This window comes from Microcystis viridis FACHB-1342 (assembly GCF_014698335.1).
GTDB lineage: Bacteria > Cyanobacteriota > Cyanobacteriia > Cyanobacteriales > Microcystaceae > Microcystis > Microcystis ichthyoblabe_A.
The window spans coordinates 1-53,667 of sequence record NZ_JACJSV010000033.1 but is presented as its reverse complement, the minus strand read 5'-3'; the positions used below and the strand labels follow the sequence as shown (position 1 = coordinate 53,667).

Sequence of the window (53,667 nt, the reverse complement as noted above, 5' to 3'; positions counted from 1 at the left end):
TCATAATACAGTGAGTTCTTTTCTTCTTCCGTGAATTCTAGGTTAATCATGTTTTTAATGAGTGCTTTGCTTCTAATTATGACTCTTGAACTATATTATTGTCTTTGAGTAAAAAATGCAAGTTATAACCGTGCAAAGTATAGAAGTATTGGGCAGCCAAGGAATGATGGGGGAAATGTTGCCGGCTTGGCTTTATAGTGGCGGTCATGCTACTCTCGTGAGCTATAACCACAAAATACCGCAAGATCACATTGATTGGCTGAAAACCTTGCCTCTTTACCTCGATTTAGGCGATATTTGGCTGGTTCATGCCGGTGTTTATCCCCATTTACCCCTAGAAGAACAAGATGCTACTCATTTTTGTTGGATCCGCGATGAATTCCACAGTATGCCGGAACCTTTTTTTAGTGATAAATTAATTATCACTGGCCACACGATTACCTTTACTTTTCCGGGGGTAAGTCCGGGGCAATTAGTCGCCGGTGCCGGTTGGTTAGATATCGACACGGGAGCTTATCATCCCCACAGTAATTGGTTAACTGGATTAGATATCACTAATCGTTTGGTTTATCAGGTTAATACCAAAGATAAAACCAGGCGAAAATTCGATTTAGAAGATATAACCACCTCAATTAATCCCGCCGAAGTCTATACTAAAAGAGTGCAGCCCACCCCTTAAAAATAACTGTTATTAACAAAAATATAATTCTCGGACGGGGAATAATGTCAAATCCCCCCAGATAGCTCAGATATTAATCCCTGGATTGAATAACGCGAACCAGCAGCTTAGGCTATTGGGATTCTTTGATCGTAGGTTCTCAAGAGCGGTAAATTGAATAAAGAATTGTCCAGCTTTCCTTCACCCATGACTCTCCCCTCGGATTTTCCCCTAGAACCACCGGCTACCAATAAAGATCCCCATCGTGATTATCGCGGACTCGATCGCGATAAACTCACCCCCATGTACCAGCATTATGTGGAGGTAAAAGAAACCTATCCCAATGCCCTTTTACTGTATCGTGTGGGCGATTTTTTCGAGTGTTTCTTTCAGGACGCGGTGATTATCTCCAGAGAATTAGAATTAGTTCTCACCAGCAAGGAAGGGGGTAAAGGGATTGGGAGAGTCGCCATGACCGGGGTTCCCCACCACGCCCTAGAGCGCTATAGTCGTTTATTGGTGGAAAAAGGCTATGCAGTGGCGATTTGTGACCAAGTAGAGGATTCAACGGAAGCAGCCGCCGAAAAACGACTCGTAGAACGCGCTATCACCAAACTGCTCACCCCCGGAACCCTCACCGATGAGGGAATGTTAAACGCAAAAAAGAATAATTTTCTAGCTGCTGTGGTTATAACCGGAGAAAATTGGGGATTAGCCTATGCAGACATCTCCACCGGAGAATTCTACACCACCCAAGCCAGCGATTTAACGGCTTTAAGCCTAGAATTAACCCGTTTACAGCCCTCAGAAATCCTTTTTCCCATCAATGCCCCCGATTTAAACCGTATTTTGCGCCCCGGGGAAAAATCCGACCATCTCCCCCCCTGTTTACCCGATAGTTTTTGTTATTCTCTCCGTCCCCAAAATATCTTTACTCTCACAGAAGCGAAAAATCGTCTCCTAATCACCTATAAAATGCGTTCCCTAGAGGGGATGGGCTGCGAACATTTACCCCTCGCCATTCGCGCAGCCGGAGGCCTATTAGAATACATTGAAGATACCCAAAAAGCCAATCAAGTCCCCCTACAACCTTTAAAAACCTACTCTATCTCGGAATTTTTGATTTTAGATGGGCAAACCCGTCGCAACCTTGAAATTACCCAAACGGTGCGCGATGGTAGCTTCTATGGTTCTCTATTATGGGCGATTGATCGCACTTGCACGGCCATGGGTAGTCGGGCCTTACGTCGTTGGTTACTGCAACCTCTCTTAGATTCTCGCGGTATTCGCGCCCGTCAAGATACTATCCAAGAGTTAAAGGATAATCCCTCCCTGCGCCAAGATATTCGGCAAAAATTAAGGGAAATCTACGATATAGAACGTTTAAGCGGTCGTGTAGGTGCAGGAACGGCTAATGCCCGCGATTTACTTTCCCTAGCGGCATCTTTAGTCAAATTAGCCGATTTAGCGGCTTTGGTTGCTTCGGGAAATTCGCCCTATTTGAAAGCTTTACAGCAAATTCCCGCCGATTTAGAAAAATTAGGCCAGCAGGTGATAGCGCATCTGGTGGAATCTCCCCCGCTGCATCTGAAGGAAGGGGGGGTGATTCGCCAGGGAATTGATGCCCAATTGGATGCCCTCCGGCGCGACTATCAGGAAGTAATCGATTGGTTTAAGAATCTGGAGACGACAGAAAAAGAAAGAACGGGTATTAGTAACCTTAAGGTTAATTATAACAAAACTTTCGGTTATTATATCAGTTTACCCCGCAGTAAAGCTGATTTCGCCCCAAAAGATTATGTGCGTAAGCAAACTTTAGTCAATGAGGAACGTTATATCACCACCGAGTTAAAGGAGAAAGAAAATATAATTCTGACGGCAGTAGATGAATTAAATAAGTTAGAATACGAGATTTTTAGCGATTTACGCCGTCAAGTGGCCGAATTTTCCCCAGAAATTCGGGAAGTGGCCACAAAAGTCGCCGCTTTGGATGTATTGGCAGCATTGGCAGAAATCGCCGTTTATCAGGGATATTGTCGCCCAGAAATCGCCGATGGTCGTCTTATCGATATTAAAGATGGTCGTCATCCCGTGGTGGAACAATCCCTTGGGGCCGGCTTTTTTGTGCCGAATTCGATTAATTTGGGCAATCAGGAAGGTTTAGAATACCCCGACTTGATTATTCTCACCGGTCCCAATGCTAGTGGCAAAAGTTGTTATCTGCGACAGGTGGGATTAATTCAATTGTTAGCCCAAACCGGCAGTTTTGTCCCAGCAAAGTCGGCCAAAATCTCCATCTGCGATCGCATTTTCACCCGGGTGGGGGCTGTGGATGACCTCGCTACCGGCCAATCCACCTTTATGGTGGAAATGAACGAAACTGCCAATATTCTCAATCACGCCACAGACAGATCATTAGTATTATTAGACGAAATTGGCCGGGGGACAGCCACTTTTGACGGTTTATCCATAGCTTGGTCTGTGGCCGAGTATTTAGCCACGGTACTGCAATCGCGGACGATTTTCGCCACTCACTACCACGAACTGAACGAATTAGCCTCAATTTTAGAGAATGTGGCCAATTATCAGGTAACAGTCAAAGAATTACCCCATGAGATAGTATTTTTGCACCAAGTACGACCGGGAGGTGCGGATAAATCCTATGGTATCGAAGCGGGGAGATTAGCCGGTTTACCAGCTTCTGTGATCGATCGTGCCATGCAGGTGATGGGTCAAATCGAAAAACATAGTAAAATTGCGATCGGTTTGCGTCAAGGAATTAAGAAAATTAAACCGGTTAAGTCGGATAATTCCCCCTCTCTGCAGCAGTTAGATATTTTTGATGACAGTAAGTAGTAGTGCAAAGCTCAACTTTGTGTCCTTTGTGGTTAACGAAAAGGCTGCATCTCGATTTTGCAGAAACACCGATAATCAGCAATTATCAGTGACTCTTAAACTGGTACAAATATATGAACAATCGCGTGTAAGCATCCCACCGAAAAACTAATGCGCGGGGGGTTTGGGGGCGGCGCCACGCCCCCAACGGGGGGTTTGGGGGGTAGAACCCCCCAAAAACTTGGATTGAGCAATAAAATCGCAAGTAATACTCAATCCCTTGAGTATAGTTTACATATCAAGAAAAGCACTACTACCCCCAAAGGGTAGGGTTGATTCATGAATCAACCCTACATTACTGAACGAGTACGGAGGGAGTCGAACCCCCGACACCCAGGACCGGAACCTGGTGCTCTATCCTCTGAGCTACGTACCCACGATAAAATACCATTACATTATACCACTAGCCGGCGCAGTAGAGCAGAAATTTCCCATGACTAGCGATCGCTCTTTAAAATTACTTATCAGTAACGATGACGGTATTTCCGCGCTAGGAGTCCGCACCCTTGCCAACACCCTCGCTGCCGCCGGTCATCAAGTCACCGTAGTTTGTCCCGACGGCGAGCGCTCTGCCACCGGTCATGGCTTAACCTTACACCATCCCATCCGGGCCGAACAGGTGGAAGGAATTTTTCACCCCGATGTGATTGCCTGGTCCTGCTCGGGAACCCCCGCCGATTCGGTAAAATTTGCCCTTAGTGCCGTCCTCAAAGAGCCTCCCGATTTAGTTTTAGCTGGCATTAACCACGGGTCTAATCTCGGTACTGATATCCTCTATTCTGGCACGGTTTCCGCGGCCATGGAGGGATTAATCGAAGGTATTCCCAGTATTGCCGTTAGTCTGGCCAGTTTTAAAGCTTGTGATTTCCAACCGGCTGCGGATTTTGCCCTCACTTTAGTCAGGAAAGTTACCCTTAACCCTTTTCCTGTTCCCACTTTACTCAATGTCAACGTCCCTCCGGTTAGTAGTGCCGAAATCAAGGGAGTGAAAATCACTAGGCAGGGATTGCGACGCTACGAGGAAACCTTCGAGAAAAGACTGGACCCCAGGGGTAAAAGTTATTACTGGTTAATTGGGGAAGTGGTGGAAGATATCGAACAACCGGACTACAGCCATTTACCCCCGGAAGTGCCTACGGATGTACGCGCTATTGGCGAGAATTTTATCACCATCACGCCCCTACAATACAATTTAACTGATGTACAGGGTTTTCAACATTTGCACCGGAATTCTTGGCTTGATTGAGGAGCATCTCATGATATTCTGATTCAATCATTAGCGTTTGAGAGCCTATGTCCCCTCAATTTAATTTTCAAGAAAACGAACTCGAAGAAGCGGATGTCATAACCCTCTGGGATGAGCAAGGTCGATCACTAGACTGTTATATTGAGAATGCCTATGAAACCGATGACCTTACCTATATGCTTCTTGTCCCCGTGGATACCCCGGTGATGATTCTAGCTTGGGATGAGGAATCGGAGGAAGAAGAATCTGATGCCTTCTTAATCGAAGATAGTGAGGAAATTGAGCGGATTTTCGCCGATGCTAAGGCAGTTTTAGCAGAATTAGACCTATTGCTCAAATCCACTGCTCACACCTTAACCGTTAGTGGTGAATTACCTCCCCTAGAAGAAGATAATGTTCTCAGTTTAGAAATCGATAGCGATGCTCCTTCCTCGTCATCAGAGCCGGAAGAATTGCAATTTCTCGCCAGTTTCTTTTCCGAAGACCAAAAATACTCGATTTACAGTCCCCTTGCTCCTTTGTTATTCTTAGCTGTCGGTGATGGGGAAGGGAAAGTTGAATTAGTTTCCCCCGATGATGACGGTATGGGACCGATTCTAGAGGAACTTTTGTTTGATGAACTCGATTAATTACTTGATTTTACCAAATCCGCCGACCAAATTTATCGATAAATCTAGTTACAGTATATCTTTCGGGATTTCATCATCATTGCGATTAACACGGATTTGGTATTTTTTCTTTAAATTACGGCGTTTCTCATAAAGATGAAGTATAACCTAACTTGGTATTAACGACCGGCTCCTGTCTCCCCAAAATAAAAACCTCATACCTCACTATTAAGATAAATGCTATATCACCACAACTAGGGGAGAGCTTTAAAGATTAGCTATTTTTCTGGTGATAGTGAGGATGAAAGGTTTCCAAGCAAGACTGATTAAATAACCCAATCCTGCCACTAAAATAATTGTCGCCCCCGAGGTGAGATTTAAACTATAGGATAACCATAAACCAACCAAAGTAAAGACAATTCCTAAGATAATCGCTAGGAGCATCATTGCCTTCATATTTTTAACAAATTGTCCACTGATAGCCGCAGGAATAGTTAACAAAGCAATTACCATAATTAATCCTACTACCTGCATTACTGCCACAATAGTTAAAGCGGTTATTCCCATTAAACCCAAATAAATTACCTCCACGGGAATATTGCGAATAATCGCAAAGGTTTCATCAAAAGATATGGCTAACAACTCCTTATAAAAGATACTAACTAAGGTGATAATTAATATATCTATGCCCGCCATTATCCATAAATCATCCCTCGGTACAGTTAAAATACTACCAAAAAGATAACTCATCAAATCAGCTTTATAACCGGGGGTTAAATCAATAAAAATTACCCCAATCGCCATACCAATCGCCCACATTACCCCGATTAAAGTATCAGCTCTCTCCCGGATGCGACGCTGTAAAAACCCCATGCCTAAAGCCGAAAAAAAGGTAAAAAATATCGCCCCCACCACAGGATTAATCCCAAAAAAATAACCGATTCCTATCCCTCCATAGGCAGCATGAGCGATTCCCCCACTGATAAAAACCACGCGATTAACTACTACCAAAGTACCCACAATCCCACAGGCAATACTAACTAATATTCCTGCGGCAATCGCATGGCGCATAAAATCAAATTGTAAAGCCTCTAGCATAGGGGTGTGGGGTGTGGGGTGTGGGGTGTGGGGAGCTTTTTCAGTAAACAGTAAACTCAAAACTCACATCTGATAACTGATAACTGATAACTGATTATTGATAACTTTCAATTACTTGACGAAAATCGCTTTTTTGTTTGACTCCGCGCATTTCCTTGACTAATTCCCGGTCCTTAAAGAATTGTACCGTGGGAGTACCGGTTACTTGACCCATTTTGGCAATTTCCGGGTCAGCTTCGATGTCAATTTCCACAAAATAAATTTTGCCATCGTACTCATCGACCACTTTATCTAAAATCGGTTTCAGGGTTTTACAGGGGCCACAGGTGGGAGAAACATATTTTACCATTAACAAGCGATCGCCGTCGTGGAATAATTTCCGCAAAGCATAACCCCCAACGTGACGGGTTTTGTTAATATCAAAAGTTTCCTCCGTATCGGCCGGGGTTTCGCTAACGGTTTTCGTCTCGTAATGTTCAGAAGTGGCTGATTGACGGTATTCTTGGATTAAATTATGCTCCGATAACCATCTTTCTGCCAATAACGCCGCCATACACCCCGTACCTGCGGCAGTGATTGCCTGACGGTATTCGTGGTCCTGCACATCTCCGGCGGCAAAAACCCCCTCGACGCTGGTAGCAACAGTCCCCGGTTTGACTTTCACATAACCCACCTCGTCTAATTCTAGTTGTCCTTGGAATAGGGAAGTATTGGGAGTGTGACCGATGGCATAAAATAACCCTCTAACGGCTAATTCCCTGATTTCTCCCGTTTGCGAGTTTTTAATGCGTAATCCCTCCATTTTACTGCCTGTACCGAACACATCCAGTGCTTGGGTGTGAAAATGAACAGTAACTTTCGGATTATTTAACACCCGGTCCTGCATTGCTTTCGAGGCACGCATCGCTTCCCCGCGTATCAATAAATGGACGTGAGAGCCGTATTTAGTTAAATATACGGCTTCTTCGGCTGCGGAGTCACCGCCACCAATGACAGCGAGGTTTTCCTCTCTAAATATCGGTGTAGCACCGTCACAGATAGCACAAGCGGAAATGCCGTTACTCCAGAATTGGGACTCGCTGGGTAATCCTAAGCGTTTGGCAGTGGCTCCTGTGGCGATAATAATACTATTGGCCTTAACTTCCCGGTCCGTGGAACGAATGGTAAAAGGACGCTGACTTAAATCCACCGAGATAACATCTTCGGTATAACATTGGGTCCCCCATCTTTCGGCCTGTTCCTTCATTCTTTCCATCAGCTTCGGACCGGTGATTCCTTCGGGAAAACCGGGGAAATTTTCTACTTCTGTGGTGGTCATCAGTTGTCCCCCCGGAATGCCTCCCGCTTGGAAACCCTCAAACATCAAGGGTTTTAAGTTCGCACGTGCCGCATAAATCGCCGCCGTATATCCCGCCGGTCCCGAACCAATAATGACTAAATTCTCGACAGTCATAACCGTAAATGCAACTCATAACGACTACGCTTTTTATTATAGCAGAATCAGTTACTGGTTATCTGTGTCATATGCGTCCTAACCCACCAAGAAGTAGATTTCTGCCTAAAAATCCAGAATATCTCGGATAATAGCTTTTAAATCGGCATCAGCAGGACGTTTGACAAACTGCTCATGGCTGTAAATCCAAACCAGTTTAATTGTGTAGGTAGTCGCGCTCACCAAATACATTAATCTAATTTGCCCCGCAGCACCTTTTGAAACCCGGATATCGAGCTTGTGAAAAGTCCAGCCTTCCGGCAACCGAATTTTCCCCGGTAGAGGTTCCTGGCGGGAGTTATGGGGATATTGGTCATCGATTAAATCCTCTAAAGTTTTGGTAATAAGTTCAACAAAGCTATTTTTGTGAACTTTTGCCAGTTTTTTGAAAGAGCGCTCGAAGTTGTCAGAAGATTCAATCGAGAAGGGAATTGAGCCAGTCATGCACTTCTCCTTTCCCAATAGGATGAGAAGATTCCGTCGCCAATGCTTCCTTCAAAACTTCAGACATGGCTGCTTTGTAGGCCGGATGTTCCTGTTCTATCAAATCAAGCTTTTGATAACCTAATGCTTTCATATCATCAAGGAGAATTGGCTCTGTGGAACTTTCTTCTGGTGGCAGACCTTTACGAGCCTTTTTCCAGGGAAATTCTGCGTGAGTCATATCACTCAACCTATAGGCGTGGTAGTTACCGAAATATTGCCAAATTTCTGCTAAAAGTTCTTTTTTCTCCGATGGCAGCCCAGACAAGGATTCTTGGCGAGGAATTGGTAATTGTTTAGCCTCAAAATCACTGTAGAACTTATAAGCAGCAGGACAAACCGGACCGTAACGCCATGCTTGAATTTCCTCCTTAAACAATGGTTCATCGTATAGGGCCAAATGCAAGCTCTGTGCATAATATAAAAGCTTTTGGACTTTCATATTAGTCATTTCAGCGTCTATACCATCCTCGTAAGCTCTGATAATAAAGTAGCGAGCCACAGTCAGGCAGTCAATCATAGCTCCACAAAATTTTTGGAATATCGACCTATGACCATTGTAGAAGAAATTGACAATTAGTACAAATGTATAAAGAAAGCTTAACAATGCTCATCGGGTAATGGACGAAGTTTTAATATTTGTCGTTACTGACTTTACCAGTGGGTGAAGTCTGCCGCAAATTGAGATAGGGATAAAAGCTTAATACGGGTATCTTGAGCAACTTTTTGGCGCATTTGAGCCGTATTATATCCCCAATCGGCTAAATATAAGCCCACGTCGTTTAAATCTGCTTGTTGCTCCACTAACTCCAACGCATCGAGACGATCCTCGACAAACCACAAATTAGCGGGAGATTCCGGTAAATCAGCCAGTATTTGCTGAATAGTCAGGTATTTCGGCTGTTTAATTTCCTTGCCAATTAATCTCGCTGCAGGAAAATTAATTGCTACTTTTTGTAACAATTGCTTGACAAAACGACTTTCTTTTGTAGTGATAATATAAACCAAAAAATCCGAGTCTAAAAGAGAGTCCAGGCGATCGATCGCGGGTTGATAAAATCGGTGTAAAGTTAACCAAGACTCTAGATCCGACTCAATCCATTGATCCCTAAGACCATCGAGAGCATTTGAGAGAACTTTTTTCGCTATTTTATCCCTTTCTAGCAGATTTTGTCGAATTAACGGCCAATTATTTAAAGCTTCCTCGTCGGGAATATCGAGAACGAGCGATCGCAACAGTAAAGGCATTTCCCAACCGGTTTCGATAACGGGACGAAGTTGCGAAAACCTCGGGAAAAAATCCTCGGGAATTATTTCCGGCCAAAGGGTTTCATAGGTGCGTTTGCTAATCTGAAAATACTCGATCATGCCATCACAAAGAACACCATCAAAATCGAGTGCTAGAATACGGGGGGATTGATTCATAAATGCTGGTTTAATCTCAATAATGGCAGTATAGCGCAGCTATTAGCTATTCTTTGCTTCATCGTTGACATAACATAGCTGTCTGATGATTTCGGTGACAGAATTTTTCAGTCCCTCTACATGAATCCAACCCACATATACAGCATATACAATATTTTGATGATTGTCCTGTATATAAACATGATGCACACGATATAAATCTGAGCTTAAATAAATATAACCACTGGCATCTTTGAATTTACCTTCTAGTAATATTTTTTCTTTTAAAGGTTTCATTTTTACCACATCTTTAGTCACCCCAGATATTTTGGCTATTCTTTCTATGGCAAGAGCAACACAAGTGTTATGACTGTAACTATTACCATGATTATAATCCTGCTGATTAAAATAAATTGTCTCTACGATATTTTTAGCCACTTTATCTGATGCTAGGTAATAGGTATGAGCATTAAGGGAATTTAAGACAACGGCAGCAATTTCTACAGAATCAAAAATATTGCTGGTCGCTTCTAGATAATAATCGCTTATCAAAATCTTGGATACATCGTTTATAGAATCAAAAAGAGGACGAATTGGATAAGCAATAATATCGGAGGAATTGATCAGATTATTCCAGCGCAAACGCTGGCCTTGATGCTGGCTAATAAATTTTTCAATTTGATTGGTATCAATGCCTAAAGTTAAATTTAAAAATGGGATCGGTGAACCCATTGTTGTTACACTAGATAGGGAAACTTTGCCCCGTTCTTTACCGATAAGATCACGAATTTCATGAGCGGAATCTTTAGGATCAAAACGCTCAGAAAATAACAGATCCCAAAGGATTACAGTACCCAAAGAATGGGCGACTATATGTAATTCGGTTTCCTGGGGATAAGCTTGAACAAGATCGATTAATTGGTCGGCAATAATGCGGCGAATTTGGTTTCCTCGATCGCTGCCTAAATAGCTAAATGCGTCACCGATAAAATAAGATAAATACTCTTTTCTAAAATTTTGATAGCGAAAGGATTGCTCGGGGTTAAAATTACTATTTTTCTGTTTTTGTGTCTGTAATTCTTGGTCTATATCTCGCCATAATTTTTCGGTTCCTTTGAGAACATTTCCCCAAAATCCTGCATAACAGTAGGGAATAATCTGATTTTTGCGTTTACATTCTTCTTCAATTAGTTTAATTAATTTATTGGCATAACTAGCGTCTCTTGTGGCCACTCCATGAATAAAGTAAATCAGCATAATAGATTTATCTCAATAAGCGGTGATCGGAATCTCTCTTAATATACCCTTCTAGCTTCAGAAAAATATCAGGATGGAGCGAGATATAGTAATATATAATTAATTAATGCGATTTGTCAAGAGATGGTCGCTTAGGCCTTGCTAACCCAGCCTAGGAATTGCCATATAATACAAATGCCCGCTATTATAGAATTATATTTTTCCCTTTTAACTTAGTCTTATGGTTTCACAACTAGATAAAACTAACGTCACTGAAATTATCTACCCCGATAGCGATAGTCAACCTATGGCCGATAATACCCAGCAATTTCGTTGGATCACAACAATTAAAACTAATTTAGACTGGCTATTTCGCGAGCAGTCTGATGTCTTTGTTGCGGGGGATTTACTTTGGTATCCCGTGGAAAATGATAATAAACTGCGTCAAGCGCCGGATATCATGGTGGTTTTTGGAAGACCAAAAGGGGAAAGAGGTTCCTATCGACAATGGCTAGAAAATAACATTAGTCCCCAGGTGGTTTTTGAAATCCTCTCTCCGGGTAACACCCTCACGGAAATGGCCAAAAAACAGCTATTTTATCAGCGTTATGGGGTCGAGGAGTATTATCTTTATGATCCCCATAAAAACGATGCCAGTGGTTGGATAAGAGGGGAAAATCAGCTAGAAATTCTGGAAACTCTCGATAATTGGGTTAGTCCCCGTTTAGGTATTCGGTTTCAGTTGGGGGAACCAGAAATGTTGCTTTTTTATCCCGATGGACAAGCTTTCACCAGCTATAACGAGGAAAAACAACGAGCGGAAAGATTAGCCAATAAACTGCGGGAATTGGGCATTAATCCCGACCAAATCTGAGAGGATGTTTCTTGGCTACTATTAAAAACGGATTTGCTCTGAGAGTGCCTATTGACTAGAGGTAATACCGCGCTGACGTAATTGGTCGATAAAAAATTCTTCCAGGGAAGCACGAGCTAAATTAAGACTGATCAAGCGAACATCCATACTAGACAGGGCAGCCAGAAAAGCATCGGGTTCTCCCTGTAGTTGTCCGTGCCAACAATTATCGCGCCAATGCAAACCGAGGAGCCATTGCTGTAGTTGCTCCTCCCCACCACCTTGAACAATCACCTGATAGACATCAGCACGACCGAGAATTTGGTCGAGGGAACCGACACAGAGTAATTCTCCCCGGGCCAACAGGGCAATGCGATCGCAAATTTGTTCCACATCGGAGAGAATATGAGAGTTAAAAAAGATGGTTTTCCCCTGTTGTTTGAGGGATTGAATAATTTCTCGCACCTGATAGCGACCGATAGGGTCCAGTCCCGACATCGGTTCATCGAGAAAGACTAATTCTGGATCATTGATTAATGCTTGAGCTATACCAATCCGTTGCATCATTCCCTTAGAATACTGACGCAATTGCTTTTTCTGGGCAGTTTTGCGGTCTAATCCCACTAAATCCAATAATTCAGGAATGCGTTTTTTCTGCACAGAAGAGGGAATTTGAAAAATGCTGGCGATTAATTGCAGGAATTCCCAGCCGGTGAGATAGTCGTAGTAGTAGGCATTTTCAGGAAGATAGCCGATGCGTTGCCTGACTGAGCGATCGCCAATTGGTTGACCGAGAATCAAGGCCCGTCCGGAAGTGGGTCGGACAATCCCCAAAAGGGTTTTTAAGAGCGTGGTTTTGCCGGCCCCGTTCGGGCCTAATAATCCAAAGGTTTCGCCCTCATGGACAATTAAAGTACAGTTTTTCAAGGATTCGATTTTCTTATTTAACCAGAATCCCGTCCGATAAGTTTTTTGTAAGTTTAACGTCTCTAGCACAGTTTGACGGCTGGTATTCGTCATTGTTTTGGAATCATCTCTCCGACACTTTGCCTTTATTATCCCCAAATTGTCAGCAGTAATGTCAACGGTATCAAAATAGCCCAGTTTTGGAACCCAGAAAAATTCCAACTGGTGTTGAGAAGCGGTATCAGTGCAGTTCTGGGCTATTGCCAGCTTTCTTCTCTGGCATTGGTGTGCATTAGCCGCTAAAATCTGTTAGACAGGTAACGTTGACACTTGAGCGGCAACTGGTACAATAGTGCGAACGCTTATGGAAACCAGACTCTTACACAAACACAGCATGAAACAACTCCTCAATTGCCTCAATTCCCTGACAGTGGCCAGTGTAGCCACTATCGCCTTGGCCTACCCTGGCATCGCTCAAGTTAATCTGTCTGTTTATCCCGCTCCTTCCTCGTCGAACGAATCCATCGAATTATACGTTCCCCCGCCAGAAAACAATAACACCAATAATAATACCTGTACTCAATTGATTGGGGCAAATATCGATAAAATTATCAGTCAAGCTCCCAATCAGTGGGGTATATTAATCGAATCTATCGATCGCCAAACGGTTATTTATAGTCATAACGCCGATCGCTATTTTATCCCTGCTTCTAATACAAAGTTATTTACCACGGCTGCCGCTTTACAAGCGATGAACCCGGAAACGACAATTCAAAAAAAATCCCTGCGCGATTGGGTGAATATCACTAATCAGAGAAGTAATAATTTCTACGCTGACACTCTTTTTCGCTTTATCGGCGGTTCTAAAAGTGTTACTGCCATCTTGGCACAATTGGGCATCGATCCCAGTGGTTTTCGTTTAGCTGATGGTTCGGGATTATCCCGCCGTAATAATGCTACTCCCCGCTCGATCGTGGAAATTTTGCGGGTGATGTATTATTCTCCTAATCGCGATACTTTCTATGCTTCCTTACCGGTAGCGGGAATTAGTGGCACCCTGAGAAACCGAATGCGTCAGACGGCCGCTACTGGCACAGTTTACGCTAAAACTGGCACTCTCACCGGTGTGCGGGCCCTATCGGGTTATCTAGAAAACCCCAACCAAGAACCGATGTTATTTAGCATTATCGTTAATAATCAACGGGTTTCCGGACAGGCTCTGGTGAAAGCGATCGATACTATTGTTCTACAGATGACCGAATCTCGTTCCTGTCAAGCTCAGTAGACATCTGCTAAAAATCCCCTGTCTCCCGACTCCTAACTCCTGAATTCTTCTCTATGCAAGAGGTCTAATCCCGGGGCGATTCTCGCGAGTCAATCCGATTTTTTTTGCGGAACTGATGGCCAAATTCCCTTAACCCGAGATGGGGTTAATAATAGCCATAATCTGCTTCAGTTTGGGTTTGGGTTTGGGGGGAGAGATATTCAAAATTAGAAGGATCTCGCAGAAAACGAAATATTTCTTCTTCGAGACGATGAATCAGATAGGGTTCTATGGAACTAGAATCGCGTAAACAGGCTAAATAGCCTTCAACGTATAGCCGGATCTCATCAAAACGCGAGCCACGGTGCCAAAGATCCACCATGTCATCGGTTAGTCTTTGATAGTAACGAATGGATTGGGTATCTTGGAGCATGGGCAGTAGAACAAAAAAAAGAGAGTGGGGGTAAGTGTTTATGGATCATCGTAGGGAGAATTGCTTCGGTCCCCGATATCTCTATTGTACCCACCAAATCGGCAAAACACAGGCGAGGGAATTTTCAGTGATCAGTAAAGGGTGTGGGGTGTGGGGTGTGGGGTGTGGGGTGTGGGGTGTAGGGTGTAGGGTGTGGGGTGTGGGGTGTAGGGTTTGGGGTGTGGGGAGAACAAAGCTGCCTTTTGCCTTTTGCATTTTGCCTTCGTATAGATTATTCACGGTTTCTTTGTCTTTTTGCCCGTTCAATTTGTGCTTGTAGTTCTGCTATTTGTCGCTGCAATCTTTCGCTTTCGCTATCATTAGCATCAACATTAATTGAGCTTTTTACCCCTATTTGGGCATAGTTTCCCTGGCGAATTTGACGATAGGATTCCGAGTTAAACCATTGCTGTAGATACTGGATTCTTTCCACGGAAAAAGGATGAGTTAAAAAGGAACCATTCCCACCATTATAAATGATAAATTTATAAATCTGGTTTAAGTTATCTTGGTCTAATTGTCGATAGGCTTCTCCTTGGCGAATAAATTCTTCTAAGTTGCATTCATGCAGATATTTTTGGCTTCCTCCTGCACATTTCATTAAAGTTCTCAAGACTAAATTTAAATCATCGGTAACTAATAAAGCCGCTCTGTCTGCTGATAATTCGGCTTTTCTGCGCCATTCATAAAAGGCATAAACTAGACCAGTAGTAATGGCTTTTCCTAGTCCTAAAGTGATGTCCCCAAGAAAATTAGCCGCCCCCATCACCCAAAAAGACATTTGAATTAAAATACTATGATCGCATTTTAAATGACCTAATTCGTGGGCAAGAATTACTCGAATTTCTTCTTCATCTAAGAGGTCTAAAAGAGCAGTATTAAAGACTATATAGGGATGTTCTGAACCCAAAGAATAGGCATTGGCTAAAGGGTTTTGACTGACATAAAGATTCGGTTCTGGGAACATATCCAAATCCCGCAGACATTCGCGATAGATGCCGTATAAAGTGGCGTATTGACGAGGACCAACTTTTAAATCATTGCCCATTAATAAAATTTGTTGGGGACGTTCATAGAGATATTCGGAAAAACTTTTCGCTAATAAATCAAACCCCGGAACTGATCTTAAGGCCTGTTCAGCTTGCTGATCTAGGGGATGTTTAAAAGCTTGACTGGAGATATCAGGATAAGTTGGCATATTTTTTCAAGGAGAAAGGAGTCGTTAATCAGAAATAAACGGGTATTAATTGCCAAGTTTTTGAGTTTTTCTTGCCAAATTTTTCGAGAGAAGTGAGGGGGTTATAGTCGGGAACTACTTCTAGAGAACTCCGACTTTCTCAATAGGTTTTTAACTCTGCAAAATTGCTGATTCTAGAGTTGATTTTGGTGACATAGAATAGACCTGTGGGAGAAATGAGCTTTTTTCTTGTTAACTATCCTTAGCAATAATTCCTAGATTAGATAACAAAGCTTGTAGGTTAGTTTGCACGGTAGCGGGTTGGTATCTCTTAATAGTTTCTAGGGAATTATCAGCGAGTTTTTGCCACAATTCCCTATTATCATAGAGTTCGATCACTGCTTGGGCAAATTCCTCGGCAGTATCGGCAATTAAAACATCCTGGTGGTCAATTAATCCCATACCTTCGGCACCAATTCTTGTGGTAATAGTGGGTAATCCTAGGGAAAGACTTTGACCTATTTTACCCTTCATTCCCGCACCAAATCGCAGGGGAGCAACAAAAATACGACTCTTTTGAAAATAGGGTTCTACTTCGGGAACATAACCGGTGACAACTACTTGATCACTGGCTAATTCTTTTACTTCATCCTTGAGGTTACTTCCCAATAAATTAACGGTAATATCGGGACGGGATGCCCAAACTAAGGGCATAATTTCTAAACATAACCACTTAACTGCATCAATATTAGGAGGGTGATTGTAGCTACCAATAAATACTAAACCCGATCGCTGGTCAAAAGCAACTTTTTCTGACAGGGAAATTTCTTCATGGATATTGGGGATTACCCAAACATTTTTCACTCCTAAAGAGGATAAAACCTGCTTTTCGTCTTCCGTTACTACCACGGTTGCTTCCGCTTGATTAGCATAGTTTAACTCTAATTTCTGATAGGTTTCCCAACTCCAGCTAGTATTTTGATAATTGGGATCGAGATAGTCTTTTTGCCGTTTTAAACGCAGAAAATGCAGGTCAATTGTATCATAAATAATTGGCACTTTTGTTTTTAAGCGAATTAAGTCCATATACTTATCGCACAATTCGGGACGACACAACCAAACTCCATCGATCAGAGGTAAATATTTGATTAATTTTTCTTCTAGATTATATCTTTGCGCTGTGCCATAAATAACCTCAATTCCCAGCTGTTGTAGGACGGAAGTATAGGGTTGTTCAGGATAGCCATTATCGGGAAAGAAAATCACTGAATAGCCTAAATTGAGCAGTAGCTTAAGAATATTTAATAAACGCACACAGCCGGATTCTCGATCGTATAGTGGAACGTAGGAGTCAATGACTAAAATTGTCGGTTTTCCTTGTAAACGTCGGGCAGCTTTCGGTACATTATTAGCATCGTTATCTAGGTGTTTAGTTAATACCTTTGACCATTTTTCTCGAAACTTAGTTTGATTAATAACTTGATATTGTTTGATCCCACTGGAAAGGTCTGTTCCCGAGGTGATTCCTTCGTAGTGAATAACGTTAGATTGGGGTTGATAGAGGACTTGATAACCCAATTCTCGGATGGCAAAACATAAGTCTGTATCTTCATAATATGCGGGGATAAAGTCTTGAGAAAAACCACCTAATTGCTTAAATAATTCCGTAGGAACTAATAAACTGGCCCCCGAACAATAGTCCACGGGACGCACATAATTATATTCTGGTTCATCGGGACTATCTAAGCGTCCATAATTCCAACCATCGGCAGAATTCCAGATAATTCCCCCCGCTTCTTGTTGTTTACTATTAGCATAAATTAACTTAGAACCCACCGCACCAACTTGGGGATTATTGACAATTAATTTTAATAAACTTTCTAGACAATTTTCCAGAATACGAGTGTCGTTATTGAGAAAATATAGGTATTGACCTTTTGCTTGACTAGCTCCATAATTACAGGAACGAATAAAACCAGAGTTCTCTGCATTAGTTAATACTTTAATTCCTTTAACTAAAGTGGCTAATTGTTCTAAGGTGTCATCAGTGGAAGCATCATTAACAATGATTATTTCATAAGCTAAATCAGAACTTAAGTTAACACTCAAGGATTCCAAACAGTTAAAGGTGTAGGCAAATTGGTTATAAGCAGGAATAATAATCGAGACTAAAGGATCATCACTACTGGCAATTTCTAGGGGTCGGGGTTCAGCTAGTTTAGCACTTTCGATCACCTGTTCTTCAAATTCAGAGGAACTCTTTCCTGTGAGAATTTTGATAATTTTTCGTTTCGTCTTTTTCAGTGCTGGTTTCCATCCTTCCTCCTGGAGACTAAAGACAAATTTTTTCAGCAGTTTTTTAACTTTGAAAATAATCATTATTACCATAAATACTCCTCTGGAGAAAACCAATCTTGTGCTAAATTTAAATCTCTTTCTGCTCTAACAATAGCTCCTTCCTTTAATTGTTGCTTGAGGTAGTTTCTCTGTGGTTCCATAATATATAATTTAATCGCTTCATTAATTAAATTATTATATTCTTTTTCAGGATAATCACTACTCGCCAACCATCGATCGAGAAGTTGCATGGTATCTTCAGGGAGAGTTATCTGAAGTTGTCTGGCCATTTTGTCTTTCCTAACCATATCTAGACAATAACAATTATAAACCCCTAGAGCGATTTTAGTTGCTGTCGGGATAAATTCTCGGGGCTGCGGCGATTAATTTTTGGGTGTAGGGGTGTTGGGGATGGCTAAAAATCTGTTCAGTGTCACCCATTTCAACTATTTTACCCGCAGTCATCACCGCAATTCGATCGCAGAGGAATCTCGCTAACCAAAGATCATGAGTTATAAATAAATAAGTTAGATTAAATAACTTTTGTAACTCTAACATTAACTCTAAAACCTGTGTCTGAACACTAGCATCGAGCATACTAACCGGTTCATCACAAATAACTAATTCTGGACGAGTAATTAAAGCGCGAGCAATGGCTACCCTTTGCTGTTGTCCCCCCGATAACTCTCTAGGATAGCGTCGATAAAATTCCTCTACCGGTGTTAAACCGACTCGATCTAACATTTCTAAAACCTGTTTTTTAGCCGTTTCTAGATTAACTTTTTGATGGATAAAAAGCGGATCGGCGATACTTTCTCCCACCGTCATTAGAGGATTGAGACAAGCGAGGGGATCCTGAAAAATCATCTGTATTAAGCGTCGTTTGGGACGCATTTTTTCCCCCGATAAAGGGGTTAAATCTTCTCCTAAAAATTCCACTTTTCCCCCGGTGGGTTTAATTAACTGTAATAGGGTTCGCGATAGGGTACTTTTCCCACACCCCGACTCCCCAACTAAACCGAATATTTCCCCTCGATACAGTTCAAAATTGACTTCATCCACCGCTTTAATAAATTTCTTTTCTTTTTTGAAAAAACCATCTAAAAAGTTACCTTCTAGGGTATAATACTGTTTTAAATTATCCACCTTTAACACCGTTTCTTTGCCTTTAATTGCTGTTGATTTTTCCTCGCGTAACTGTAGGTGTAAAGCGGCGGCTAAAAGAGAACGGGTGTAGGGGTGTTCAGGTGTATTAAAAACTGTTTTTACCGCTCCCGATTCGACAATTTTGCCCCCCTTCATCACCGCTAATCGATCGCAATATTCTCCCACCAGCGCTAAATCATGGGAAATTAACAATAATCCCATCTGTTCCTCGCTACATAAACGCTTTAATTCCCGCAGAATTTCCGCCGAAACCGTCACATCTAAACTGGTGGTGGGTTCATCGGCAATAATTAACTTAGGGTTTAATAATAAAGCTAAAGCAATGGCCACTCTTTGCCGCATTCCTCCGCTAAATTCGTGAGGATATTGGGACCAACGATTAGCGGGAATTTTTACTTTTTCTAGGACAGTACAAGCTTGACTTTTAGCTTGACGATAGGTTAAATTTCGTCGATGAGCTTGCAAAGTTTCCACACAATGATCGCCAATAGTCATCAGCGGATCCAGTCGCGTCATCGGATCTTGAAAGACTAATCCCACCGCTTCCCCGCGAAACTTTTCCAACTGTTTGCTAGACAAAGATAAAAGCGATCGCCCTTCAAAGGTAATCTCACCTTCCACGTGAGTGCGATTGGGTAATAACCTTAAAATAGCCTTACCGATGGTCGATTTTCCACAACCAGATTCACCCACTAATCCCAGAGTTTCCCCTTTGCCTATACTCAAAGATACCCCATCGATCGCCCAGGAGGGAGAACTTAATTCGGTCGGGTAGGCAATTTTTAGGTTTTTAATTTCCAACATGAGGCGATCGGTAACGATAAAAGTTAGGACTTAAGTAAGTAGTTATAATTAAATCGAAGATAGATTTTGCCTCTGATCCCCCCTGCCCCCCTTGATAAGGGGGGTGCCGATAGGCGGGGGGATCCCCCTTGATAAGGGGGGTGCCGATCCCCCCTGCCCCCCTTGATAAGGGGGGTGCCGATAGGCGGGGGATCCCCCTTGATAAGGGGGGTGCCGATCCCCCCTGCCCCCCTTGATAAGGGGGGTGCCGATAGGCGGGGGGATCCCCCTTGATAAGGGGGGCATCTGATAATTTTTAACGCCTACCTACTTAGGGTCAAGTATGCCACACAAACGGCGATCGAGCATTTAATCACTAATCGACAACTGCCCCTAACAAAAGCCGACAATACCCCTTTAAAGTCGCCACTCGCTCGCTAATTATCTGTAAACGTTTCTCCCGTCCTTGCCGGGCCGAGGCCAAAAATAACCAATCCGTCTCCAGCAATCGCCACGATCGATATAGTTCCGTCTGGACTGTGCGCCAACGATTAGCCACCTCGGGGCTGAAATTGTCATCATTTAGTGACAATATCTCCCCTTCTAGACAGGTTTGTAAAGCTTGAAAAGATTGTAACCCCGTGGAAGCATCCCCATCCAGAAGGGCAAGACTGAAATCCTCCAGTTTTCTTAACAAAGATTTGTAGGCTTGATGGTAATTTGTCGGTAGCATCCAATACAAAGCGCGTTAGAATTTGTTACATAAGATTAACGATTTGCCGTCACGGTTGCAAGTCCTCTCTCCTCTCAACCAGAGACAAAAACTTAAAAGAATCGCATCCTTTTCGCCGATCGATCCGATGCCAGTGTTAGAGAGTTAAGTAATCTGGCATCCCTTCGGCCTAATAATTTTCTAGTTATCCGTCTCCACCACCCCTATTATCCCCCCGATCCAACCATGAACGCCATCACTGCCACCCAACCAGAAACCCTCACCGCCCTTCCCCGAGCCACGGAACCGAAAAAAGCGTTAGTTTTACCCGATTGGCTGCAAGAATGCCTAATTACCTACGAAAACGACCCCCAGAATCCCGATAGCGATTTAATCTGTCGGGCCTTTAATTTCGCCTACAAACTCCACGAGGGCCAGTATCGCAAATCCGGGGAACCCTATATCGCCCATCCCATAGCTGTAGCGGGATTACTGCGGGATCTGGGGGGTGATGGGGCAATGATCGCGGCGGGATTCCTTCACGATGTGGTGGAAGATACGGAAGTCACCCCCGAAGAAATCGAGGCTAGATTCGGTGTTGAGGTGCGTAATTTGGTGGAAGCGGTGACAAAACTCTCCAAATTCAACTTTTCTAGCAAAACTGAACGGCAAGCGGAGAATTTTCGCCGAATGTTCCTGGCGATGGCTCAAGATATCCGCGTCATCGTGGTCAAATTAGCCGATCGCCTGCACAATATGCAAACCCTCGAACACCTCAACCCGCAACAGCAGCAACGCATCGCCCTCGAAACTAGAGAAATCTTTGCTCCTCTGGCTAACCGTTTAGGGATTGGGCGATTTAAATGGGAATTAGAGGATTTATGCTTTAAATACCTCGAACCCGATGCTTATCGCACCGTGCAGTTATTGGTATCGGAAAAACGTATTGATCGAGAGTCCCGCATCGAAACAGTTGTTAACACATTGCGGGAAAAATTGCAAGAAATTGGCATAAAAGTTCTTGATTTACAGGGTCGCCCCAAACATCTCTACGGCATCTATCATAAAATGCACAATCAGGGTAAAGAATTCGAGCAGATTTATGATATCGCAGCCGTCCGCATTATCGTCGAAACTAAAGAGGAATGTTATCGTTGTTTAGCCGTAGTTCACGACCAATTTACTCCGATTCCCAACCGTTTTAAAGACTATATCGGTTTACCAAAAGCTAACCGTTATCAATCCCTCCATACCACCGTTGTTGGTTTAAATGCCCGTCCCCTAGAAGTGCAGATTCGCACCCTAGAAATGCACCATGTTGCTGAATACGGTATTGCAGCCCATTGGAAGTATAAAGAAACTGGTTCTAGTCAGACAACTTTAACCGCCGAGGATGAAAAATTCGCTTGGCTGCGTAATCTGCTCGACTGGCAAAAAGACCTTAAAGATGGCCAAGAATACATGGATGGCCTAAAAAATAATTTCTTTGAAGAAGATATCTATGTTTTCACCCCCAAAGGTGATGTGGTGGCCCTAGCCCAAGGCGCGACACCGGTAGATTTTGCCTATCATATTCATAGCGAAGTAGGTAATCAGATGAAAGGGGCAAGAATTAATGGTAAATGGTCAGTTCTTGATGCTCCCTTGCAAAATGGTGATCTGGTGGAAATTCTCACCAGCAAAAATAGTCACCCTAGTTTAGATTGGTTAAATTTTGTCGTTACTCCTAGCGCCAGAAATCGCATCCGGCAATGGTACAAAAAATCACGACGAGAAGAAAATATTAGCCGAGGTCGTGATTTATTAGAGAAAGAATTAGGTAAAACTGGCTTCGATGCCCTGCTGAAATCGGAACGAATGCAATCGGTGGCTAAACAGTGCAATTATGTGGCAGTAGAGGATTTATTGGCGGCTTTGGGTTACGGCGAAGTTACCCTAAAAAATGTGGTTAATCGTCTGCAAGAAACAGTTAAAAATCAACAGGAAATTTTAACGGTCAAAAATCCGCCCGATGTCCTAACTGATTCCCAATTGATTCTACCACCTTCTCCCGTTCAAAGGGCTTTACCCGTCAGTAAATCACCGATCGCCGGTGTGGAGGGATTAGTCTATCGTTTGGCTGGTTGTTGTTGTCCTTTACCCGGAGAAAATATTACTGGTATAGTTGCCCATGCGGGGGAAGGTATTGTTATTCACCGTCAGGGCTGCTCGAATGTGGAAAAAGCCGAAGCTGAACGCTTAATTCCTGTTAGTTGGAACCCTATAGATGACCAGGGACGTTATCAAACTTATCCGGTAAATATTCAGATTGAAGTGATTGATCGCGTCGGGGTTTTAAAAGATATTCTCTCTCGTTTAAGTGACCAAAATATTAACGTTCGCAATGCCGGAGTTAAGACTAATTTCGGTAAACCCGCTTTAATTTCCCTGAAAATTGAAGTAAAAGACCTGCAACAATTTGAACGCTGTGTTACTCAAATTAAGCTGATGAGCGATGTTTTAAACGTTCGTCGCATCAGTCAGGTAAAAAGCGATCGAGAGTAAGTTAAACCTAAAATTTCTGCTAATATCCCCCAAACTTCAGAGCGCCTTAGCTGTTGAAGTGCGATGCTGACACTGACTAAAACCACGAGGGCAATATCTGCACTTTTTGTCACCGAACAGCGTAGGATCGATAATGAATCTGAGCGCAAAAATCCCTATGTTATTATCCCCACTCTCAGTCATCAGTTTTCTGATTAGTTTTCTGGTGGTTGCCCTGATTAAACAACGTTTTAGCCCAGGGCAGAATTAGGGGTGTTATTTATGTCGAACTCAGGCTCTCATAGTCTATAGCATCAAAAACACCATCGCTTAGATACAAGCGCCGGCTGTTAGGGGGTTGCGGTTGTGCGGATTTCCCGATCGCACCACGCCAGATTCTGATCATTTGGTCTTGTTCTTTCCAGAATGCCCCCGGATAGGGATGGGTGGTGGCACGCACCAGACGGTCCACCTCGGTGACGGTCATCGTCGGGTAAATTTGCCCATCTTCGGGAGTCCTTCCAGGCCATTCAGTCGCTTGAGAGTCATCTTGTGGTCTTGGTTGTAAGCGATCGCTAATTAGTTCTGGCCAGATGCGACCGATCAACTGCTGGTGAGCGATCGCCACCCGTTGATAAAGAGTCGTTGCTGTTTCATCAGCAGCGATCGCTAATTTTTCCTGGGCTAAAATCGGGCCTGTATCCACCCCTTCATCTAATTGAAATAAAGTCACTCCTGTTTCAGGTAATCCTTTGATAATCGCCCAAGGAATAGAAGCGCGACCGCGGCCTACGGGCAGCAGTGTCGGGTGCATTCCTAGTACACCCCTTTTTACTGCCTGAAGAACTGGTGGTTTAGCGATTTGAGACCAACCAATGATGAACAGCCAATCGATTTCTCTCTCTTGCAGGGATTGAATAACTTCTGGAGCGTTGACACTACGAATTTTTACAACTTCTATACCTCGCTGCTGACAGAAAGAATCCACATAAATCCGCCCTGATTTATCTTGAGCGAGGTTATCTTTGAGAGTAATCACTAAGTCTAGTTTGCCACCTTGTTCGTAGATGGTTTCCATACAAGCAAGACCCAATTGTACACAGGTAACAAAAGCAAATTTCATAAAAACTGACCTTAATAAACTGGAGGTTTTTTAGTTAGATAACCAAAGGTTCTAAAAATGATAGTTACATCTCCCCAAAAGGAGATCTTACTGGCATACTTACCATCCCATTCTCCCTTTTCTAAATCAGGCATATTATCGTAGGAATTGACTTGTGCTAATCCCGTTAACCCCGGTTTACAACCAGTGGAGCCGTTTCGCTCTCGTAAGCTGCACAGGTCTGTTTGAGAAGGTAGGGCAGGGCGGGGGCCAACTATACTCATATCCCCTCGTAAAATATTAATTAACTGGGGCAGTTCATCTATATTAGTCCGACGAATAAATTGGCCAATACGAGTAATCGTTAAAGAATTAGCCTGCGCCGAAGGAACTTGGGCTGCATTAACCCCCATACTCCGAAACTTCAGCAGTTCAAACAATTTTCCCTCTTGGCCGACGCGCTGTTGTCGAAACAGCGGCGAAGCACCATCCTCTAGATAAATGGCTAGGGCGGTTAATAACATGAGCGGAGATAGAATTAATAATGCGATCGCCGCTAAGACAATATCTAAAAGACGTTTTCCGTAAGAACTATACATAGATCAACACCAACTTTCACAATTTAAGCTAGAGAAAGAACAGCGAAAACCCAGACACGATCAAGTTTTCCCTTTGTTACTTTTAACTTTTTACTTGGTATAACCTCTAATCCCCCCAATTGTCAAAGCCTGAAAAGCAGTTTGAAAGGCTTCGGCATACTTCATTCCCGCTTGTCCACCTCGGTAGGCAGCTAAACCCGTCAGGATTTCAGGGCTACGAGGGTGAGGAAAATCTCTCATCACTCCTCGATAAGAACGCAGGGCTTCGATTTTTTGTTCCAAGCAAGTTTCGCCGATTTCAAAGAAAGTATCGGGAGAAAAGCTATTGCCTTGCACGGGAAAAGACCAATCCGTCGCCGATAAAATCTCCATAAAGTATAGTCCCCGTAAGGGGGGTAAGTCCGAGCGACGCTGAAATAATCTGGCAGCTGCCTGACAAGCGATCGAGGTATGATGGTGGTCATTGTTCAGATCGTGAGGATGATGAGTAAAGATAATATCTGCCTGAGTTTGCTGGATGGCCTGCTCGATAAACTGCACTAGCTCTAGATGGGGAATCGTATTAAATTGTATATTCGGAAAATTACCCAAAATTGCGCTTTTAAAACCAATTATCGTTTTAGATGCCTTAATATCTTCCAATAAATCGGGCAAATCGGGACGCTGACGGCGGGCATCCACCTGACCAGATAAGATACAAGGGTACACGGCAACGCCCTGAGCGGCAAGAGCGGCGGCAGTGCCACCACAGCCCAAGACTTCATCGTCGGGATGAGCTACAATAATTAAAACTGTCATGCTTCTCTGGGGAAACTTATAGGTCAAGACAAGAAACTCCCTCTTATCTTACTATTGATGGTAAAATTTGCGGGAAATCTAAATGACAAGAAAGCCGACTAAGTATTTTATTGCTCCATTGTTAGGGCTAATCGCTCCTATAAAGTAAAGGGCGCTTGCCAATCAAGGTTTTTTTGAATTTGCCTAGTATTAAGACGGAAATTGATGAAACCCGCTTTTGAACTCCACGATTTCTTGCTGTTGCCTAAAAAAGAGTATGATTAATCATCATGGCTAGTTGTATTAGTTGTCTGATAGCAAAAAACAATGAGAAATATCGGTAAGACTTCCATGACCTCTCTTGTTAGTTAATTTGGTAGAATCTTTGAGTATTACTATATTAGTGTTAACTACTTAGGAAACCTAGGAACATGGCTGAGTTTACCTCTGATTCTAGGATTAATTGTTCTCGGAGAAATTTATCTGAACAAGAGAGTTAGCGAGCAGAATTTATCAGTGACAAGAAAAGAATAATTTTTTTTGCTATGGACTGAGGGGTTATTCAAACCTAGAGAATGTTATACTAAATCCTCTTGAAAGATTATAGGAAACGGGGGGTAAGGAGCAGAAGTAATCACTCAAATAGTTATTAGCGAAAGTCTTTTATTTCACTCAAACACTGATGGTTTTAATCTGGCAAAAACAAAGCTATTTATCTCTTATCCCTCCTAACCAAGAGAAAAGAAAAAATTAATATTTATCGGCCAGGGTTAGCTGATATGATTAGGGAGATGACTATCATTCCCAAGTCAATGAGCGCAAGAACATTATTCGATAAAGTCTGGGACGCACACACGGTTAAGATTCTTCCCAGTGGACAGACACAATTATTTATCGGACTGCATCTAGTGCATGAAGTCACCAGTCCGCAAGCTTTTTCGATGCTAAGAGAAAGAGGTTTAAAAGTATTATTTCCCAGACGGACTATTGCTACCGTCGATCACATCGTCCCCACCGAAAATCAAGCACGTCCTTTCCTTGACGATTTGGCCGAGGAAATGATCCGAGCGATCGAAACTAATGTTCAAACCAATCATATTCCTTTCTACGGCATAGGTTCCGGCAATCAGGGCATAGTTCATGTGATCGCTCCCGAACAGGGACTAACCCAACCCGGGATGACGATCGCCTGTGGTGATTCCCACACCTCCACCCACGGCGCTTTTGGTGCGATCGCTTTTGGCATCGGCACTTCCCAAGTACGCGATGTTCTTGCTACCCAAACCCTATCCCTATCGAAATTAAAAGTGCGTCGAGTGGAGGTAAACGGCGATTTAAATCCCGGGGTCTATGCTAAAGATGTAATTCTTCATATTATCCGTCAATTGGGCGTTAAAGGCGGTGTTGGTTATGCCTACGAGTACGCTGGTAGTACAATTGAACAGATGTCCATGGAAGAAAGGATGACGATTTGTAACATGGCGATCGAAGGTGGGGCCCGATGTGGTTATATCAACCCCGATCAGATCACCTACGATTACCTCAAAGGTCTTGATTTTGCGCCTAAAGACTGGGAAAGTGCGGTTAATTGGTGGGAAAGCATTAAAAGCGATGCCGATGCGGTTTATGACGATGTGGTGGTCTTCGATGCCGGTGAAATCGAACCCACCGTTACTTGGGGGATTACTCCGGGCCAAGGAATCGGGGTTAACGAAGTCATTCCCACTCCCGAAAGTTTACCAGCCAGTGAAAGAGCGATCGCAGAGGAAGCCTATCAATACATGAAACTCACCCCCGGCACCCCGATTAAAGGCACAAAAATCGATGTCTGCTTCGTCGGTAGCTGTACTAACGGCCGGATCAGTGATCTGCGCGAAGCGGCCAAATTTGCCCAAGGTCATCGTGTGGCCCCCCATGTGAAAGCTTTTATCGTCCCCGGTTCCGAAAGAGTCAAAAAACAGGCGGAAGCGGAAGGATTAGACCAAATTTTCCTAGCATCAGGCTTTGAATGGCGCGAGGCTGGCTGTTCCATGTGTTTAGCCATGAATCCCGATAAATTGCAGGGAGATCAGATCAGCGCTTCCTCCTCCAATCGTAATTTTAAAGGTCGTCAAGGTTCCGCTTCCGGTCGTACTTTGTTGATGAGTCCGGCGATGGTGGTAGCGGCAGCAATTAAAGGGGAAGTCACCGATCCCAGGGAGTTATTACAGTAGTTATCTCAATGGTGAGATAGGAGGCAGGAGTCAGGAGTCAGTATTCAGTTATCAGTTCACTGAGAAAACTCCCCACACCCCACACCCCACACCCCCCTCCCATCTCCCTTCTCTACAATAATTACTCGCAACCAGAAATACCTTGGGTTCATATCATACTTTGTGCTTTTTGTCAAAAAAACTTTTTTTTTGCAATAAAACTACACAAAAAAAAGATCATCGTTGTGGGTGAAATTGACTAATTTACCCGTCTTAATTAGGATCACCTTCTAGGTGTGGCAAGGGTTTCAACCATTGCTGCCCAAAAAAGCATAGAATATCCCATTATGAAATTCTATCAAATCGCTGTAACTAGCATAACGTCGTTGTTAAATAAAAATCTTTCTCAATTAATTCTTAAGAATTTATAAATATTGCGGAATGTTAATTTAAATATTCTCAAGTTTTTGCAGTCAATAAATAACTTTTGCTTATCTTTGTCGGAAAATATAACTCCTGCAAAAATCCCACATCTACCATTTCAGTCCCGATGAAAAATTTTTCACCACCAGAGATGAAAGAGGTTTCCTTCCCCACACCCCACACCCTACACCCCACACCCCACACCCCACTTCCCACTTCCCACTCTATTTTAATTTGACCGCCATAATTGCCAAGCTTTAACGAGATTTCCCCCCATCAAGGCAGCCACTGCATTTAAAGTCTTAATTTCCTCACTATCGGGATTTAATTGTCTAGCTTTATCTAAGACTTTTTGGGCTGCTTGCGGTTGCCAATCGTAGAGATAAATAAAACCTTGATAAGCATAATGATAGGGATTATGGGGGTCAATTTTAATCATTTCCTCCGTGGCTTTTATTGCCCCTGCCACATCCTGTTGTAGTACCTTAGAAATTGCTAATCCGTAGGCTAAAGATAATTTATCGGGGGGGTTTTGTTGCTGTAAACGATAGGAAAAAGCCTTGTCTGCTTGCAGCACATAATCCTGAATCGAATCGTATTGATTGATACGATTAGTTAACTCAAAAATTGGCTCAATACCCGTTAATCCTTGACCAATATTAGCCGACTTTAAGCGCAATTGGGTGACTAAATCTAATTGGGGCGTTGCTAACTTGGCAACTTGAGGATCGATGGTAATTTCAGCATTAGTTTTAATCGGATAGGTTTCGCCAGTTTCCCGATTGAGATAGACAGCAGATAAGCGATAAACTCCGGGGGTTGCTGCCGACTGCATGGCAGTTTTTTCAGTGACTTCAAAACCATTTTGTTGCTCTTCTGGAGTTAATTTTTTTGCCATTAATCCCCCCATAGCAATACCATGATCGTGCATCCAATAATCCTTCCCGTCCACTTCTTGCCAGGTTAAAATCACTACCCCTGACTTTAATTGTTGCCAGTCTCCTGCCCATTTATAAACCACGGGAATGGCTTGATTAGGAGAAGCTTTTTCGGCAATGGCAATCTCTCTTAATTCAACCCGTTTTGGCGCATTTTCAAGGGGTTTAACCGTGACGGAGGGGTCTATTTTACGGTGTAGGGAAAGGGTACTATCATCCGGTAGCTGCCAAGTTTTTTCCACTTGGAAATCTGAACCAGTGGCGACTCGATTAACAATTTTTTTCTGGAGATCGGGGACGGAACCCTGTTCACCAGTTTTAGTTAAAAACCAATCTAAAGAATTGACATCCTTTTCGATATCTTCTTCCCTAACTCCCACCTGTCTCCCAGCAACCTGGAAATTATGTTTACCACCGTAGAAAGAGAAGGTATGTTGATTTAATTCGGGGGTGGAAGGTAAAACCCCTAGAGTGCTGCGAAGATAGGGAGAATCGGCTAGAATCTCTTTAACTACTTCTTCGTGCTGCCAACCAGTTTTTAAATAGGGATGGTGTTGTAATTCGGGACTAAAAACGTTAGTAATTATATCTCCCCCCAAGGGGAATAAATTTAAGCTGGTGAGGATAGCGGCAATAGTTATCGTTCCCCAACGGATACCAGGTCCAAAACGACCGCGCCAAGATAATAAACCAACGGATAAAATTAAGGATAAAGTCGGTAAAAGCGGCAAAATATAACGAGCATCTTTATTGATATTGAGGGATGATAATAGGTATCCCCCCAGCAGAAAAACTCCTAACCAAATCCACACAGGACGATTAACCTTATCTTCGGTTTTTCTATGACGTAAGGAGATTAATAATCCCACCAGGGGAACTAATAACAATACCCAAGAAAGAAAATAGGGTAAAACTTGGGCGTAAAATGTCCAGGCATCAGGACTGGTAAGAGGCGGATCTCCCTCCAAAATCGCCGAATCTACCGTGGCACGTTTGCTCGCAGTTAACATTAATAACCAATTCGTCCGATACCAGGGAAACATTAGCAATGCTGCCGTCAAAAAACTCAGCATTAATTGCGCTAGATTACCCCAACGTTTTCGCCGGAGATTTTCGCCCAATACCCACAAAATCGGCAAAAAGAGGAAAAATAGGGCGGTTTGTTTGACTAACATCCCTAAACCGAAAGAAATCCCGAAAGCGATCGCTTTTAGCCAGCCTTGACCACTAAATCGCCACCATGTCAAGCAGAAGTAAGAAAACGTTACAATTGCCGCTAAGGGAAAATCTAAGAGATATTCGAGGCGATAATAGTATAAACCGGGTAGAAATTGACAGATTAAGACCGCCCATAAAGCCACAGTCCCATTAAAGAGGATAATTCCCAATCCATACACAGAAAAGAGCAGTAGGGCGCTATAGATGGCCATTACCCACATACCCGCGTCAAGACTAATACCAAAGAGATTAAAGAAGGGAATCGTTAAAAGATAGGTTAAAGGGGGAATTTTCGGCGACATTAGCCATAAACTGCGCCACCAATCCCCATCAAACCAGCGCGGATTTTGGAAAGCTTGGGTATAGATAATCCCACCGTTGAGATAATCGGCCTGATCCCAAGCAGGAATAGTATGATCGAGACTAAACCAGAATCTATCAACTAATATCCCCAATATCCAAATAATACTGACAATAATTAATCCCTGTCTCCCCTCTAGCGATCGCTTCAAAATGACTTCTCCCTAGTGCAACTCTCAATTATTCTGCCACGCTCTCAAGCGCCCCTGAAAAAATCGCCAGCAAGAAACACCAGACCGATCGGGGTAAAATAAAGATTTAGTGAAAAATTGTAACAGGAACTTGACAAATGCGAGTGGTGATCGTTGGTGCAGGGTTAGCGGGAATGGCAACAGCTATCGATCTGGTCGATGCGGGCTGTACAGTAGAAATCTTAGAATCTCGTCCCTTTGTCGGTGGAAAAGTCGGTAGTTGGGTAGATGCGGACGGTAATCACATCGAGATGGGCTTGCACGTCTTTTTTGGCTGTTACTATAATCTTTTTGAGTTAATGAAAAAAGTGGGCGCTTTTCAATCCCTACTGCTCAAAGAACACACCCACACTTTTATCAACGAAGGGGGAAAAATCGGCGAATTAGACTTCCGTTTCGCTGCAGGTGCGCCTTTTAACGGTTTAAAAGCCTTTTTTACCTCCTCCCAACTCTCGGCAGCCGATAAAATCTTTAATTCTCTGGCCTTAGGTACCAGTCCCATTGTCCGCGGTCTGATAGACTTTCAAGGAGCGATGAAAACGATTCGGGATCTGGACTCGATTAGTTTTGCCGATTGGTTTCGTAGCCATGGCGGTAATGAAGGCAGTTTAAAAAAAATGTGGAATCCGATCGCCTATGCCTTAGGATTTATCGATACGGAAAATATCTCGGCCCGTTGTATGCTGACGATTTTCCAATTTTTTGCCGCTAAAACCGAAGCTTCCGTCCTGCGGATGTTAGAAGGTTCCCCCCACGAATACCTGCATAAACCGATTATTAACTATCTGGAGGCCCGGGGTGCCAAAATCTCTACCCGTCGTCAGGTGCGGGAAATTCTCTATTCTGGAGAGGGCGAAAATCTGCAAGTTAATGGCATGATCGTCGCTAACGGAGAAACCACAGAAACTATCACCGCAGATGCCTACGTTTGCGCTGGTGATGTCCCCGGTATTCAGCGTCTCATTCCCCAAGATTGGCGAAAAATGCCGATTTTTGACAATATTTTCCGACTAGAAGCCGTCCCCGTCGCTACGGTACAATTGCGTTTTGACGGTTGGGTGACGGAGTTAAATGATGCCGAAAAACGCCGACAACTGCAAAAAGCGGTGGGAATTGACAATCTTTTGTACACCCACCAAGCGGATTTTTCCTGTTTTGCAGATCTTGCTCTCACCAGTCCTAGGGATTATTATCGCCCCGGAGAAGGTTCTTTATTACAGTTAGTTTTAACCCCTGGGGACCCTTTTATTAAAGCTAAAAATGAAGATATTGCCCAGCACGTTTTAGCGCAAGTCCACAAGTTATTTCCCTCCTCGCGGGAGTTAAAGATGACTTGGTTTAGTGTGGTGAAATTGGCCCAGAGTCTCTATCGGGAAGCACCGGGGATGGATGTCTATCGTCCCTCGCAAGCGACTCCTATCCCTAACTTTTTCCTTGCTGGTAGTTATACCCAACAGGATTACATTGATAGCATGGAAGGGGCCACTTTATCGGGTAAACAGGCAGCCAAAGCGATCCTACAACAGGCCGAGCGCCAGAAATCTTTAGCCACAGTTTGATTAAACAGCCAGCAATCTCGTCTCTTGAGAAGGGATTGCCTCTAGACTTGTTTTCAGTGGCAAAAGATACCGCTATAGCTAACTTGGCAAGTCAGCCCCTCAGGCCAAGCTATACAAAAAAGACCGATCGAGCTAGACTCGTAAAAAGATCACTCCATCTAGAAGGCTTACCCTAGACTGGAAAGAACATCGGAAAAATCTCGTCAGAAATAGGAGTCAATCGAGTTTATGCCAGAGCTTGCTGTACCATTAGAGCTTGATTTCACCAGCGAAACCTATAAATCAGCCTACAGTCGCATTAATGCCATCGTTATTGAAGGCGAATACGAGGCCAATAGCAATTATATTCAATTAGCAGACATCCTCACCGATAACAAAGAAGAGTTACACCGTCTGGCAAAAATGGAAAACCGTCACATGAAAGGTTTTCAAGCTTGCGGCCAAAATTTGCAAATCACTCCTGATATGGAGTATGCCAAAGAATTCTTTTCCTCTCTGCACGATAACTTCCAAATTGCCTACGCAGAAGGTAAAGTTGTCACCTGTTTATTAATCCAATCTTTGATTATCGAAGCTTTTGCGATCGCTGCCTATAATATTTATATTCCTGTTGCTGATCCTTTTGCGCGTAAAATTACTGAAAGCGTAGTTAAAGACGAATATTTACACCTCAATTTTGGCGAAGAATGGCTAAAGGCGAACTTTGAAACCGCTAAAGAGGAATTAGAAGCTGCAAATCGCGCTAATCTACCCATTGTCTGGAGAATGCTCAATCAAGTCGAGGATGATGCTCGCGTCCTCGCTATGGAAAAAGAGGCCCTCGTGGAAGACTTTATGATTAGCTACGGGGAAGCGTTAAGCAATATTGGTTTCAGCACCCGTGATATCATGCGGATGTCTGCCTACGGATTAACTGCCGTCTAAAGCTTGAGCATCGAGATTTCTTTTTTTCCCCTGCTGCCGCTCAACACAGAGCGGCTCTTTTGTGTATTATATTTAAGAGTCTTAACGATTTCTTAGCAATATCCTAATTTTTATCTAGTGCCATCTAGTCTAACGAAAGAACAATCAATGTTTGGTCTTATAGGTCATCTTACCAGTTTAGAACACGCCCAATCGGTCGCCGACGATCTAGGTTATCCTGAATATGCTAACCAGGGATTAGATTTTTGGTGCGCTGCCCCCCCGCAAATTGTCGATGATTTTCATGTCACCAGCATCACGGGGCAAACCATCAGAGGGAAATATATCGAATCCTGTTTTTTACCGGAGATGTTGTCGAATCGTTGGGTAAAGTCTGCTATTCGTAAGGTGCTAAATGCCATGGCACTCGCTCAAAAAAGTGATATCAATATCACCGCACTCGGCGGTTTTTCTTCAATTATTTTCGAGGAATTTAATCTCAAAGATAATCGACAGGTGCGCAATATCGAGCTAGATTTTGGCCGTTTTACCACCGGTAACACCCACACCGCTTACGTCATCTGCACTCAGGTGCAAACCCTCGCTGACAAAATGGGCATCGATTTAGCTCAATCTACCGTCGTGGTTTGTGGGGCCACCGGAGATATCGGCAGCGCCGTTTGTCGTTGGTTAAATGAAAAAACCGATACAAAAGAACTAATATGTGTGGCACGCAATCAAGAGCGTTTACAATCTCTGCAAGAGGAGTTAGGACGCGGTAAAATTCTTCCCCTAGAGGAGGCTTTACCCCTGGCTGATATCATTGTTTGGGTGGCTAGTATGCCTAAAGGGGTGGAAATTGATCCAGATAAACTCAAGCGCCCCTGCATTATTATTGATGGTGGTTATCCGAAAAATTTAGGCACGGTGTTAAATGCCCCCGATGTTTCTGTGATTAAGGGCGGCATTGTCGAGCATTCCCTCGATATTGACTGGAAAATTATGAAAATCGTTAATATGGATATTCCCTCTCGTCAAATGTTTGCCTGTTTTGCTGAGGCGATTTTATTGGAGTTGGAGGGTTGGCAAACTAATTTTTCTTGGGGACGCAATCAAATTACCGTCCCTAAAATGGAACAAATCGGTGCAGCTTCCCGCAAACACGGGTTTCAACCTTTGTTATTTTAACTAATATCTCCAACCCCCCACCGACCACGGAATTAGAAGTTTCAGGCGAAAAATAATTAGAGTAAGTGCTTGACTTTAGCGGCGGCTTGGGTTATGCTTGTTTCATGATGGGATGTTTGTGTTTACTTTTGAGTGCTTAGATTCCAATTATGAATAAACTCTTTTAAAAATATTATGCCAAAATCTGCCCACAAAAGCAAGCAAAATTTTGCCATCAATTGTTAAGTTTTGTTAAGAAAAATAACAATAGTGACAAGGGATAGGACTCCCTTCGCTGATCAGAGGGCTTTTGGGGTAATTCTAGAAGTGTGGGTCTGATTTTTAGCCTTCCAGCAAAGACGACAAAACGACTAAACCCTATGAAAACTTGGTTAGAAGATCGCGGTATTTTACCCGCTTACGGTGGTGGGGTAATCATTGGCATTACCCTCTGTTTTTTCGGAGCGGCGACCAATACCATGGCGGGATGGTTGTATGCTATCTCTGGCACGACAATCGCCATTTTAATTTTATCGATAATTTTACCCCGTCGTTCCCTTCTTCCCCTGAAAGTGCGTCGTCTTGCCATTGTACCCGTAAGTGCGGGAGACGATCTTAGTATTAGCCTAGAGATAGAAAATACTAGCAATCAGCCGATAAATCTGTTAGAAGTGACAGATATCCTGCCTATAGTTCTCGATCAGCCAAAAATAACCCCAATAGAAACGATTGCCCCCAAAAGTTGCCATCGTTGGACCTATTATTTACCCACCAGTAAACGGGGTATTTATCACTGGCAAGAAGTACAATTAAGAACAGCAGCCCCTCTCGGTTTATTTTGGTGTCGTCGTTGTCATCAAGCAGCGGCTAAAGCTTTAGTTTATCCCCAAATTTTACCCTTGCAACAGTGTCCCCTGATCGATTCCCTCGGTCAAGAGATGGCACAAAAATTAGAAAATAATCGCTATTATCAAAGGGCGAGTCAAGGACTGACCCGTAACCTGAGACAATATCGCCAGGGTGATTCTACCCGTTTAATTCACTGGAAAACTAGCGCCCGTTTGGGAGAATTGCAAATTCGGGAATTAGAAGTGTTAACGGGGGGACAGGAAGTGATTATCTGTCTCGATACCCTCTGTGATTGGCAAGAAGACAGTTTTGAACGGGCGATTATTGCCGCTGCTTCCCTCTATTTTTATGCCCATCGTCGGCAATTAAATGTGAAACTCTGGACCGGTGAAACGGGTTTAATTCAGGGGGAGAGGATCATTTTAGAAACTTTAGCCAGTATAGAGGCAAAAGCTAGTCAAAAAAACGCTAATCTGCCTAATTTACCGCTAATTTGGTTGACAAGTAACTTCAATTCCATCGAACAACTCACCCCCGGCAGCCGTTGGTTATTTTTCCTCGCTGCCGATTCTAGGGAGAGTCCTTCACCCTTAATCCGACAGTTTAGCGGATTGGCGATCGAACCAGAAATTTCTCTACAACAACAATTGCAAAAACCCCCTCGTTGAGAAAATTTCTGTTCACAGTCTAGATTGAGAGGAAATTCTCTGGAAAAAAATGCCAGTATCCCGGAAAAAGATGTTATGATAGAAAGGACTCGGACTCATGCGATCGCAACGCCTTAACCTTGTCAGGACCGGAAGGTAGCAGCAATACGGGATGCTTGTGACTGGCGTGATCTCCGGGTCTTTTTGTTGCCTGTGACGGTCACTGTCGTGAACGCTTTCAAAACTTTTCGATCGCTTACTGCCGAAACTCGTCGTCAACTACTCTTTCTCTTCGTCACGGCGCTGTTTTTCTGGATAAGTATCACCACTCTTGTCCCCACTCTCCCCATCTATATTGACTCCCTAGGCGGTAGCAAACAAGATATCGGCTTTGTCATGGGGGCCTTTGCCATCGGTTTAATTTTATCGCGCAGCTGGTTAGGCAATCTAGTTGATCGCCGCAGTCGCAAATTAGTGGTTTTATTTGGAACTATTGTCGCCGCTACCGCACCCCTCGGTTATCTATTTTTTCGCGATCTTTCCTCTTTATTCGCCGTCCGCGCCTACCATGGTCTCAGTATTGCCGCTTTTACCACTGGTTACAGCACCCTAGTGGTGGATTTTTCCCCCGTTCGTCAACGGGGAGAGATAATTGGTTATATGAGCTTAACTGCACCCATAGGCATGGGAATCGGTCCGGCTTTAGGCAGTTATCTCTACGAATCGATCGGTTATGACGGTTTGTTTCTAGTTTCCGCCACTTCAGGAGCGATCGCATTTCTCTTGGGTTTCTCCATTCAAGAACTGGACTTCAAGAAAAAATTAGCCGAAATGAAGGCAGAAAATCGGACAATTGAGCGCAGTTTCTGGGCATTATGTCAAGAGCGGGCTTTTTTAGTCCCTACCTTAGTTTTTCTACTGGTTGGTACTTTATTCGGTGGTTTAGTCGCTTTTTTACCCCTGTTTCTCCTCGAAAATCAGATACCTTTTAGTCCTGGTCTATTCTACAGTTGTGCGGCAGTATCGGGCGTAATCGGGCGGATTTTGTCGGGAGGAGCCAGCGATCGCTATGGACGCGGTTTATTCATCACTATTAGCGTTTTTTGCTATGGTTTATCCATGTTGGTTCTATCTTCTGCCCGATCTCCTTCGGCTTTAATTTTAGCCGCTATTCTCGAAGGTACGGGAGGGGGGATTTTATTCCCTATGTTACTGGCTTTAATCTCCGATCGCTCTGGGCCCCAAGAACGCGGCCGGGCCTATTCTATCTGTGTTGGCGGTTTTGATGTGGGAACGGCCTTAGCAGGTCCAATTCTGGGGGTTTTAGCAATTTCCTACGAAACTATGTTTAGTTTATCGTCAGGATTAGCTGTTATCGCTCTCTTTCTCTTTTTTACTCTCTCTAACCCCACTATACGCCATTCTTTTCTCTTCGCTTTCGGTTTAGAAAAAGATCGTTATGCTCTGCGCGGACAATTACAATAAAGCTTACTGAAAAAGTTTTTCCTAGAGCAGGGTTATTTAATAGGTTTGAGGTGAAAAATTATCGGGAATATCTAATTCAAATATTTGGTCGTGAATCTGAGCCACATAAAGCCCTTCTTGTAGAATTTTTTCGCGTAATTCTGGGGATAAATCAACGGCTGCTAATATGCCATAGAGTTTTTTATCCTTGTGTTCAGGAAAAAAGCTGCGAAACCGTTGCAAAATACTTTTTAATTGAGTAATATCTTCCTGTCTAACATGACTTTTAACCTCAACGATATAGGCAATATTTAGCTCACCATTGCTATAGGCAAGAACATCAATTTCTAGGTGTTGTCCTTCTTTACTGACTCGGACACTGGGACTGATAACCTCCATACCAAATTGTTGTCCGAGAATCGTTTCCATTGAAGGAAGGGCAAGTCCTTCGGTAAAGCTGCCGAATTTTGCACCGAGTCCCCCAATTTGTTTGCCCAGTTCTTTGAGTTGTTTGTCAGTTTCTTTCTGTTGTTGGGCGTTTTCCTTCTGTTGTTGACTAACTTCCTTAAGTTGTCGGTCAGTTTCCTTGAGTTGTCGGTCAGTTTCTTTTTGAGCGGCAGTTAATTCGGCTAAGAGTCGCCATACGTCTTCGGATGTAGTTGCCATGATGATTTTTTCTCTCTGATTTGGTCTATTACTATTTTACTAAATTTTGCCGATTCATGAAGAAGAGAGTGTTTCTGCCTTTGGGGAAGATATAGCGATCACATCGAAATTTTTAATAGGTTTGAGGCTGAAAATTATCGGGAATATCTAATTCAAATACTTGGTCATGAATCCGAGCCACATAAAGCCCTTCTTGCAGAATTTTTTCGCGTAATTCTGGGGATAAATCAACCGCCGCTAATATGCCATAGAGTTTTTTATCCTTGTGTTCAGGAAAAAAGCGGCGAAACCGTTGCAAAATACTTTTTAATTGAGTAATATCTTCCTGTCTAACATGACTTTTAACCTCAACGATATAAGCAGTATTTAGCTCACCATTGCTATAGGCAAGAACATCAATTTCTAGGTGTTGTCCTTCTTTACTGACTCGGACACTGGGACTGATAACCTCCATACCAAATTGTTGTCCGAGAATCGTTTCCATTGAAGGAAGGGCAAGTCCTTCGGTAAAGCTGCCGAATTTTGTACCGAGTCCCCCAATTTGTTTGCCCAGTTCTTTGAGTTGTTTGTCAGTTTCTTTCTGTTGTTGGGCGTTTTCCTTCTGTTGTTGACTAACTTCCTTCAATAGTAGTTCAGTCTCCTTCTGTTGTTGACTGACTTCCTTGAGTTGTTTGTCAGTTTCTTTTTGAGCGGCAGTTAATTCGGCTAAGAGTCGCCATACGTCTTCGGATGTGGTTGCCATAGATAATTTTTTCCTTCTGATCTGGTCTATTGCTATTTTAGTCAATCGCGCCGGTACTTCCTAATTTTTAACCTTCCATGCTCTCTTTTTTGTCAAGTACATCTTATACCATTTTAGATGAGCTTACCCTAGCAACCTTAAGCGAATACTACCGTGCGATTAGCGTAAACTAAAACGCGATTTTGCAAGTGTAAACGTACCGCTCGCGCTAACACCACCCTTTCTAAATCCTTACCTTGACGAATTAAATCTCCCACGGTATCGCGATGACTAACTCTGACCACATCCTGCTCGATAATTGGCCCCTGATCGAGATCGGCAGTGATATAATGGGCGGTGGCTCCAATAATTTTTACCCCTCGATCGTAAGCCCGTTGATAGGGATTAGCTCCCGCAAAAGCCGGTAAAAAAGAATGATGAATGTTGATAATATTGGGAAAAAAGTTAATAAAATCTGGGGTGAGAACCTGCATATATTTAGCTAAAATCCCTAAATCTATCCGGTATTCCCGCAGTAACTCTAATTGTCTGGCTTCCTGTTCAATCTTGGTTTCGGCGGTAACGGGAAGATGATAAAAATCAATACCAAATTGATTGGCAACTGAGTGTAATTCTGGATGATTGCTAATAATTAAAGGAATTTCTGCCCTAATTTCTCCCCCGTGTTGTCGCCATAATAAATCGAGGAGACAATGATCCTGTTTTGTCACCCAAATAGCTAGACGCGGAACAGTATCGGAAAAATGTAAGGACCAACTAGCCTGCAAAGGTTTGGCAATAGCGGCGAAAGCTGGTTCGATCATCCCACGGGGTAAATTAAACCCCTCTAATTGCCATTCTATCCGCATCAGGAACAATCCTGCCGAAAAATCCGTGTGTTGGTCAGCGTGGATAATATTGCCGCCATTAGCGTAGATAAAATTAGCGATTTTCGCCACCAGACCAATCTGGTCGGGACAAGAAATTAACAAGGTTGCAGTGGTACCAGTCATAAATTATCGGCGGCAAGAATTGACTTTTTCTACCCCTAATTTATTACAATTTTAGGCACTTCGTCCCTTTGATACACAAAAAAGATCGTTTGTCAACAGCGATCGCCGATTAAATTTCTAGTTAAACTGATAGGCTCTTCCCTTGCTCAGAAGTGGCAAAATGCCGCTCGATTAGGGAGGGGACATCTTGGGGAGCTACCTGATTATAATGCTTTTTATCGGGCATAACCACCAGATTCGGGCCTTTTTTGCACTGTTTTAAACAGCCGGTTAATTTAATATTCACCGCTTCTCCCAGTCCTTTTTCCTCTAAACTACTCTCTAACCTTTGGCAGACTCTCGCACCGCCATTTTTCCAACAATCGGACTTCTGACAGATTAAGACGGTGGCTTTTTTCGCTTTTGCCGGGGTGACTTCTGGGGTTTTTTCGCCGGATAAATGCTCAATCCCTAGTACCCTCAGTTTTAATTTTCCCTTTTTTGAACAAAGACTACTTTCTCCCGTCACTTTTAGCCATGAGTGGAGAGCAATATTGAGAGGTATGTGGTCTCGCAGTGTTTTTTCAGGCTTAAACCAATATTCCCGTTTATCAACACTGATTCTCAGGTATTTTACCTTATATCCGTCCTTGAGGACAAAACCGAGGAATTGACCGACCACTTGAAAGGGAATCATGGTAGTTGCAGATTTTGACATACTTTCTCACTTTTTACTCTTAGATTGCTAATTTTTCTCAAGGATTATGCTTGCCAACAGGTTTCCAGCCAAGGGATTAAACAGCCTCGGGAGGCCTCCACCTGTCGCAGGACAATCCACAGCTATAAAAGTTGAGCGGAGGCATCAATGCGAACCGGCAAAAGCTGATGGAGCGAGCATTGACATTCAATGTTTAGGGCTTGCATCTGGTGGTAAACCTGCCAGGGATCCCAAGCACTAAGATTGAAGATTTTCTCACCTTTCGATGGCCATTTGTCTATACTCATGGGGCTTTTAATTGAGAACTATTAGCAATATAACTCTAGGCTGATGTTCTCAGTATAACCAACAACTGCAAATTATTATCAATAACTTGCAGAAAAAAAGTTATCCGGTAGCGGCGATCGGCTAAAATTTTGCTTGTCCGCTTTGCCGATCCCGGAATCGCTACCGCCTACAATTGTCAAAGGGATAAAAATGGAGATACCAAGATTTATTGACGAAAATTATGGATAAAAAAGCTCAAAAAACCGATAATTCAGCAGTTCTCTATTTTGATGGTGGTTCTCGCGGCAATCCGGGGAGAGCAGCCGGTGCAGCGGTAATAGTTTTAGCCGAGGGTAATTCCTTGACTACGAGTAGATATATGGAGAGAGCCACTAATAACGAAGCTGAATACACAGGATTGATTATTGGATTGGAAAAAGCCCAAGAATTAGGCTTAAAAAGCCTAGAAATTCGGGGAGACAGTCAATTAGTCATCAATCAAGTTAAGGGAGACTGGAAGGTAAAAAGCGATAGTTTACGTCCCTTTTATCAGCGTGCTTGTCAATTAGTCACCCAATTCGATCGCATTAGCTGGCGCTGGATTGAACGAGCTAAAAATAGTGTGGCTGACGCTGCTGCTAATCAGTGTATGGATGCGGCGAAAAAATCGCCAGAAAAACCCGAGGAAGGCGAAACTAATCTCGATATTCTGCTCCAATCCCTGAAACCAATCCTAAATACTGAAGAATTCGTTTTCTCTTCCCTCACAGCAACAGGACTGGAACAGCTACAATTAACCCCTATCTGCCAATTTCGGGAAGAGGAAGGAATAACGGTGATTATTCCCCGTCAGCAAGCCGATCGCAAGAATTTACAGTACAAATATATTTATAGACAAATTACTCTTTCTGTGCATTCTAGTTTAGCGGCGGTGGGATTTTTAGCGGTGATTAGTGAGAAACTGTCCGAAGCGGCAATTAGCGTCAATGTCATTTCTGGTTATTATCACGATCATTTATTTATCCCTAGGGATAGGGTGACAGAAGCGATGGCTATTCTCGAAGAAATTAGCCGCTCATAACAGTTATCAGTTATCAGTTATCAGTTATCAGGTGTGGCTCTCTTATTCTTTGTGTGATCTCGCGTAGCGAGCGCGTTGCGACCAGTTTAACTTACTATAGAAGCGATCAATCTTTGTGTCCTCTGTGTCTGGAGTGGTTCCTTCCACTCCCTCGCCGGCAAGACTGTATCTTAGAATACATTTTACCCACCAAACCTAAGAGAGCCCAGATGTGAGTTTTCAATTCACTGATACTAAATCTGGTTATTAAAAACTGATTATTTATTCTCCCCTTTGCATGAGTACCTCTCCTCATAACTAGCCTATACTCAACGGATTTAGTATGATTACTGATTACTGTTTACTGTTCAGTGAAAAAATAGGATTTATTATTATTTGCTCTCCTCCGAGGAATTTTTCACCGTTTCTTCTAGGATAACTACCGGTTCTTTTTCCCGCTGCTGTGAGCGGATGATATCGATGGTACTTTTCAGCACACTAGCGATGGGAACTGCTATCAATAAACCGAGAATTCCTGCCACTTTGCCACCGATAAAAAGAGATAGAATAATCCAGACGGGATTAAGTCCGATCATACCTCCCATTAGCCGAGGGGCGATGACATTATCATTAATTTGACCGACAATAATAGTCAGGGTCAAAACTTTTAACCCTAACCAAAAATCTTGAAACATTAGTAGGGTACTAATGCCAATAATGGTAAAGGCACTGGCAAAAGGAATTAATGTAGTTAGACCGATCGCCACCCCGAATAATAGGGCATAATCGACCTTGAGAATGACAAAAACAAAAATTTGAGCCAGGCTGAGAATTCCCGCTAAAATGGTTTGACCAGCAAAATAGGTTTCAAAAGTTTGACGAATAATAGTTCTTAATTTGAGATTCCAGGGAGCAGGAATCCAGCTTAAAATTCCCTCCCAAATTTGTTCGCCATAGAGAACCAGAAAGACAGTTATAACCAGAACAAAGAGAATGTTTAGGATACTGTTGATAGTTCCCAGCACAAAGCTCAGTAATTGAGTGCTAAGAGTTTGTAAAACATTGGTTAGTCGTTCCGATAACTGGGTGATTGATTGCTCGATATAAATCGCATATTTCTGAGTTTTATCCCACTTTTCTAAATTTTGTATCTGTTCGGTTCCCGACTCGATCCACTGGGGCAAACTATTGATTAAACTGCTTAATTGTTCGACAATCTGGGGAATTAAAATTAAACCTAAAACAATCAAAATTAATAGGGCAATTAAAAAGACAATAGCGATCGAACCACTGCGATTAACCCCGCGTCTTTGCAGTAGTTTGATGGGAACATCTAAGACAAAAGCTAGTAAACTAGCAGTGACAAAAATACTGACTAAGGGTTCTAGATAGCTAAATAATTGGAATAATAACCAACCATTGAGAAATAAAAGCGGAAAAACCAGACTTAGCCGCAACCAACGAGGTAGTTGCTTAAAAAGCTCTATCATTAATTTTGTCCTGAGAGAGTATCGATGTAAAAAGAGACTTTTCCAACCAGAAATCCTCTTTCAATCTACCATCTCCTCGCCACTTTTCTAGCTCCAGTAACCCTGAAACTCTTATCTTAACTGTATGGAGCTAAGCGGATTCGAACCGCTGACCCCCTCAATGCCATTGAGGTGCTCTACCAACTGAGCTATAACCCCGCGAAGACCATTTTTGAATATAGCTTAAATAGAATTACTTTGTCAAGGGGTGACGAGAAAAAAATTTGTCCCTCACAATGCGATCGCTGATAAGACAATGGTGAAACAATCGCCTCCATTTAGACAGGAGCCGAAATTTGGGTTAAATAGGTTAAACAGTGGCCCATGAGGAAATAAACTACTAACATAGCCGCTGCCGCTGCTGCCACCAAGGTTCCCGCCAGGATCAAGGAAAACTCTTGCCTGTCGAACGCTTGCTGCATCAGATGCAATGACCAAGCCACAAGACCGAGGTCAAAGATGAGAATCGGAACTAACATATTTTAAATTTTGTTAACTTTCCTCTATTCTAATACATAATTTTCTGGAGGGATGATCGGAGGGAAGTTAAAAATAGGGATTTTTTGCTGGTTGCTCGATCGCGGCTGTCAGCCGTCAGCCATTAGCTTTCAGTAATAGGTCTAAATTTTGCTCTTCTTGGTTTGCAGCCTGAAAAAATCCTTTTCCCGAAAAAGCGACTCAATCACCAGATTAAGTTCTGTAAATCTTGTTCTCATTTTCCCTAGCTAACGCACGGGGACTTGGTGATTTTGCAGATAATTTTTGACCTCAGCGATAGTTAATTGACCATAATGGAGCAAAGAAGCCAATAAAGCCGCTTCTGCTCGGCCTTCCGTCAATGCTTCGTAAATATGCTGACAATTACCCGCTCCTCCAGAGGCAATCACAGGAATCTCCACCCTTTCTGCGATCGCTTTTGTCAAGGACAGATCGTAACCCGCTTGCGTGCCGTCAGCATCCATACTGGTAACTAACAACTCACCCGCCCCGCGTTTTTCCACTTCTTTGGCCCATAATAAAGCATCAATACCCGTATTTTCCCGTCCACCCCGAACATAAACCTCCCAACCGGGGTTATGCACATCCTTGCGTCGTCTAGCATCGATCGCCACCACAATACACTGTTTACCAAAGCGATCGCTGGCTCGATCGAGCAATTCCGGCTCGCGCACGGCAGCCGAGTTAATGCTGACTTTATCGGCCCCGGCTCTTAACAAATTTTTAATATTTTCTAAGGATTGGATGCCACCCCCCACGGTCAGAGGAATAAAAACCTGTTCCGCCGTGCGATAGACTACATCAATAATCGTGTCGCGATCTTCATGGGTAGCAGTAATATCAAGAAAAACCAACTCATCAGCCCCTGCCTGATTATACAAGCGAGCTAACTCCACGGGGTCGCCAGCATCCTGAAGATTGACAAAATTAACCCCTTTAACTACCCGACCTTTATTGACATCCAAACAAGGCAAAATCCGCTTCGCTAACATATCCTAGACTCTTGATTGTAACAATGGCCATCAAACGATCGCACAATTCCCCCCCGGCAGCCGAGGAAAATCTGCTCACTCCCAATCCCACTATAGAAGAAACGGAAAAAGCAGAAGCGCAGATTCGTCCACAATCCCTAGAGGATTATATCGGTCAACAGGACTTAAAGGCTAATCTAAAAGTCACCATCGCCGCGGCCAAAGCTAGACAAGAAGCGATCGATCATTTGCTCTTCTACGGACCGCCGGGGTTAGGCAAAACCACCATGGCTTTAATTTTAGCGGCTGAGATGGGAGTAAATTGCCGCATTACTGCCGCCCCCGCTTTAGAGCGTCCCCGGGACATTACCGGCATCCTGATCAATCTTCAACCCCGGGATATTCTTTTTATCGACGAAATTCATCGACTGAATCGGGTGACGGAGGAGTTATTATACCCAGCTATGGAGGATTATCGCCTAGATGTGACGATTGGTAAGGGTCAAGCAGCGAAAATTCGCAGTATTTCCCTGCCTCCCTTTACTTTAATCGGTGCTACTACCAAAGTTGGCTCTTTAACTGCGCCTTTACGCGATCGTTTTGGCATGATTCAACGTCTGCGTTTCTATACGGTCGAGGAATTGACAGCAATTATGCTCAGAAGTGCCACTATTTTTAATATTCCCATGACTGAAGCAGGTGCGATCGAAATTTCCCGTCGCAGTCGGGGAACTCCACGCATTGCCAATCGTTTATTAAAACGGGTGCGCGACTATGTGCAGGTGAAGGGAGAAACTATTATCACCCCCCAGTTAGCCGCTGAGGGATTAAATCAATTAAATGTGGATTCTATGGGTTTAGATTGGACCGATCGATTAGTATTAAAGACGATGATCGAACAGTTTCAAGGCAAACCCGTGGGATTGGAAGCGGTAGCGGCAGCCACGGGAGAAGATGCCAAGACAATTGAGGAGGTGTATGAGCCTTATTTATTACAAATAGGTTATCTTCATCGTACTCCCCGGGGCCGCGTAGTGACGGCAGCGGCCTACGAACATTTAGGTTTACTGGCGAAATTGCCGAAAAATAAGGATCGGAGTTTACCTTTGTTCGAGTTCTAGTTTTCTAGATAGGGTTGGCTGAATAAATCTAAAAACCTTGTTGGATTAAGACTTTTCGGGGGTAAAATTCACGGTTCTTCCGAACTTACACTGTAGAAAATTCCTCAAGCTCACTCTCTGCACAGCAATGCTCTAAAGTTGATAAATATCAATTTAACAAAAACTCAAAGCCTTAGTGTACAAGCTTTACAATCATAAGTTGTTGATAGTTTTACATAACAGGTTCGGTAGAGCCAAATTCACACCCCACTTCCCCACTTCCCCACACCCCACACCCTGCCTCTAGGAACAACTTTTTCAGCCAACCCTAATTACCAGCGTTTTAGCTCACTTGTGTCTTTAAATACTGCCTTGACTGCTTGAAATCACACAAGCCTTTATGTAAAGACCGTACGATCAAGATTGTAGTAAGTTACATTGTTGCCATTGCTTGCCGCTTCCAATCTAGACTGTATTGGGATTTGTCAGAGCTATGCAATAGTGAGCTTTTATAGTCAATGATTTTTTAAGTCTGTTAACGTCCTATGTCTGGCCTAAATAAAGAAAATCTTAAACTAGAAACTCTTACCCTGTTTCAAAAATACCAAAAAACAGGGGAGAATCAGTTACGGGATCAAATTATCCGGTTAAACCTAGGATTAGTCAGAAGGGAAGCTCATCATTGGGTCAATCAATGCCATGAAAATTACGAAGATTTAGTGCAGGTTGGCTGTATGGGACTAATTCGGGCGATCAAACGTTTTGACAGCAGCAAAGGTCATGCTTTTAGTTCCTTCGCTATTCCCTATATTCGTGGCGAGATTCAACACTATCTGCGCGATAAAGGTTACACAGTTCGCATTCCTCGTCGTTGGTTAGATTTAGGGAGACAAGCGGCAAATATGCGTCGGGATTTTCAAACTATCCACAATCGTCAACCCAATGATACGGAAATCTCCCTCGCTTTAAATATTTCGATCGAAGAATGGCAAGAGGTAAAACTGGCTTTCCAAAACCGTGAACCTCTTAGTCTCGATGCGACGGTTAATAACGATGAAGATAATAACACCTGTTTAAAAGACATCGTTCCCGATCCTGGTTATCGCAGCTTTCAACTTTGTCAAGAGGATCGCATTCGTTTACAACAGGCACTGGCTCAATTAGAAGAGAAAACCCGTTATATTCTCGAATTTGTCTTCCTTAAAGATCTTACTCAACGGGAAACCGCCGAACAATTAGGCATTAGTATTGTTACCGTCTCCCGTCGGGTGAAAAAAGGTTTAGAAATGCTCAAGGAAACCATGCTCCAAGAGGCATTTTAGCCCAATTATCGGTTCTCATAGCAAGTCCGTTATTAACTCCCAATTCAACTTTAAAAACTCAGTTATGGATTTTTTCCCCTGCTCCGATGCTCCTCTCTCCCAGCTTATCTTGGCTCCAATAGCAAGTAATTTAAAACCCCGGCTAAATATTCATACTGCTCGATCGAATTATAGTAGTGAGCAGAAATCCTCACAATTAATGATGCTTCTCCCCAGGGAATTATCGGCACTTCAATCTGATATTTTTCCCACAGTTGTCTGGATAAATCTTCTGCTATCCAAGCATAACTAGGAATTAGAATTGAGGACATCGATCCGATCATTGATTCTGGACAGGGATAATTGACCTGCAAGGCATGACAAAGCAAATTTCTGGCTTTTAAAACCAAATTATGATTCCTCGCCATCAGACCCAGTAAACCATCAATAGAGAGAGAATTTAAAAACTCGATCGCTTTTGGCACTGATAAATAAGCGCTGGGATCATCGGTTCCCATCCAAGCAAATTCTAACTGAAAACGGGAACGATCTTGTCGAGGAGAATTAGCCCCATGGCTAATAGTTAAAGGTCGAATTATTGCCTGTTTATCCCCGCGCACATAGAGAAAAGCAGCCCCCTTGGGACTACATAACCACTTATGACAATTAGCAGTATAATAGGTGGGATTAATTGCCCCGATATTAAGGGGTAAAAAACCTAAAGCATGAGCGCCATCGATGAGAGTATCAATACCCCGATTATTTAATTCTTGCACAATTTCTGCGATTGGCCAAATTAAGGCCGTGGGACTGGTGACATGATCTAAAACTACTAATTTTGTCCGAGGAGAAACAGATGCTAAAATTGCTTGACTAATTTCTAAAAGAGACTGTACAGGAAAGGGAATTTTAGCGATAATTACCTTTAAACCCCATCTTTTAGCTATATGTTTAACTGCATTAGCACAAGCATTATAGGTCTGATCGGTGATCAGAATTTCCTCATTTTCCTGAAAAGTTAAGGAATTTAACACCGCATTCACTGCTGTGGTTGCATTGGGAACAAAGACTAAATCATCGCTATTTACTCCCACTAAATCCGCTAATTTTTGCCTAGCAATATCTAATAAACCCTCTAATTCTCTCCCCAAAAATGCTAAAGGTTGTCTTTCCATTCGTTCCCGCAATTGTTGCTGATAATCCAAGACTATTCTAGGGGTTGCACCATAGGAACCATGGTTGAGAAAATAAATATTATCGGGAATTAACCAAGAATTTTTAGACATAATTTTATTTTATTGAGAACTAGAAAAAATAGCTGAAAAATTGCCTATTATATTCAGCTTTTAACTAGCTAGTATATTTATGATCGACAATTTCAGTGACAAAAGTTTCTCCATCCATGAGAGGATGATTTTCTGGAGATTGATATTTTCCCGTTTTCACTTTCTGTTGGAGATGTCGGTTCATAGGTATTATGACTATCTACTGAGAAAATCAGCTTGATCTTAATTTTAAGCTAAATATCGACAAAAAAAGCTCTCCAAGAAAAAGGAGAGAGAAGAGAACGAGTTAGAAAAAGTTATTAATGTAACCATCCTTTCAGACGACGTGCGACTTGAGGACGACGTAATTTTCGCATCGCTTTAGTTTGAATTTGACGTACTCGTTCCCGAGATAAATTGAACATTCCCCCCACTTCCTCTAGGGTATAGGGTTGACTGGTAGCTAAACCATAACGGAGGGAGATAACATCTTTTTCCCGTTCGGTGAGAACATCACTTAAAACTGCGAAAATTTCTTGACGCATCATCATCTCATTCATTTTATCTTCGGGAAGTTGTAGATCATCATCTTCCAAAAGATCCACTAATTCCGTATCTTCTCCCTTCCCTACACGATGATTTAAAGAGAGAGATTGACGACGCAATTGTAATAATTGCCGCAATTGTTCGGGAGTTATTTCTAACGCTTCCGCGAGTTCCCGTTCATTGGGATTGCGCTGTAAATCTTGCTTGAGAATGCGCTGCGCTTTTTTGAGTTTATTGAGTTTTTCGACAATGTGAATCGGTAAACGAATTGTTCGCGCATCGTTAGCAATGGTGCGGGTGATTGCTTGTCGAATCCACCAATAAGCATAGGTAGAGAATTTATAACCTTTATTAGGATCGAATTTTTCGGCCGCACGGTTGAGTCCGATCGCACCTTCTTGAATTAAATCTAAGAAAGGAACCCCGCGATTTAAATAGCGTTTAGCGATGGAAACCACCAAGCGCAAATTAGAACGAATCATCTTCCGTTTAGCTGTTCGTCCGCGATAAAGACGGTTTTCCAGTTGACGTTCATTATCTAATTCTAAAGCGATCGCCCATTCTGTTTTCGTCGGGGGACGATGTAAATTTTCTTGCAGTTTTTGGCGTACTTCTTCCGCTTCCATGAGAAACTTAACCGAGTAGGCTAATTCAATTTCTTCTTCCGCACTAAGCAGGGGATAACGAGCCATTTCTTTAAAAAATGCGCCAACAGTATCTTCATTGCTGCCTTTATCGTATCCCGTTCCACTACTCCCACGAGTGTTTTTTAGGGTTTCCGGTAAAGATTCAGTCATATCCTCGTCAGTTCTTTCATTAAAATCCACGCTGTCCAGTTCTAAAGGATTTGTCTCCAGGGCAATGATTTGATTAAAATTATCATCAGCGGCTAGTTTAGAGATTTTCATAAGCAGTTATGGATGGAGTGGGGTTATAATAGGGGGGAAAAACTTAGTTTCTCCCAATGGGCTGATTGTTACATTGAATTTTCGGGGAGCAGATTTTTTAAACGTTTTCTTAATTAATGGCGGCAATTTCTGGGATATAATTGCGCGATTCTGTGTCGATGGTTACAAATCGCCGAACCAGACAATAAGATTTTCTGGTGAATGGGAGGAGCTTTTTGTGTTTCTACTCATACACTCTAACTAAGGTTTTTGGTATTTGACTAGGTAAGGATCACGCTTCTTAACAATCAAGATAGCAGTCAGCTTTTTATTACTATTCTTAGCTTTTTCTATTGAGAACCATTCTCACCTTTTGACTAACTATACTGGGATTTAATAGCTAATAGTCAATAGTTATCATTAACATTATCAATGCTTAAGGGTGGATAAAAATTCTTTTGGGAAGACTTCACGGGCTAAAAATCAAAATTTGTGGGCAAAAAAGCAATATTTAAAGTGTTTTTGGAGAAAATTAACTGGTTTTATTCCCCTCAAGCTTTAAACTATAATTTAAATACCCCATTCTCCCCATCTCCCTATCACCCCATCTCCCCACTGACTATGCTCGATCGCCATGCTACCCTGACTGTAGCGGAACCTCGCACACCTTACCAATTAACCACAACTGGGCAACCGTGGTTAGAGGTTTTGGTAGATCGTCCTTATCCTAGAGATAGTCAAGAGGATCAGCAAATATTAACCTATAGTATCCCCCGGGATTTAACGGTAGAAATCGGCGATATTTTAAGCGTTCCCTTTGGTTCTCAGGTAATAGGGGGAATTGCTCTTAGATTTCTCGAAAATTTGCCCCCAGGACTAGAAGAAAATCAAATTCGTCCCGTGGAAGAGGTGATTGCTAAGGGCTTTTTCCCCGATAATTATTGGCAGTTATTGACGAAAATCGCCCAATACTACGCAACGGATTTAATCACCGTTGTTCGCGTCGCTTTACCTACGGGTTTACTGCGAAGTTCCCAACGTCGCATCAGATTAAAACCAGCAGCGATTCCCCCCGGTGCGGAAGTTTTTTGTACTCCCCTCTCCCGTCAGATTTTATCCCTGCTCAAAAATCAAAAAGAAGGCGATTATTCGGCGAAATACCTGCAAGAAAAAGTAAAAAATGCCAATTACGGTATCCGAGACTTAGTTAAGCGCGGTTGGGTAGAAAGTTATCTAGAAGCACCCAAAAGTACCAATATTAAACAAAAAAAAGCCATTACCCTGCTAATAACCGACTTTCCTCGGGATTTAACCGAAAATCAGCGCAAAATTCTCGAAATTTTACGTCATCAGGGAGGAGAAATGTGGCTGCCAGAATTGGTAAAACTTGCGGGGACAAAACATTTTAAACCGCTCATTGACAAGGGTTATGTGGTGATTGAGGATCGAGAATTTCTGCGCTTATCCTCGGCGATTATGAGCAGGGATCAACCAAAAACACTCACTTCTAGTCAAAAACAGGCTTTAGAAGCCATTCAAACCCTAAAAGGTGGTGAAAGCGCTCTCTTACATGGAGTGACGGGATCGGGTAAAACAGAAGTCTATCTACAGGCGATCGCACCTGTCCTAGCAGCGGGTAAATCTGCCTTGGTTTTAGTCCCCGAAATTGGATTAACACCGCAACTAACCGATCGCTTTGTGGCCCGTTTTGGCGATCGAGTCTATGTTTATCATAGCGCCCTCTCGGAAGGAGAAAGATACGATACTTGGCGACAGATGTTGACAGGAACCCCGCAAGTTATTATCGGGACGAGATCGGCGATTTTTGCTCCTTTACCCCATCTAGGGATGATTATCCTCGATGAAGAACACGATAGCAGCTTTAAACAAAGTCAATTACTTCCCACCTATCACGCGCGTACCGTGGCTAAATGGCGCTCTCAATTAAACCATTGTCCCGTAATTTTAGGCTCGGCCACGCCATCCCTAGAAACATGGCTAGAATCCCAAGTTAATCCCCGTCTTTACCTATCTTTGCCCGATCGCATCCAAAATCGCCCCTTACCGCGGGTGGAAATCGTCGATATGCGACGGGAATTGCAGCGAGGCAATCGTTCCCTCTTTAGTCAATCCCTGCGTTCATCTCTGGAAACCCTGCGCGACAAGGGAGAACAGGCAATTTTATTCGTCAGCCGCCGGGGACATAGTACCTTTGTATCTTGTCGAAGTTGCGGTTATGTGCTGGAGTGTCCCCACTGTGATGTCTCTCTCTCCTACCATCACACCGAACCGGGAGCGCAAGAATTACTCCGCTGTCACTACTGCAACTATGGTCGCATCCATCCGAAACAATGTCCTGAATGCGGTTCTCCCTATCTAAAATTTTTCGGTACTGGCACTCAGCGAGTCACCCAAGAATTAAGCAAAGAATTTCCTGATTTGCGCTGCTTGCGTTTTGATAGTGATACCACCCGCAACAAAAATGCTCCCCGGGAACTATTAAAACTATTTACTGATGGTGAATTCGATGTCTTAGTCGGAACCCAAATGCTCACCAAAGGATTAGATATAGAGCGAGTTACCCTAGTAGGAGTAATGGCAGCCGATGGTTTACTTTATCACTCCGATTATCGCTCCTCCGAACGCGCTTTTCAAACCCTCACCCAAGTAGCAGGGAGAGCAGGAAGGGGAGAAACAGAAGGAAAGGTAATTATCCAAACCTATACCCCCGAACATCCCGTGATTAGAGCAGTGCAAACCCACGATTATGAGGGTTTTGTCGAGACGGAATTAATGCAAAGAGAGGGTTTAAATTATCCTCCCTACGGCAGTTTAGTCTTAATTCGCTTTAGTGGTTTAGATGGGGAAGCAGTGCAGAAAAGTGCTGAAAATGTCGCGGAGGAATGTGTTAATAATTTCGGTTCTGATTGGGATATTTTGGGACCTGCACCCGCAACAATTATGCGCGTGGCTAACCGTTATCGCTGGCAAATTCTGTTAAAATTATCGGGGGAAAAGGCTGATATCGGTCGTCTTTTTCTTCCCCTAAAAAGCTTAGTTTTACCCAAGGTAAGTATGGCGATCGATGTGGACCCCTTGACGATAGAATAATCAGGGATGGATAATGCGCTCGCTATTGTTCACGGGTGCAACCAGTTATCTAAATCCGTCAAAGTGTTAAAGTCTAATAAGGCGAGTCCTAAGTCTTCTAATTGCTCCACAGGAAGGTTACGGATGGTTTCCTCAAGATTTTGCGGTATTTCACCGAAACGTCGCTGAAGTTGACGGAGGAGTAAATACGTTTCTCCCTGTTGTCTTCCTTGTTGAATACCTTGCTGTACACCCTCTTGAACCGCTTGTTCCCTATCCTGTTGGTAAAGTGGAGCTAAACGCATAATAAACTCCCTATCCTCCTGTGTTTTTTTCGATAACGCTTCTAAATT

General features: G+C 43.0%; 46 protein-coding genes, 2 tRNA genes, 1 other RNA gene and 2 pseudogenes. 20 read left to right on the top strand and 31 right to left on the bottom strand.

The annotated features are described in order from the left end of the window. Positions 1-139 precede the first annotated feature (139 nt). Together H6G40_RS12455 and mutS are read left to right on the top strand one after the other, a co-directional pair. Positions 140-679, top strand: a pseudogene (locus H6G40_RS12455) (serine/threonine protein phosphatase); the annotation flags it as partial. A 186-nt stretch (positions 680-865) separates the two neighbouring features. Then, a complete protein-coding gene (mutS, locus tag H6G40_RS12450; RefSeq protein WP_069474951.1) occupies positions 866-3,514 on the top strand; it encodes a DNA mismatch repair protein MutS in 2,649 nt (882 codons plus the stop codon). Positions 3,515-3,856: 342 nt separating this feature from the next. Here the strand turns inward: mutS and H6G40_RS12445 are convergent. Further along, positions 3,857-3,929 (bottom strand) — tRNA-Arg (locus H6G40_RS12445). A 57-nt stretch (positions 3,930-3,986) separates the two neighbouring features. On the opposite strand from H6G40_RS12445, the gene surE reads away from it, so the two are divergent. Continuing rightward, complete coding sequence (gene surE, locus H6G40_RS12440; RefSeq protein ID WP_002738710.1) at positions 3,987-4,799, top strand: 5'/3'-nucleotidase SurE; 813 nt, start codon at positions 3,987-3,989, stop codon at positions 4,797-4,799. A gap of 47 nt (positions 4,800-4,846) precedes the next feature. Continuing rightward, the gene (locus tag H6G40_RS12435; RefSeq protein WP_069474310.1) at positions 4,847-5,428 is read left to right on the top strand and encodes a DUF3727 domain-containing protein; all 582 of its coding nucleotides are present in this window, start codon (positions 4,847-4,849) and stop codon (positions 5,426-5,428) included. 246 nt (positions 5,429-5,674) lie between these two features. Here H6G40_RS12435 and H6G40_RS12430 read toward each other — a convergent pair whose 3' ends face one another. The 6 genes from H6G40_RS12430 to H6G40_RS12405 all read right to left on the bottom strand — a co-directional run bounded on the left by H6G40_RS12430 (position 5,675) and on the right by H6G40_RS12405 (position 11,141). Further along, on the bottom strand, positions 5,675-6,505 hold the full coding sequence (locus tag H6G40_RS12430; protein WP_069474325.1) for a metal ABC transporter permease: 831 nt from the start codon (positions 6,503-6,505) through the stop codon (positions 5,675-5,677). A 94-nt stretch (positions 6,506-6,599) separates the two neighbouring features. After that, complete coding sequence (trxB, locus tag H6G40_RS12425) at positions 6,600-7,958, bottom strand: thioredoxin-disulfide reductase (RefSeq protein WP_069474309.1); 1,359 nt, start codon at positions 7,956-7,958, stop codon at positions 6,600-6,602. Between the two features lie 105 nt (positions 7,959-8,063). Next, complete coding sequence (locus tag H6G40_RS12420) at positions 8,064-8,441, bottom strand: hypothetical protein (RefSeq protein ID WP_123230954.1); 378 nt, start codon at positions 8,439-8,441, stop codon at positions 8,064-8,066. Next, positions 8,413-9,000: a Panacea domain-containing protein gene (locus H6G40_RS12415; protein WP_042791022.1), complete on the bottom strand. Its 588-nt coding sequence runs from the start codon at positions 8,998-9,000 to the stop codon at positions 8,413-8,415. Before H6G40_RS12415 ends, H6G40_RS12420 begins: the two co-directional genes overlap by 29 nt. 134 nt (positions 9,001-9,134) lie before the next feature. Then, a complete protein-coding gene (locus H6G40_RS12410; protein ID WP_069474308.1) occupies positions 9,135-9,905 on the bottom strand; it encodes an HAD family hydrolase in 771 nt (256 codons plus the stop codon). A gap of 42 nt (positions 9,906-9,947) precedes the next feature. Continuing rightward, entirely contained in the window at positions 9,948-11,141 is a 1,194-nt protein-coding gene (locus H6G40_RS12405) for a lipase family protein (RefSeq protein ID WP_069474307.1), read from the bottom strand. A gap of 220 nt (positions 11,142-11,361) precedes the next feature. Here H6G40_RS12405 and H6G40_RS12400 point away from each other — a divergent pair, with 220 nt between their 5' ends. Further along, a complete protein-coding gene (locus H6G40_RS12400) occupies positions 11,362-11,994 on the top strand; it encodes a Uma2 family endonuclease (protein ID WP_002738342.1) in 633 nt (210 codons plus the stop codon). Between the two features lie 48 nt (positions 11,995-12,042). Here the strand turns inward: H6G40_RS12400 and H6G40_RS12395 are convergent, their stop codons facing one another. Beyond that, positions 12,043-12,993: an ABC transporter ATP-binding protein gene (locus tag H6G40_RS12395; protein WP_042791021.1), complete on the bottom strand. Its 951-nt coding sequence runs from the start codon at positions 12,991-12,993 to the stop codon at positions 12,043-12,045. Positions 12,994-13,273: 280 nt separating this feature from the next. Between H6G40_RS12395 and dacB the strand changes: the two genes are divergently transcribed. After that, entirely contained in the window at positions 13,274-14,164 is an 891-nt protein-coding gene (dacB, locus tag H6G40_RS12390; RefSeq protein ID WP_036397194.1) for a D-alanyl-D-alanine carboxypeptidase/D-alanyl-D-alanine endopeptidase, read from the top strand. 145 nt (positions 14,165-14,309) lie between these two features. Here the strand turns inward: dacB and H6G40_RS12385 are convergent, their stop codons facing one another. From H6G40_RS12385 to patD, 7 genes are all read right to left on the bottom strand, one after another. Next, positions 14,310-14,576, bottom strand: coding sequence for a DUF6761 family protein (locus tag H6G40_RS12385; protein WP_002739044.1), 267 nt, complete (start codon positions 14,574-14,576; stop codon positions 14,310-14,312). A gap of 81 nt (positions 14,577-14,657) precedes the next feature. After that, positions 14,658-14,855 carry a hypothetical protein gene (locus H6G40_RS12380; RefSeq protein WP_069474306.1) on the bottom strand — a complete coding sequence of 66 codons (198 nt, stop codon included), beginning with the start codon at positions 14,853-14,855 and terminating at the stop codon, positions 14,658-14,660. Continuing rightward, complete coding sequence (locus H6G40_RS12375) at positions 14,848-15,813, bottom strand: M48 family metallopeptidase (protein ID WP_002738372.1); 966 nt, start codon at positions 15,811-15,813, stop codon at positions 14,848-14,850. Before H6G40_RS12375 ends, H6G40_RS12380 begins: the two co-directional genes overlap by 8 nt. Positions 15,814-16,044: 231 nt before the next feature. Then, a complete protein-coding gene (locus H6G40_RS12370; protein ID WP_069474305.1) occupies positions 16,045-18,180 on the bottom strand; it encodes a glycosyltransferase in 2,136 nt (711 codons plus the stop codon). Further along, complete coding sequence (locus H6G40_RS12365; protein ID WP_002738900.1) at positions 18,174-18,419, bottom strand: hypothetical protein; 246 nt, start codon at positions 18,417-18,419, stop codon at positions 18,174-18,176. Before H6G40_RS12365 ends, H6G40_RS12370 begins: the two co-directional genes overlap by 7 nt. 55 nt (positions 18,420-18,474) lie before the next feature. Beyond that, entirely contained in the window at positions 18,475-20,100 is a 1,626-nt protein-coding gene (locus H6G40_RS12360; RefSeq protein ID WP_123230951.1) for a dipeptide ABC transporter ATP-binding protein, read from the bottom strand. 355 nt (positions 20,101-20,455) lie between these two features. Further along, the gene (gene patD / locus H6G40_RS12355) at positions 20,456-20,812 is read right to left on the bottom strand and encodes a heterocyst frequency control protein PatD (protein ID WP_002739345.1); all 357 of its coding nucleotides are present in this window, start codon (positions 20,810-20,812) and stop codon (positions 20,456-20,458) included. A 225-nt stretch (positions 20,813-21,037) separates the two neighbouring features. On the opposite strand from patD, the gene H6G40_RS12350 reads away from it, so the two are divergent. Then, positions 21,038-23,335, top strand: coding sequence for a RelA/SpoT family protein (locus H6G40_RS12350; RefSeq protein WP_002738338.1), 2,298 nt, complete (start codon positions 21,038-21,040; stop codon positions 23,333-23,335). A 63-nt stretch (positions 23,336-23,398) separates the two neighbouring features. After that, positions 23,399-23,533: a hypothetical protein gene (locus H6G40_RS23710; RefSeq protein WP_255527470.1), complete on the top strand. Its 135-nt coding sequence runs from the start codon at positions 23,399-23,401 to the stop codon at positions 23,531-23,533. Between the two features lie 61 nt (positions 23,534-23,594). On the opposite strand, the gene H6G40_RS12345 is transcribed toward H6G40_RS23710, so the two are convergent. The 3 genes from H6G40_RS12345 to H6G40_RS12335 all read right to left on the bottom strand — a co-directional run bounded on the left by H6G40_RS12345 (position 23,595) and on the right by H6G40_RS12335 (position 25,813). Beyond that, positions 23,595-24,437 carry a formyltransferase family protein gene (locus tag H6G40_RS12345; RefSeq protein WP_002738426.1) on the bottom strand — a complete coding sequence of 281 codons (843 nt, stop codon included), beginning with the start codon at positions 24,435-24,437 and terminating at the stop codon, positions 23,595-23,597. A gap of 11 nt (positions 24,438-24,448) precedes the next feature. Next, positions 24,449-25,015: a sugar transferase gene (locus H6G40_RS12340; RefSeq protein ID WP_002738376.1), complete on the bottom strand. Its 567-nt coding sequence runs from the start codon at positions 25,013-25,015 to the stop codon at positions 24,449-24,451. A 90-nt stretch (positions 25,016-25,105) separates the two neighbouring features. Next, positions 25,106-25,813, bottom strand: a complete 708-nt coding sequence (locus tag H6G40_RS12335) for a PIG-L deacetylase family protein (RefSeq protein ID WP_002738699.1) — start codon at positions 25,811-25,813, stop codon at positions 25,106-25,108. 378 nt (positions 25,814-26,191) lie between these two features. Here H6G40_RS12335 and H6G40_RS23960 point away from each other — a divergent pair. Further along, positions 26,192-26,326: pseudogene (locus H6G40_RS23960) on the top strand (MraY family glycosyltransferase); the annotation flags it as partial. A 278-nt stretch (positions 26,327-26,604) separates the two neighbouring features. Next, on the top strand, positions 26,605-28,005 hold the full coding sequence (leuC, locus tag H6G40_RS12330; protein ID WP_123231287.1) for a 3-isopropylmalate dehydratase large subunit: 1,401 nt from the start codon (positions 26,605-26,607) through the stop codon (positions 28,003-28,005). A 631-nt stretch (positions 28,006-28,636) separates the two neighbouring features. On the opposite strand, the gene H6G40_RS12325 is transcribed toward leuC, so the two are convergent. Beyond that, positions 28,637-31,075: a glycosyltransferase family 39 protein gene (locus tag H6G40_RS12325; RefSeq protein ID WP_190537742.1), complete on the bottom strand. Its 2,439-nt coding sequence runs from the start codon at positions 31,073-31,075 to the stop codon at positions 28,637-28,639. 137 nt (positions 31,076-31,212) lie between these two features. Here H6G40_RS12325 and zds point away from each other — a divergent pair, with 137 nt between their 5' ends. From zds to H6G40_RS12295, 6 genes are all read left to right on the top strand, one after another. Further along, positions 31,213-32,673: a 9,9'-di-cis-zeta-carotene desaturase gene (gene zds / locus H6G40_RS12320; protein WP_002738691.1), complete on the top strand. Its 1,461-nt coding sequence runs from the start codon at positions 31,213-31,215 to the stop codon at positions 32,671-32,673. Positions 32,674-32,901: 228 nt separating this feature from the next. Then, entirely contained in the window at positions 32,902-33,597 is a 696-nt protein-coding gene (locus H6G40_RS12315; RefSeq protein ID WP_190537741.1) for an aldehyde oxygenase (deformylating), read from the top strand. A gap of 147 nt (positions 33,598-33,744) precedes the next feature. Next, positions 33,745-34,764 (top strand): long-chain acyl-[acyl-carrier-protein] reductase, encoded by a 1,020-nt coding sequence (locus tag H6G40_RS12310; RefSeq protein WP_002739243.1) that lies wholly within the window; start codon positions 33,745-33,747, stop codon positions 34,762-34,764. A gap of 359 nt (positions 34,765-35,123) precedes the next feature. Further along, the gene (locus tag H6G40_RS12305) at positions 35,124-36,260 is read left to right on the top strand and encodes a DUF58 domain-containing protein (RefSeq protein ID WP_002738657.1); all 1,137 of its coding nucleotides are present in this window, start codon (positions 35,124-35,126) and stop codon (positions 36,258-36,260) included. Between the two features lie 86 nt (positions 36,261-36,346). After that, positions 36,347-36,443, top strand: an RNA gene (gene ffs, locus H6G40_RS12300) — signal recognition particle sRNA small type. Positions 36,444-36,452: 9 nt separating this feature from the next. Then, the gene (locus H6G40_RS12295) at positions 36,453-37,724 is read left to right on the top strand and encodes an MFS transporter (RefSeq protein WP_081330827.1); all 1,272 of its coding nucleotides are present in this window, start codon (positions 36,453-36,455) and stop codon (positions 37,722-37,724) included. Between the two features lie 36 nt (positions 37,725-37,760). Here the strand turns inward: H6G40_RS12295 and H6G40_RS12290 are convergent, their stop codons facing one another. The 5 genes from H6G40_RS12290 to H6G40_RS12270 all read right to left on the bottom strand — a co-directional run bounded on the left by H6G40_RS12290 (position 37,761) and on the right by H6G40_RS12270 (position 41,087). Next, positions 37,761-38,369 (bottom strand): DUF3782 domain-containing protein, encoded by a 609-nt coding sequence (locus tag H6G40_RS12290; protein ID WP_069474296.1) that lies wholly within the window; start codon positions 38,367-38,369, stop codon positions 37,761-37,763. Between the two features lie 112 nt (positions 38,370-38,481). Beyond that, positions 38,482-39,111 carry a DUF3782 domain-containing protein gene (locus tag H6G40_RS12285; protein ID WP_069474295.1) on the bottom strand — a complete coding sequence of 210 codons (630 nt, stop codon included), beginning with the start codon at positions 39,109-39,111 and terminating at the stop codon, positions 38,482-38,484. A 137-nt stretch (positions 39,112-39,248) separates the two neighbouring features. Beyond that, positions 39,249-40,103 (bottom strand): formyltetrahydrofolate deformylase, encoded by an 855-nt coding sequence (purU, locus tag H6G40_RS12280; protein WP_069474294.1) that lies wholly within the window; start codon positions 40,101-40,103, stop codon positions 39,249-39,251. 121 nt (positions 40,104-40,224) lie between these two features. Next, positions 40,225-40,800 carry a (2Fe-2S) ferredoxin domain-containing protein gene (locus H6G40_RS12275; RefSeq protein ID WP_002744960.1) on the bottom strand — a complete coding sequence of 192 codons (576 nt, stop codon included), beginning with the start codon at positions 40,798-40,800 and terminating at the stop codon, positions 40,225-40,227. Between the two features lie 122 nt (positions 40,801-40,922). Continuing rightward, complete coding sequence (locus H6G40_RS12270; RefSeq protein WP_002738845.1) at positions 40,923-41,087, bottom strand: Asr1405/Asl0597 family protein; 165 nt, start codon at positions 41,085-41,087, stop codon at positions 40,923-40,925. Positions 41,088-41,308: 221 nt separating this feature from the next. Between H6G40_RS12270 and H6G40_RS12265 the strand changes: the two genes are divergently transcribed. Next, positions 41,309-42,148: a reverse transcriptase-like protein gene (locus H6G40_RS12265; protein ID WP_002755381.1), complete on the top strand. Its 840-nt coding sequence runs from the start codon at positions 41,309-41,311 to the stop codon at positions 42,146-42,148. Between the two features lie 371 nt (positions 42,149-42,519). Here the strand turns inward: H6G40_RS12265 and H6G40_RS12260 are convergent, their stop codons facing one another. The 4 genes from H6G40_RS12260 to hisF form a co-directional block, all read right to left on the bottom strand. Further along, a complete protein-coding gene (locus tag H6G40_RS12260; RefSeq protein WP_002738741.1) occupies positions 42,520-43,617 on the bottom strand; it encodes an AI-2E family transporter in 1,098 nt (365 codons plus the stop codon). Positions 43,618-43,742: 125 nt separating this feature from the next. Next, positions 43,743-43,815: transfer RNA gene (locus tag H6G40_RS12255), tRNA-Ala, on the bottom strand. A gap of 119 nt (positions 43,816-43,934) precedes the next feature. Next, positions 43,935-44,135 carry a hypothetical protein gene (locus H6G40_RS12250; protein WP_002739008.1) on the bottom strand — a complete coding sequence of 67 codons (201 nt, stop codon included), beginning with the start codon at positions 44,133-44,135 and terminating at the stop codon, positions 43,935-43,937. Positions 44,136-44,381: 246 nt separating this feature from the next. After that, on the bottom strand, positions 44,382-45,146 hold the full coding sequence (gene hisF / locus H6G40_RS12245) for an imidazole glycerol phosphate synthase subunit HisF (RefSeq protein WP_002738370.1): 765 nt from the start codon (positions 45,144-45,146) through the stop codon (positions 44,382-44,384). Between the two features lie 23 nt (positions 45,147-45,169). On the opposite strand from hisF, the gene ruvB reads away from it, so the two are divergent. After that, positions 45,170-46,246, top strand: a complete 1,077-nt coding sequence (gene ruvB / locus H6G40_RS12240) for a Holliday junction branch migration DNA helicase RuvB (RefSeq protein WP_002755367.1) — start codon at positions 45,170-45,172, stop codon at positions 46,244-46,246. A gap of 524 nt (positions 46,247-46,770) precedes the next feature. Continuing rightward, positions 46,771-47,547, top strand: a complete 777-nt coding sequence (locus H6G40_RS12235) for an RNA polymerase sigma factor SigF (protein ID WP_002738647.1) — start codon at positions 46,771-46,773, stop codon at positions 47,545-47,547. Between the two features lie 104 nt (positions 47,548-47,651). Here the strand turns inward: H6G40_RS12235 and H6G40_RS12230 are convergent, their stop codons facing one another. Together H6G40_RS12230 and H6G40_RS12225 are read right to left on the bottom strand one after the other, a co-directional pair. After that, complete coding sequence (locus H6G40_RS12230) at positions 47,652-48,812, bottom strand: aminotransferase class V-fold PLP-dependent enzyme (protein ID WP_069474293.1); 1,161 nt, start codon at positions 48,810-48,812, stop codon at positions 47,652-47,654. 299 nt (positions 48,813-49,111) lie between these two features. Next, a complete protein-coding gene (locus tag H6G40_RS12225; protein ID WP_002739077.1) occupies positions 49,112-50,245 on the bottom strand; it encodes an RNA polymerase sigma factor, RpoD/SigA family in 1,134 nt (377 codons plus the stop codon). Positions 50,246-50,845: 600 nt separating this feature from the next. Here H6G40_RS12225 and priA point away from each other — a divergent pair. Next, entirely contained in the window at positions 50,846-53,335 is a 2,490-nt protein-coding gene (priA, locus tag H6G40_RS12220; protein ID WP_190537744.1) for a primosomal protein N', read from the top strand. 29 nt (positions 53,336-53,364) lie between these two features. On the opposite strand, the gene H6G40_RS12215 is transcribed toward priA, so the two are convergent. Further along, the coding region (locus H6G40_RS12215) for a DUF4351 domain-containing protein (RefSeq protein ID WP_242028750.1) at positions 53,365-53,667 on the bottom strand (303 nt) is incomplete at its 5' end.

Coding starts and splice junctions, on each gene's coding strand:
- mutS (WP_069474951.1), top strand. CDS start 866: ATGACTCTCCCCTCGGATTTTCCCCTAGAACCACCGGCTACCAATAAA.
- surE (WP_002738710.1), top strand. CDS start 3,987: ATGACTAGCGATCGCTCTTTAAAATTACTTATCAGTAACGATGACGGT.
- H6G40_RS12435 (WP_069474310.1), top strand. CDS start 4,847: ATGTCCCCTCAATTTAATTTTCAAGAAAACGAACTCGAAGAAGCGGAT.
- H6G40_RS12430 (WP_069474325.1), bottom strand. CDS start 6,505: ATGCTAGAGGCTTTACAATTTGATTTTATGCGCCATGCGATTGCCGCA.
- trxB (WP_069474309.1), bottom strand. CDS start 7,958: ATGACTGTCGAGAATTTAGTCATTATTGGTTCGGGACCGGCGGGATAT.
- H6G40_RS12420 (WP_123230954.1), bottom strand. CDS start 8,441: ATGACTGGCTCAATTCCCTTCTCGATTGAATCTTCTGACAACTTCGAG.
- H6G40_RS12415 (WP_042791022.1), bottom strand. CDS start 9,000: ATGATTGACTGCCTGACTGTGGCTCGCTACTTTATTATCAGAGCTTAC.
- H6G40_RS12410 (WP_069474308.1), bottom strand. CDS start 9,905: ATGAATCAATCCCCCCGTATTCTAGCACTCGATTTTGATGGTGTTCTT.
- H6G40_RS12405 (WP_069474307.1), bottom strand. CDS start 11,141: ATGCTGATTTACTTTATTCATGGAGTGGCCACAAGAGACGCTAGTTAT.
- H6G40_RS12400 (WP_002738342.1), top strand. CDS start 11,362: ATGGTTTCACAACTAGATAAAACTAACGTCACTGAAATTATCTACCCC.
- H6G40_RS12395 (WP_042791021.1), bottom strand. CDS start 12,993: ATGACGAATACCAGCCGTCAAACTGTGCTAGAGACGTTAAACTTACAA.
- dacB (WP_036397194.1), top strand. CDS start 13,274: ATGAAACAACTCCTCAATTGCCTCAATTCCCTGACAGTGGCCAGTGTA.
- H6G40_RS12385 (WP_002739044.1), bottom strand. CDS start 14,576: ATGCTCCAAGATACCCAATCCATTCGTTACTATCAAAGACTAACCGAT.
- H6G40_RS12375 (WP_002738372.1), bottom strand. CDS start 15,813: ATGCCAACTTATCCTGATATCTCCAGTCAAGCTTTTAAACATCCCCTA.
- H6G40_RS12370 (WP_069474305.1), bottom strand. CDS start 18,180: ATGGTAATAATGATTATTTTCAAAGTTAAAAAACTGCTGAAAAAATTT.
- H6G40_RS12365 (WP_002738900.1), bottom strand. CDS start 18,419: ATGGCCAGACAACTTCAGATAACTCTCCCTGAAGATACCATGCAACTT.
- H6G40_RS12360 (WP_123230951.1), bottom strand. CDS start 20,100: ATGTTGGAAATTAAAAACCTAAAAATTGCCTACCCGACCGAATTAAGT.
- patD (WP_002739345.1), bottom strand. CDS start 20,812: ATGCTACCGACAAATTACCATCAAGCCTACAAATCTTTGTTAAGAAAA.
- H6G40_RS12350 (WP_002738338.1), top strand. CDS start 21,038: ATGAACGCCATCACTGCCACCCAACCAGAAACCCTCACCGCCCTTCCC.
- H6G40_RS23710 (WP_255527470.1), top strand. CDS start 23,399: ATGCTGACACTGACTAAAACCACGAGGGCAATATCTGCACTTTTTGTC.
- H6G40_RS12345 (WP_002738426.1), bottom strand. CDS start 24,437: ATGAAATTTGCTTTTGTTACCTGTGTACAATTGGGTCTTGCTTGTATG.
- H6G40_RS12340 (WP_002738376.1), bottom strand. CDS start 25,015: ATGTATAGTTCTTACGGAAAACGTCTTTTAGATATTGTCTTAGCGGCG.
- H6G40_RS12335 (WP_002738699.1), bottom strand. CDS start 25,813: ATGACAGTTTTAATTATTGTAGCTCATCCCGACGATGAAGTCTTGGGC.
- leuC (WP_123231287.1), top strand. CDS start 26,605: ATGAGCGCAAGAACATTATTCGATAAAGTCTGGGACGCACACACGGTT.
- zds (WP_002738691.1), top strand. CDS start 31,213: ATGCGAGTGGTGATCGTTGGTGCAGGGTTAGCGGGAATGGCAACAGCT.
- H6G40_RS12315 (WP_190537741.1), top strand. CDS start 32,902: ATGCCAGAGCTTGCTGTACCATTAGAGCTTGATTTCACCAGCGAAACC.
- H6G40_RS12310 (WP_002739243.1), top strand. CDS start 33,745: ATGTTTGGTCTTATAGGTCATCTTACCAGTTTAGAACACGCCCAATCG.
- H6G40_RS12305 (WP_002738657.1), top strand. CDS start 35,124: ATGAAAACTTGGTTAGAAGATCGCGGTATTTTACCCGCTTACGGTGGT.
- H6G40_RS12290 (WP_069474296.1), bottom strand. CDS start 38,369: ATGGCAACTACATCCGAAGACGTATGGCGACTCTTAGCCGAATTAACT.
- H6G40_RS12285 (WP_069474295.1), bottom strand. CDS start 39,111: ATGGCAACCACATCCGAAGACGTATGGCGACTCTTAGCCGAATTAACT.
- purU (WP_069474294.1), bottom strand. CDS start 40,103: ATGACTGGTACCACTGCAACCTTGTTAATTTCTTGTCCCGACCAGATT.
- H6G40_RS12275 (WP_002744960.1), bottom strand. CDS start 40,800: ATGTCAAAATCTGCAACTACCATGATTCCCTTTCAAGTGGTCGGTCAA.
- H6G40_RS12270 (WP_002738845.1), bottom strand. CDS start 41,087: ATGAGTATAGACAAATGGCCATCGAAAGGTGAGAAAATCTTCAATCTT.
- H6G40_RS12265 (WP_002755381.1), top strand. CDS start 41,309: ATGGATAAAAAAGCTCAAAAAACCGATAATTCAGCAGTTCTCTATTTT.
- H6G40_RS12260 (WP_002738741.1), bottom strand. CDS start 43,617: ATGATAGAGCTTTTTAAGCAACTACCTCGTTGGTTGCGGCTAAGTCTG.
- H6G40_RS12250 (WP_002739008.1), bottom strand. CDS start 44,135: ATGTTAGTTCCGATTCTCATCTTTGACCTCGGTCTTGTGGCTTGGTCA.
- hisF (WP_002738370.1), bottom strand. CDS start 45,146: ATGTTAGCGAAGCGGATTTTGCCTTGTTTGGATGTCAATAAAGGTCGG.
- ruvB (WP_002755367.1), top strand. CDS start 45,170: ATGGCCATCAAACGATCGCACAATTCCCCCCCGGCAGCCGAGGAAAAT.
- H6G40_RS12235 (WP_002738647.1), top strand. CDS start 46,771: ATGTCTGGCCTAAATAAAGAAAATCTTAAACTAGAAACTCTTACCCTG.
- H6G40_RS12230 (WP_069474293.1), bottom strand. CDS start 48,812: ATGTCTAAAAATTCTTGGTTAATTCCCGATAATATTTATTTTCTCAAC.
- H6G40_RS12225 (WP_002739077.1), bottom strand. CDS start 50,245: ATGAAAATCTCTAAACTAGCCGCTGATGATAATTTTAATCAAATCATT.
- priA (WP_190537744.1), top strand. CDS start 50,846: ATGCTCGATCGCCATGCTACCCTGACTGTAGCGGAACCTCGCACACCT.